Origin of the sequence: Arthrobacter sp. M2012083, assembly GCF_000281065.1 — a bacterium.
Lineage (GTDB): Bacteria > Actinomycetota > Actinomycetes > Actinomycetales > Micrococcaceae > Arthrobacter.
The window spans coordinates 54,567-110,415 of the sequence record NZ_AKKK01000039.1 but is presented as its reverse complement, the minus strand read 5'-3'; the positions used below and the strand labels follow the sequence as shown (position 1 = coordinate 110,415).

Genomic DNA, 55,849 nt, shown 5'->3' with positions numbered 1-55,849 from the left:
GGCAACATCCCACTCTGCTCACCGGCACCCAGGCACGCCAGGCCAAGATCCCTCAGGGGAGACGCCGGATGCCGGTATGTTGACCAATCGTCCATGGGCCAATGCTGCCCCGGCCAAGGGCGCAAAACAAACGCCAACGGCAAGCCGGCCCCACTCGCCAAAAAAGCCTCACAAAAGTCCAAGTCCTCAGAAACCGGAGTCCATTCACGTGACCGCCCACCACTGCCACAGTGGGGACTATGTTGACTTCGAATGGCTACGTCCTGGACGAATCGGAATCCCGCCTCGCCGAGCTGGAACCGGTACCCCCTTCCCAGCGACGGGACCGTGAAGCGCTGTGGGCCGGGCTCCGAAAGGACGGGTACCTCTACTTGAAGGGGCAGTTGAACCCGGAACAGCTGCTGGATTTCAGGGAGTTCTATTTTGACTCGTTGAGCGGAGCCAACGTGTACGCGGAGGGTACGGATCCCCGTGCGGGCATTGCGGCGCCCGGGGACGTGGACCGTGCTGCGTTGCGCCGGGGCCTCTTCGACCACATTGTTCCCGGGCCGGAGTATCAAGCACTGTGCACTGCAGAGGGGATTGCCGACTGGTTCGCCTGGTTCCTCGAAGATGACGTCCATCTGCATCGGCGAAAAATCATTCGCCACACCAAGCCCGGTGACAGCGGCATAGGAACGGCAACCCAGGCTCACTACGATCTTGTGTATCTCCGCGAAGGCAGTGATCGTGTGTTGTCCATGTGGATTCCATTGGGTGATTGTCCGCGAGAGCGGGGCGGTCTGGCTTATCTGGAGGGCAGTCACCACTGGGTGATGGCGGAGGAGCGTGAGGGGACGCTGAAGATGCCGGCCGCCTCCATCACTGCGGACCTCCCCAGGCTGGCGGACGAGCGGGATGCCCGGTGGCTCGTGACCGACTACGAGGTTGGTGACGTGGTGGTCCACTCGGCGCATATTGTCCACGCGGCCCTGGACAACGCCGACCTCAACGGCACCATGCGCCTGTCCACCGACATCCGGTACCAGCGCCTCAGTGAGCCCATCGATTGGCGCTGGCAGGAGCACTGGAACTATAACGACGGCCTTTAGCCTCCCGCGCCTACTTGAACGGTGCTGCGCCACCACGTCACGGTTGCTGCAGCGGCATGCGCCAAGGGGGTCGGCTCGAGACCCAGGTGCTTCTGGCTCTGCGAGGAATCCATCACGAACGGGCGCTCAAACTGGTACAGCAATTCGGCAAGCTCGCGCATATCCGTGGAGAAAACTCCGGCGATCCGCAGCACCCATCCGGGCACGGCGCTCACCTTGGGTGCAGCAACGCCTGCGGCCTCCGCATGCGCTGCGGCCATCTCCCGCTGGGTGACTGCCGGGCCTGTGGGGGCGTGCAGCACAGTGTTCCACAGCTCGGGCTGCCGGGCTGCTGCGATCATGGCGGCGGCCAGGTCCGGGACGTACGTGAAGGAATGCGGCTGGTTGATTGACCCGATGAACTGCACTGCCTTGCCCGCCAGGATCGGCGTCACCATCCGCTCCCCGGCATGTGCCATCTTCACGCGGGGTCCGAAGAAATCGCCGGCAACAACGCTGACGGTGCTGGCCGCATGCGCCTGCCGGGCTGCCAGCAATGCGGTCCTGATGCCGCGCTTGCCACCGGTAGCTTCCCGCGGGCTCGATTCCGTCATGATCCGGTCCGGCTCGCTGTACGAGTACAGGCTTTCCGGAAAAACGACGATGGCGCCCGCGGCCGCTGCTGCATCCATCACCACTTGCTCGGCGTGGGGGAGTTCGGCGGCCCACGCTGCTGCCCGGTAGGCGGAGCCGTGGATGCAATGGAAGACTGCGGCGGCGCCGTTCATCGCCTCATCTAACTGCGCAGGATCCGAGACGTCCGCCCGGACCCGTTCTATCAAGGGATGCTCCGGGCCGCTGCCCGAGCGCGTCAGCACCCGGACTTGATGACCCTGCTCTGCCAGTTGCTCCGCGACGGTGTAGCCAACGGGTCCTGCTCCTGTGACGACGTACATGGGTGCCTTCTTCTAGGTCTCGAGGTCGGATGTTGATCCGAGAGCACTGCTCTCTTAATTCAGAATGACTGAGCACATACCGAAAGTCAAGAGCACTGCTCTCGTTTGTTGACAGCGCTCTCTGTTGTGGCATGCTGAGGTCATGACTCCAGCCGAACCTGCCGCTGCACTGAGCAAGGAGAAGCCCCCAACCCCCCGCGAACGTGCCCGCACTCAGACCATCGCCGACATTGTTCGGATCGGTCGGGAACACTTGGCCCTGCACGGAGCAGCCGCGCTGTCCCTCCGTGCAGTGGCGAGGGATCTCGGCGTCGTGTCCTCTGCTGTGTACCGCTACGTAGAGAACCGGGACGAACTCCTCACGCTCCTGTTGATCGACGGTTACAACGAGCTCGGCGACGAAGTTGATGCGGCGGTGGACGCCATGCCGGCGCATGACTTCACCGGACAATTCAAAGCGCTGGCACATGCCGTGCGCACCTGGGCAATTCGCGAACCTGCCAGCTACGCCCTGCTCTTCGGCAGCCCTGTGCCCGGGTATCAAGCCCCGGGCGAGCGCACCACGGTGCCAGGAACCCGCGTCATCGTCCGTCTGGTGGGCGTTTTCGATGCCGCCTACCGGGCAGGTGCCCTGGACGCACAGGTGACGTCCGCCGTCGTGATTCCTCCGGCCTTGGCCGAAGATCTGGCCGCGATTCGCACCCAAATGAACCTCGCAGTTCCCGATGCGTCCATGGCGCGCGGTGTGCTGGTGTGGACGTCAGTGTTTGGGGCGGTCAGCTTTGAGGTTTTTGGGCAGTACGGACGCGATACCTTTGCCGCTCGCGATGAGCTGTTCGAGCATCAGTTGGGTGTTCTTCAGGGCGTCGTGGGGCTCCAAGGCTAGGGCGCTACAGTATTCAGATGGCTCGAGGACTTGCAGACATCGGCGCGGAGGGTATTCTTCTCGCCGGTGCGGGCCGCGCGATCCTCCTTCAGATTGCCGACCCCCGGGTCGGTCACGGAGTGGCGGACCACAGCAACTTCGCCCACAGGCCGCAGGACAGGCTCCGCGCCACGCTGACCTATGTCTACGCCGTGGTTTACGGCACCGAGGAACAGGTCACGGCAGTGCGGCGCGCCGTCAATCGGGCCCACGCGCCTGTTCGTCGGAACGCCGACGATGTTTCAGCCGGTTACAACGCCTTCGACGCCGATTCCCAACTGTGGGTCGTTGCTACTCTTTACAACACGGCGGTCACCGTTTACCAGCAGGTTCATGGGCCGCTCGACGACGAAACGGCCGACCGTATGTACCGCGACTATGCGCGGATAGGGACGGCACTGCAGCTTCCGCCTCACAAGTGGCCGGCAGATCGTGCAGCCTTTGCCGCGTATTGGGATACTCGCGTGGCAACGTTGCAGCCAGACGAAAAGGCCCGCAAGATCGCCCGGGATCTGCTGTACCCGGAAGCGGGGCCGGCCATGATGCGCCTGGCCATGCCGCTGGCACGCTTCGTCACGGCAGGCTTGTTGCCTGAGCATGTTCGTGAAGGTTTCGGATTCGCTTGGGGTCCGGGCCAGGCGCGGCGCTACGAACGTACGATGCGCATGGTGGGGCGCGTTTACCCGCGGTTGCCGCGGCGTGTCCGGCACTGGCCGAGGGACTATTACTTGAGCCAAATCAAGCCAAGCAGAATGCCCGACCATGCGTAATTTCACCTCGGTTGAGCAGTCCATCGACGACGCCGCCCACCGATATTTGGACCGCGCCCGCGGGGGACGGCTCCGGGAAGGGCTCACCGAGTTTGTGGTGTTCGGGCTGAAGCAGGCCTGGGCATGTGTGTTCGGAGCGGCTTTGCTCGCGGTAATCATCGCTGCCCGGCTTTGGTACCCGGACAACGCGGGCCTCGCTAGGAACGACTTCCTGACCATCGCCGCAATTGTGGTCCAAGTTCTGATGATCAGCTTCAGGCTCGAGACCCTCCGGGAACTGCGGGTGATCCTGCTGTTCCACGTGGTGGGGACAGTAATGGAGTTGTTCAAAACCGACGTCGGCTCCTGGGCTTATGAGGCGGAGGGCGTCCTGCGGATCGGGGCCGTACCGTTGTTCAGCGGTTTTATGTATGCCGCTGTGGGTTCCTATATGGTGCGGGTTTTCCGGCTGTTCGACCTCCGCTTTGACCGATACCCGCGGCGGTGGATCACGGCCCTCGTCGCTGGCGCGATCTACGTCAACTTCTTCTCCCACCACTACATCTTTGACGCACGCTGGGTGCTGCTGGCCGCCGTCGTGCTTGTCTACGGACGGTGCGTGATGCACTTCCGGGTGTTCCGGCGTCGCTTCCGCATGCCAATCCTGGTGTCGTTCCTGCTGGTGTCGCTGTTCATCTGGTTCGCCGAGAACATCGGCACGTGGTCCCGCGCCTGGCTGTATCCAAACCAGCTGGACGGTTGGCAGGCGGTTTCCATCGACAAGCTCTTGGCTTGGTTCCTGCTGATGATCATCTCCGTGGTACTGGTGGCGTGGGTGTACAACCCGGAGCCACTGGGCGCCGCTCAAGCCGCTGACGCCACTCAAATTCGCCCAGGCCACCAGGATGTGGGTGTCCCCACTCCGTCTGAGTGACGCCAACCCGTTTGAGCGTCGGCAGACTTGACCAGTTCACCGTCGGCGAAACCAGCCCTACAACCGCGTGATCCCGGGGATTTCCAACCGTCAATAAGCAAAGTTGAGCGTAGTCCACTCAAGTTTGGATTGACTTAAATCTGAGCCTGAGTACAGTTGAGTGCAGAACGCTCAACTAGCCGATTGTTGAGTGGGCTCCCGGCAGTGAAACCGCTCAGCGGGCCGCTGTCAGGTGCAATCTCCAACATCGGCCATTGAAAGGAAACAAGATATGTCACGTGCAGTAGGTATCGACCTCGGAACCACCAACTCCGTGGTCTCTGTTCTCGAAGGTGGCGAGCCCACCGTTATCGCCAACGCAGAAGGCGGCCGCACTACGCCGTCCGTCGTTGCGTTCTCCAAGTCCGGCGAAGTCCTGGTCGGTGAAATCGCCAAGCGCCAGGCCGTCAACAACATCGACCGCACCATCGCTTCCGTCAAGCGCCACATGGGCACCGACTGGAGCGTTGCCATCGATGACAAGAAGTACACGCCGCAGGAAATCTCCGCGCGTATCCTCATGAAGCTCAAGAACGACGCCGAGAGCTACTTGGGTGAAAAGGTCACCGACGCGGTGATCACCGTTCCGGCCTACTTCAACGATGCCGAGCGCCAGTCCACCAAGGAAGCCGGCGAAATCGCTGGCCTCAACGTCCTCCGCATCGTCAACGAGCCCACCGCGGCTGCACTGGCATACGGCCTGGACAAGGGCAAGGAAGACGAACTCATCCTGGTCTTCGACCTCGGTGGCGGAACCTTCGACGTCTCCCTCCTCGAGGTTGGCAAGGACGAAGACAACTTCTCCACCATCCAGGTCCGCGCGACCGCCGGTGACAACCGCCTCGGTGGCGACGACTGGGACAACCGCGTGGTCGAGTGGCTCCTGAGCCAGCTCAAGGTCAAGGGCATCGACCTCTCCAAGGACAAGATCGCCCTCCAGCGTTTGCGTGAAGCTGCTGAGCAGGCCAAGAAGGAACTGTCCTCCTCCACCAGCACCAACATCTCCCTGCAGTACCTGTCCGTCACCCCCGACGGCCCGGTCCACCTGGACGAGCAGCTGACCCGTGCCAAGTTCCAGGACCTCACCAAGGACCTGCTGGACCGCACCAAGAAGCCGTTCCAGGACGTCATCGCCGAAGCCGGCATCAAGGTTTCCGACATCGACCACATCGTTCTCGTCGGTGGCTCCACCCGTATGCCTGCCGTCTCCGAGCTCGTCAAGGAACTCGCCGGTGGCAAGGAGCCCAACAAGGGCGTCAACCCGGACGAAGTTGTGGCCGTTGGCGCCGCACTCCAGGCCGGTGTCCTGAAGGGCGAGCGCAAGGACGTCCTCCTCATCGACGTCACCCCGCTGTCCCTCGGTATCGAAACCAAGGGTGGCGTCATGACGCACCTCATCGAGCGCAACACCGCCATCCCCACCAAGCGTTCCGAGACCTTCACCACCGCTGACGACAACCAGCCGTCCGTGGCCATCCAGGTCTTCCAGGGCGAGCGTGAATTCACCCGCGACAACAAGCCGCTGGGCACGTTCGAACTGACCGGCATCGCTCCGGCACCGCGCGGCGTTCCGCAGGTCGAGGTCACCTTCGACATCGACGCCAACGGCATCGTCCACGTGTCCGCCAAGGACAAGGGCACCGGCAAGGAACAGTCCATGACCATCACCGGTGGCACGGCGCTCTCCAAGGACGACATCGACCGCATGGTCCGTGAAGCCGAAGAGCACGCTGCAGAGGATAAGGCCCGCCGCGAAGCTACGGACACCCGTAACTCCGCAGAGCAGCTCGCCTACTCCGTGGACAAGCTCATCGCCGACAACGACGACAAGCTGCCTGAGGAAGTCAAGACCGAGGTCAAGGCCGACGTCGACGCCCTCAAGTCCGCCTTGGAAGGCACCGACGACGCCGCTGTAAAGACTGCGTTCGAGAAGCTCCAGGCTTCCCAGACCAAGCTCGGTGAAGCCATCTACTCGCAGGCCGCCGCAGCTGACGCTCCGGGTGCCGGTGCAGAAGGCGCTCCCGCCGGTGACAAGGCTGCCGACGACGAAGACATCGTTGACGCCGAAATCATCGACGAAGACGAAGCGAAGAAGTAGCCATGCCTCACCACGGCAACGAAGCAGAGCATTCAGAAGGCAACGAGCCGCGCAAGCCGGTAATCCGGGACAACCGCAAGGTTGACCCGGAGACCGGGGCAGCCCGTCACCCCGATAGCGAAGCTGCAGCTCCCACCGAAGGCAATGCCGCCCCCACGGACGGTGACGCTCTTTCCCAGGCTGAGGAAATCCTCAACGGGGTAGAGGTGCCGGCCGAGGAATCGGTAGCCTCCGGTGCCGCGGCCGAAGCCCAGGCAGCGGAGCTCCGCAACGACCTCCTCCGCCTTCAGGCTGAGTACGTCAACTACCGCAAGCGTGTCGAACGGGACCGCGCCGTAGCAGGAGAGATGGCCGTCATCGGCGTCCTCAACTCACTGCTCCCGGTGCTGGACGACGTCGATGCTGCCCGCCAGCACGGTGACCTCGAAGGCGGCCCCTTCGCCGCCATCGCCACCAAGCTGGAGAGCGCGCTGAAGACGTACGGACTGGAACGCATCGCGGACACCGGAGTCGAATTCGACCCCACCATCCACGAGGCACTCATCCAGCAGCCCGGCGAAGACATCGAGGTTGACACGGTCAGCCAGGTGCTGCGCTCCGGATACCGCTCCGGCGAGCGTGTCCTGCGTGCAGCCCAGGTCATCGTCGCGGTTCCGGCGTAACCACTCACCACGCCTGCGCGGATGAGGGGGCCCCGCCCCTACGCCGGGTGGCTTGGGATCTTCGATCCAAAGCCACCCGGCTCCGGTAGGCCCGATGCCACTCCCGGGCCCCCTCATCCGCTCCGGCTCGGCGGTAATCTCGCCGTAACGCTTTAGTTTTGATTGAAAGGAAACGCTCTTGGCCAGCCAGGACTGGGTTGAAAAGGATTTTTACGCGATCCTTGGTATCGCCAAGGACGCGTCCGACGCGGATATCAAGAAGGCTTACCGCAAGCTAGCGCGGGAGCATCACCCTGATACGAACTCCGGGGATGCTGCTGCGGAGAAGAAGTTCAAGGACATTTCCGAGGCTTACTCGGTGTTGTCGAGTCCTGAGGATCGGCAGCAGTACGATGCCATCCGCGCTATGGGTGGTGCCCGGTTTGCTCCGGGTGCCGGGGCCGGGCGGGGTGGCGCCGGGGCCAATGGTGGGTTTGAGGACCTCTTTGGTGGTCTGTTTGGGGGCGGGCCGGGTGCTCGTCAACCTGCAGGCGGCGGCATTCCTCCGGAGTTCGCTGACCTGTTTGGAGGTGGCTTCGGCGGAGCCGGCCAGACCGGGTTCCAGCGCGCACCGCAAAAGGGCTCGGATCGTACGGCCACCACGTCCATTTCGTTTGCCGGCTCCATAAAGGGGACTACGGTCAGCCTGCGTGAAAGCAATGGCAACGTGATCGACGTCAAGATTCCCGCCGGCATCAAGGACGGGCAGAAAGTCCGTCAGCGCGGCAAGGGCAACGTTGGCCCGGCCGGCAATGGCGACCTCATCATCACGGTGAGCGTCAAGCCCCACGACTTCTTCCAGCGCGACGGCGACAACATCCGCATCCACGTGCCCGTCACGTTCGCGGAAGCGGCGCTGGGCGCCACCATCGAAGTGCCAACGCTCGACGGCGACACCGTCAAGGTTCGCGTCCCCGCTGGGACACCCTCGGGCCGGACTCTCCGGGTCAAAGGCCGTGGTGTGAAAACGTCCAAGGCGACCGGCGACCTGCTGGTGACCATCGACGTCGCGGTTCCCCAAAACCTGAACAAGGAAGCGGAAGAAGCTGTGAAGGCGTTCGCTGCCGCCACCACCGACGCCAACCCGCGTCAAGACCTGGCCGCAAAGGCCCGGTTGTAAGGAGGCGGTCATGGCTATCGACGTCAACCAGCCGATCTTTGTCATCTCCGTGGCTGCGGAGCTTGCCGACATGCATCCGCAGACGTTGCGCCAGTATGACCGCCTGGGCATCGTCTCGCCCAGTCGGGCGCCCGGCAAGTCCCGCCGCTATTCGCAGAACGACGTCAACAAACTGCGGGAGGTCCAGCGCCTCTCGCAGTCCGGCGTCTCTCTTGAGGGCATCAAACGCATCCTCGATCTCGAAAACCAGGTGGCCGCGTTGCAGTACAGGGTGACGGAACTGCAGGAAGAACTGTCCCGTCGCCGCTCACCACTGGACGCCCGGATTTTCGCTGCGGGAGCAGCAGGCGACGTGGTCAGCCTCGCCCGCGGTCAACGGCCCCGGGCAAGGTCCCAAGCAGTTGTGGTGTGGCGGCCGCGACCGGGGGATAAGCAGCGGTGAGTGCTGTTGTGCCGCAACTTGCCCTACCCGGTGAGCTTTCTTCCACGTTTCAGGACACCTTTGGCTCCTGGCGTCCCCAGGCTGTGGTGTTCGACTGTGACGGACTTCTGATGGACACCGAGTCCCTATGGACGCAGACGCAGGAAATAGTCTGTGCACAACTCGGCATTGCCTTGGACCAGGGCCTCCGGCATCGGTTGGTGGGCCTCCCGGCCAGCCGCATCGGCCCCCTGATGGCGGAACGCGCCGGAAAGCAAGCGGCTGATGTGATCAAGCAGTTGTTGGATGTCAATGAGGTCCTTATCAGGGAGTCCGGGAAGCCCATGCCCGGGGCACACGGACTCGTGGAGGCCATGGCAGCCAAGGTGCCGTTGGCTGTGGCCAGTAATTCGGCACGACGCATCCTTGACGTTGCCATGGCTCAGTCCACTTTCAGCCAGCACTTGGCTGCCACGGTTTCAGCCGAGGAAGTTGCACTGCCAAAGCCGGCCCCTGACGTCTATATTGCGGCTGCCGAAGCCGTGGGTGTTCCTGCAGCGGAGTGCCTGGCCTTCGAAGATTCAGAAGCTGGTGCCAAGGCGGCGGTGGCGGCCGGCATGAAAGTCATCGCGGTCCCGCAGGCAGCAAGCCAAAAGCCGCTCGCCCACGCCTTCTGTGACTCGTTGGAATCAGCGGAGTTACGCGCGTGGGTGGCGGCTTGGACGTGGGCCGGGGAAGCCTAGGAGCTTCGCCGTGATTGCCGGATGCTGCTCTGGTATGTCTCCTTGAGGTTCTTGACGGTGGCGTCGTAGTGCCTGGTTGCGTAGGCGGCGTAGAGGATGTCGATGACCAGGAGTTGGCCCCATTTGCTGGTGACTGATTCACCGTAGAGTTCACCACCGCTGGGGACGGTGGCCGTGAACAAAGCAGTGTCGGCGTGCTCCAGCAGGGGCGAGCCCTCTGAGCCGGTGATGGCCAGGGTGGCAGCGCCGCGCTGCTGGGCGAGGTGGAGGGCCTCGATGATGGGTGTGCTTTGCCCTGAATCGCTGATGCCGATCAGGAGATCACCCGGGGCGAGGATGGTGGCCAGCATGACCTGGATGGTGGTGTCGCGGTAGAGCATGCATTTCTTGCCTGCCCGGGTAAAGCGCATGACCGCCTCTTCCGCGGCGATGCTTGAGGATCCCATGCAGCAGAACACCAAGGTGTTGGCGGCGTCGATCATGTCTACCGCGCGCTGGATGGCGTCAATATCCTGGCGTTGTCCGGTGCGTCGAAGCGACTGAATGCTGCTGCGTTCAACCTTGCCTACTATGTCTTCGGGGGAGTCCCCCCGGTTGACGCCCTCGTAGACAACGTCCGCCGCCGAGGACTGCTCCTGAGTGGCAGCTTTGGAAATGAAGGTAGCTTCGGCCAGGCCAAGCAGCAGGGACTTGTATCCGTCCACGCCAAGCTCGCGCACGAAACGTGAAACCGTCGATTCCCCAACACCTGCGGCCAAGGCCAATTCGGTGATGGTCATGCTCTGCGCGCGTTCAGGCGATTTCAGCACGGCTTCGGCTACAAGACGGAGCGACGGCGGAAGGTAAGGCAGCCGCGCCGAAATTCGTTGCAGCAGTCCGCCGTCGGTAAAGGTCTCCGTCATGTAGCAATCTTTCCGGTCTAGTGCTGGTTGCCCAGGGCCTGAAGCAGGTTGTCCACGGCAGCCCATGTGGCCCGGTCAACGCTTTCCCCAGTGTATCCACCGATGTGTGGGGTCGCGATGACGTTCGGATGCTCCACCAAGGGCGTCCGTCCGGGCGGTTCGGGGTCGAAAACGTCGGTGGCCAGGAATCCCAACTGTCCGGACTCCAGCGCAGCCAGGACTGAACCATCGTCCACCAGGGAGGCCCGGGCGGTGTTGATGATGCCCGCTCCGGGTTTCATCAGGCGAATAGTCCCTGCCCTGATCACTGGCTCCGCCGATGGCGGCATGTGGAGGGAGACCACATCGGCGGACCGCAGCACTTCCTCAAGCGAACCCCACGTGAAGTCATCGGACGGACGGAACGAGTCCATCGGATAGGCATCGAAGGCGATGACTTCCATGCCAAGACCCAGGGCCATGGTGGCAACGCGGCGACCGATCTGGCCGCAACCCAGCAGTCCCAGGGTTTGCCCGGACACTTCCCGCCCTGCCCGGCGCGCCCAAGTGCCCGCCTTGAGCTGCACGTCGTGCCAAGGGATGCCGCGCATGGCAGAAAGCAGCAAGGCAATGGTCAACTCCGCAACGCCTTGGGAGTTCGCCCCGGGAGCGGTCAGGACACTGATGCCCTGAAGCTTTGCGGCCTCGACATCGATTGAATCAACGCCCACGCCGTTGCGGGAGATCGCTTTGAGCTCCGGAAACCCGGACAGGAAGGAACCAGTCAGCCGTTCCGTTCCGGCGATGTAGCCCACACAGCCCTGCAAGGCGTTGCGCAGCTGGTTTTCGTCGGGAACGGCGCCAGGGGCGGGATAGACGACGTCGTAACCTGCCTTCTCGAGCTGGCGCAATGCGGGGTGCCCCTCGGCGGAAATGGAACGGGGGGTTACCGCAATCCGGCGGGGACCGCCGTCGTGCGTAACGTTCGGTGACATGGCAATCAGGCCTGCCAACGGGGGTTGTCGATGAATTCGGGCTTGCCGTCACGCTCGACGCACAGCTTCCGGAAGCCCTTGGTTTCGATGGTTCCGTAGTCGTGGCCGGCGTGTCCCGGGAAGGCGAAGAAGGTTACCAGCGGTTCGGTGGCGGAAATATTGATACTGCGGTGCGCGTAGCGGCGCGGAACGTAGACAGCCTGTCCCGGCTTGAACTCCGCGGCCTGCCAATCACCTTCCGGGTTTTCCATCAGCATGTAGCCGTTGCCGCTCAAACAGTAGTAGATCTCCGCGGTATCCAGGACCTCGTGGAAGTGACCCTTGGTCATGTAGTACTCGTCGCCCACCTTGCCGGGGTAGGTGATGCTGGTCCCGTAAGCCACGTCGCCGGGAGTGGAGGGGACGCCCATGTCGAAGAACTCATAAACAAGGACGTCGTCCTTGGCCACCTGAGCGGCAGCGGCCTCCTGGTCGGCGTACATGTCCGCCATCGCGGAGAGCCGGCGCTGCAGCGGAACCTTGGTGGTGGACAGCCCGGTCTTGACGTCAAAGTCGGTCAGTACTGCCTGCACGGTGGTTTCAGCAGTTGTGGTTTCTGTGGTGGTGTTCATTTGGAAATCTCCTTCTTGGAAACGTTCAGTGCGATGTCGGACAGGCGCTCGAATGCCGGTCCGCGGGTAGGAATGTCGATGCCGAAGACGTCGGCGATCACGCGGGTCCATCCGTGGAGGAAGTAGACCCAGCCGTCTTCAACGCGGACGTTCAGGCTGGATTGTTGCGCCCGCGCTTGGTCCAGGAACACGAGTTCGCCCCGGTAGTTGAAGTCCCAGGCGATGGCGTCCTGAGGGAAGACCACATTGTCCGTGAGCGGTGATCCCGGGCGGTCTTTGCCCAAGCCGGTGGCGTTGATGATCACTGTGCCAGGTGCAGCGGCCGAAACCACAGCGTCGTTCTCCGCCGCGTCGGCCACCTGGACGTAAGAGATGGGGAGCGTGCTGCCCAGGCCTGCGTGCATGGCCTGCATCTCCTCCAATCGGCTGATCCGACGATTGGTCACGGTGATCTTGCGGGGGACAGGAAAACCTGCGGAGGCGCGTTTGTGCAGGTAGTACGTCAGGGCCAGGGACGAACCGCCCGCGCCCAACAGGATCAGTTCGGCTTCGGACTCGTTCCAATAGCCGTCAGGGACGATTGCTTCCAATGACAGTCCGCTGGTGACGGCGTCCATGGCGTTTCCCCACAGCTGACCGTCTTTCTTGGAAATGCTGCTGATCTCGTGCAGCACCTGCGCGTCATCGCCGAAACCGTCGAAGTCTTCCCGGGCGGCGCTGACGATGTCCAGCTTGTGGGTGGTCACCAGCGCTCCAAGCGACAGAGGGTCTTCTTTGATGAAACGGACAACGTCCCGGTAATCGGCCTCCGGAGCTCCGGGGGGAAGATCGATGCCTTTCAGGACAGCGGACAGTCCCAGTTCCTCGGCCCAGGCCGGGAACACCCGTATGATGGACGATTGCTTGGTGGTGACCCCAACGAAGTACATAGTGGGCTCAGTGGCGGGCATCAACATAGTGGTGCTCTCCTTGATGTGCTGTGAATGAATGGTCTAGTGCTCTTCCCAATCGGAAGCCCGGGCCACGGCCCGTTGCCAGCCGGCGTACAGGTTCTTGCGTTTCTCGTCGGCCATGTCTGGAACGAATTCCCGGTCCAGCGCAAAGGTCTCGCGGAGCTGGTCCTGGCTGCTCCACATTCCGCAGGCCAGTCCGGCCAGGAGGGCTGCCCCGCGTGCCGTGGACTCCACCTGCCGGGGACGCAGAACGCGGACGTTCAGCATGTCGGCCTGGAACTGCATGAGGAAGTTGTTGCGGACGGCCCCGCCGTCCACCCGGATTTCGGAAACCGGGATCCCTGCATCCGTTTCCATGCAGTTGATGACGTCCTTGATCTGGAAAGCGATGGACTCCAGAGTTGCCCGGATAATGTGGTTCCTGCTTGAACCGCGGGTCAGTCCGAGGATTGCTCCACGGGCGTACGGGTCCCAGTAGGGTGCAGCCAGCCCGGTGAAAGCGGGTACTACGTACACGCCGCCCGAGTCCTCCACATGGATGGCCGCATACTCGCTGTCTGCGGAGTCGTAGATCACGCGAAGTTCGTCCCGCAGCCACTGGATGGAAGCGGCAGCCACAAAGATGAGGCCTTCAAGGGCGTACTCAACCTTCCCGTTCAACCCCCACGCAATGGTGGTGAGCATCCCGCTCTTTGAGCTGACCGGGGCCCCGCCTGTGTGCATGACCAGGCTGGCCCCTGTTCCGTAGGTCGCCTTGACCATGCCGCGGTCAAAGCACGCCTGCCCGAACAATGCAGCTTGCTGGTCACCGACGGCCGAAGCCACGGGGATGCGGGCGCCGGCAAAGATGGCATCGCAGGTGTGTCCGTAGACTTCGCTGCTGGGACGGACCTGGGGCAGCAATGCCCGCGGAATACCCAGCTCATTAAGCAACTTGTCATCCCAGTCCAGGGTGTTGATGTTGAAGAGCATGGTCCGCGCGGCGTTGGAGTAATCAGTGACGTGGGCCTTGCCGCCGGTCAGGTTCCAGATCAGCCAGCTGTCCACCGTGCCGAAGCACAGCTCTCCGGCCTCGGCACGGGCCCGTGCACCGGGAACGTTGTCCAGGATCCAGGCGATCTTGGTTCCGGAGAAGTAGGCATCCACCACCAAGCCTGTGGTGATGCGGACATGCTCTTCGAAGCCTTTGTCTTTTAGCTCGTCGCACAGACCAGCAGTACGCCGGTCCTGCCACACGATGGCGTTCATGATGGGCTTGCCCGTGTTCCGGTCCCAGACGACGGTGGTTTCACGTTGGTTGGTGACCCCGATCGCGCTGATGTCCGAGGGATCTATTCCCGCAGCCTCTGTGGCTCGTCGGGCGACAGCGAGCTGCGTATTCCAGATCTCAATGGGATCGTGTTCCACCCAGCCCGGCTTGGGGTAGATCTGCGTAAATTCCTGGCTCGCTTCGCCAACAATTTCCAGATCCCGGCTGTAGAGGATGGACCTGATCCCGGTGGTTCCGGCATCGAGTGCCATGATGTACTTCTTCGTCATCAGATGTCCATTTCTGTATCCGCAGAGCCCTGAGGCCGCATTACTTCGAGTCGAAAAGGATCATGGCCTTCATCCCAGCGCCCGATCCTGCATAGTCCATGGCCTTCTCGATGTCATCCAGTGTGAAGGTCTCGGTGATCAGTGGCGAGAGGCTCAACCGACCCTGTCCAACCAGGCGCAGGGAGGCTGCGTAGTCGGAGTTGCTGGACCCGGTTGTTCCGGTCAGGGTGAGGCCTTGATAGTGGACCCGGTTGGTATCAACAGGGATCCGTTGGGCCTTCCCCAACCCCGCAAAGAAGTTCACCCGCCCGTGCATGGCCAGTAGGTCCACGGCCTCGGCCTGCACCTCCGGCTTGGACACGCATGTCAGTGCGACGTCCACGCCCCGGCTGTTGGTTTCCTCTGCAACCACGGATGCCAGCTCGCGTTCGCCGAGGTTCACCAGGACATCAGCCCCCACAGAACCGGCGAAATCCAACCGGGCCTGCCGATTGTTGGAGACAATAACCTTGGCCGCGCCGAAGAGCTTGGACAGCATCACGTGGCAGGCCCCGATCGGCCCGGCACCCATCACCAAGACAGTTGTCTCAGGGCCAACGTCGAGTTTGCTGATGGCGTTGTAGCAGCAGGACAACGGCTCAACCAAGGCGGCTTCGGCGTAGTCCACGGAGTCCGGGAGATGGAACACGTTGCCTCGTTCAATGGCGAACCGGGGAATAAGGACGTACTCCTGAAAGCCGCCGTCCAAAGTGATGCCGAAAGCTTCGTAGGAGGGGCACATGTTGTTCAGCCCCAGCAAGCAACTTTCGCAGCGTCCGCAACCTACGTTCGGGGTGACGCTGACCCTGTCGCCCACCGAGTATCCGGACACTTCGTCCCCGGCCTCAACGATGTCTCCGGCAAACTCATGACCGAGGACGCGGGGTGTTCCCTCCGGGAGCTTGAAGTGGCCGTTGGCGGCAATCCGGCGGTCCGTGCCGCAAATGGAGGCTGCACGGACCTTGATGACAAGGTCGCCCGGGCCCGCGACAGGTCGCGCCACCTCGTCAACAGTGATGGTGCCGGCGGAGTGGAGCCTTGCAGCCTTCACAGGGAACGCACCTCCTCCTGAGCTTCTTCGGAGACGGCGAACAGGACCTTGTTGTACCAAATGGAGCGGTCCGTCAGCTGGCGGAACAGTCCAGGAGCCTCTTCCAAGGGGCGGACGTGGCTGATCAGCTCTTCCACTTTCAGGTCCTTGCCCAAGTGGGCTATGACCATGTCCCATTCGCTGTGGCCCTTGGGGGTCACTTTGGCATTCCATGTCCCGTAGAGTCGCAGTTCCCTGCGCAGGAGCGAGGAAACTTCAGCCTTGGCCAAGTGAAGGTCGCCGCTGAGATCGCCCAGCAGGACAACCTGGCCTTGGACGGATGCTGCGTCGATGGCCTGCACCAACGCCTTGGGGTTGCCGGTGGCTTCCACAGTGATCTGTGGTCCCCAACCGTCGGTGGCGGTCCGGGCAAGATCGGCCGTGTTGCCGGTCTTGGCATCCAGCGTTTCGAAACCCAGACCGGACATGATCGCCAGTTTCCGATCGTCGATGTCAGTAACGAACACGCGCGAACATCCCAGGATCCGCAGCCACTGCGCGGCCAGGGCGCCGATGGGACCTGCGCCGATGACCAAGGCCGTGGCGTGGGTGGGAATGTCCAGCTTCAGCATGGCGTGCAGGGCTACGCCTGCCGGTTCCACCATCGCTGCATGTGCCAGTGGAGTGTGGTCCGGGACTTTGAAGATGCTCTTGGCGGGCACCCACATACGCTCGGACATTGCGCCGTGGCGGCGGGAGCCGAAGTAGTCGTACCCCGTCCCCAAGGCGTGTTCGCCAATTTCGGACATCGGGTCCCCATGCTGGTGCAACAGGGGGAACACTGCGGCGCGGTCGCCTGGTTTGAGTCCGGTGCCCGCCGGCACCTCTTCCACGATTGCGGAGAATTCATGGCCGAGGACAAGGGGGTAGTGGTACGCCTTGCCGTGGCCGTAGCGGAGTACGTCGGAACCGCAGACCCCGACGGCGCCGACCCGCACCAGTACAGGGTCCTCGCCTACAGGCTCGGGCTCAGGGATGTCCTGGTACTCCAGGTCATTGAGTCCATTGAGAATGGCAGCCTTCATGGCAGGTTAGACCTCCATGCCGTAACGGTGTGCCTTGTGGGTGGGGTACAGGGCGATCTGCGGAATGGTGACATCCGGCGTGCGGGTGGCCACGTAGAGGGTGATCTCTGCGACGTTGTCCACCTCGATGCAGCTGGCGTGTATGCCTTCTTCGATTTCCTTCTTGTCCAGCCAGCCGTCGATGTAGGCCGGGACGTCGCCGTCGTAAAGGCCCTTGTCGATGATTTCGGTCATCGGGGTCTTGACGTGGGACGGGTTGATGACAGTGACGCCGATCTTCTTGTCCTTGCCTTCAAGCAGGATGTTCTTGCTGAAGCCCATGAGGCCGTGCTTGGAAGCGCGGTATGGGCTGTGGCCGGGGCCGGAGGCGACACGGGCGGACGATGAGCCCATGTTGATGATGCGGCCACCGTTTTCCTGCTTCTCCATGATGCGGAAGGCTTCGCGGCACATGAGGAACACTGCGGTCAGATTGGGGTTCAGGGTCTTGTTCCACTCGTCCAAGGTGACGTCCGTGACCGGCGGGGCCAGGGAGTCGCGGCCGGCACTGTTCACCAGCAGATCGACACTGCCCCAGTTGGTCTTGGCCCAGGCGAAGAGATCGATCACGGACTGTTCGTCGGTGACGTCGGCAAGGATCGAATGGACGTCTCCGCGGCCATACCCGCGGATGCTGGCAGTGACCTTGTCCAGGCGCTCCTCGTCGATGTCAACCAACAGGACTTTGCTTTCGTTGGCGGCGAAGATGCGGGCCACGGCCTCGCCGATGCCGGAGGCAGCGCCGCTGATGATGGCGACCTTGCCGGCCAAGGCGACGCCGTTCTGGGGGACGTATGTTTCACTCATTGTGGTTCTCCTTGTATTAGGTGGTTTTGATGGGGTCTGTGGCGGTCACACGGACGCCACGGAAGGGGATGCCAGGCGAACGGCCTGGCTGGCTTTGGTGCGGATGTCATCCCAGCGCCGTTCGGCGATGTCCGCTTTGGTGGCGATCCAGGAACCCCCGCAGGCCACCACGTTGGGCGCCTGCAGCCAGGACTCCAAAGAGGACGCCGTGATTCCGCCGGTGGGCATGAACTCAACATCCGGGTAGGGGGCCGCGAAGGCTTTCACTAGGGGAAGCCCGCCCACCGCTTCGGCGGGGAAGAGCTTCAGCAGGCGGAGGCCAAGCGACCGGGCTGCCTCAATTTCGGTGGGAGAGGTGACGCCCGGGATGATCGGTACACCCGCGCTGCGGGCGCTCGCCACCACGGCAGGATTCAGGCCGGGCGAGACTAGGAAGTGCGCACCGGCGTCGGCGGCTGCGTCCACGTCCGTCACTGAAAGGACGGTTCCGGCGCCCACCAGCAGGCCGGGGACCTCGCGCACCATTCGTGCGATGGCCTCGGCGGCTGCCGGTGTCCGTAACGTCACTTCAGCTACGGGCAGTCCGGCCTCCACCAACGTTTGTCCCAGGGGGACGGCATCGGCGGCGTCGGCGATTTCGATCACGGGAACAATCCGCAGCTGCCGCAAAGTATTTTCCGGGGTCATGTCAGCGTCCTTTCAGCTGTTCTGCCGGTTCGCGGGCCGGCTCAACGGAGTAGCACCTGCCCACTTCAGGAAGGGTCCATTGCAGGTCACCGGCCACCTCGCCAAGTTCGCGGGCGGCGTCTTCGCGGGGCACCGTGTTGAAGTCGAACAACCCAAAATGGTGGCCAACGACGGCGGGAATCGCCGCTTCCTGGCAGAGCGCCGCTGCTTCGCGAACCGTCATGTTGCCGGGGACGCCGTTCTGCAGCCTGCGGCTGTCCCGCCCGTTGATGGGCAGCAAGGCCAAGTCCACGTGGTGGTTCCGCAGCAGTTCGACCTGGCCCCCATACGGTACGCAGTCGCCGGAGTGGTACATCCGGATGCCGGCGATTTCCAGGATGTAGCCAAGGAAAACGGAGTCGCCGTTGGCATCGAATTCGAGGTCCTCGTGCGCAGCCGGAACGGCAGTAACGGACATGCCGTCGCCGAGTTCAACGCGATCGCCGGCGGTTACGGCCCGCAGCCGGTCCGCCGGAATGTTCCTCTGGAGGGCTACATCACGCCGTGCCCTCGGTGCCACGAACAAAGGGCTGTTGTTCTGCAGCAATCCTTCAACGGTGTCCGGGTCCAGGTGATCGGTGTGTGCGTGGCTGTGCAGCACAGCCTCAACGCCAAGCACCGCGGCAGGGTCCACCGGCACCGGATGAAGCCGGGTGTGCGGAAACACCTTTCCTGCGTACTTCCGGGCAAGGCTGTCCGAGAGGTAGGGATCCACCAGAACGCGCCGTCCGGCATGCTCGAAGGCGAAGCCCGCCTGCCCCAGCCACCAGAAGCGGAGGCCGCCGTCGTTGTCCGCTGCCCGGGTGAGATGCCCGACGTCGGGACCGCCGTCGTTGCGAACGGTTACCGCAGCGCTCATCGGACTGCCAGTCGGGCTGGAAGTGCCTCGGGGTCGTGACCGACTGGCGGTGTCTGCGCGCCTGTCATGAGGGATACGGCGTCGTTCATGGAGATGTCTGTTTTCTGTACGCAGGCGATGCGGCGGCCGAGGCGCTGGACGTGGATCCTGTCCGCCACCTCGAAAACATGAGGCATGTCGTGGCTGATCAGGATGACGGGGACGCCGCGGTCACGGATGCCGGCGATCAGGTCCAAAACCTTGCCCGATTCCTTGACGCCCAGTGCTGCCGTGGGTTCATCCATGATGATGACCCGGCTGCCGAACGCTGCCGCCCGGGCCACTGCCACACCTTGGCGCTGGCCGCCGGAAAGTGTTTCTACGGCCTGACCGATGTTCTGGATGGTCAGCAGGCCGAGATCTCCCATGATCCGGGCAGTTTCCTTGCGCATGGTCTTGTGGTCCAGCATCCGCAGCCCCCAGCCCAGCGGGCCGGGTTTCCGGAGTTCACGGCCCAGGAAGAGGTTGGCCGCAATGTCACGGGCCGGTGCCAAGGCCAAGTGCTGGTATACGGTTTCAATGCCGGCGGACCGGGCGTCCAGGGGAGAGCGGAACTTTTGCGTTTTGCCGTCGACCTTGATCTCGCCCTCGTCGGGGATCAGTGCTCCTGACAGTGCCTTGATGAGGGAAGACTTGCCGGCACCGTTATCCCCGATGACTGCCAGGACTTCGCCGGGATAGAGCGTGAGGTCCGCGCCGGCCAGTGCCGTGACGTGTCCGTAGCGCTTTACGAGGTTGCGTGCCTGGAGGATGGGCTGCATGGTTGGGGTTGGGTTGGTGGTCATCCCGCGACCTTTCGGGTCCACTGGTCCAAACCGACTGCGACGATGACCAGTACGCCTGTGGTGAATACCTGCCAGAGAACATCGACGCCGGCCAGTGTCAGGCCGTTGCTGAAGACTCCGATGATGAGGGCCCCTAAGAGGGTGCCAAGGACGTTTCCGCGGCCGCCGAAGAGGCTGGTCCCTCCGATGACTACTGCTGTGATGCTGGCGAGGTTGACGCCTTCGCCGGAGAACGGGCTCACGGAACCGACGCGGCCGATCAGCAGCCAGCCGGCAATGGCACAGATGATGCCCGCCACGATGTACACGCTGAGCAGGACGCGGGTTGTCCGGATGCCGCTGAGCCGGGCGCCTTCGGCGTTGTCGCCTACCGCGTAGATGTGTTCTCCCCACGCGGTGCGCTTGAGGATGAAGGCTACGGCGACGAAGCTCAGAAGGACCAGGACGGACCCATAGGTGACCGGCGCTCCGAGGATCCGGAAGGTTTCACCGGGCCAGAGGAGCAGGTCCGGGAGCACATTGGCCTTGATGGTTTGGCTGCCTGAGGCCAGCAGGTTCAGCGCCGTGAAGATGCTCAGGGTTCCCAGCGTTGCGATGAATGGCGGCACGCGGAACCGCGTCACCAGGAGGCCGTTGAGGAAGCCGCAGGCTGCGCCCGTCGCCAAGGCAATCACAAGTGCGACGACGGCGGGAAGCCCGGCTTCGGCGGCCAGCTTGCCGGAAATGACGGTGGTGAAGACCATCACGGCGGCCACGGAGAGATCGATGCCGGCCGTCAGGATGATGAGCGTCTGCGCAATGCCCACCATGCCGATGATCTGGACTTGCTGGAGGATCAATGACACGTTGAGAGGGTCTACGAACCGGGGGCCCACCATGACCGTGAAGACAACGCAAGCAAGGATCAGGACGGCGGTTGGACCCAGGAGGGGATGGGCGTGCATTTGACGCTGGACCCGGCCCAGGAATGAGACCGGCGGTTGCTGGTCAAGGCGCTCGCCCACCTTGCGTTGGGTCGGTGCGTCCGGGGCCTTGGCCGGCGCGGGGCCGGGCGTCGCGGATACTGAATTCATTGTTGTACCTTCGCTGTTCAATGAACGGGTGGTTGGCTGCCGGGCCTTAGCCCCAGCAGTTCTCCAAGCCCCAGGAAGTCGGTTCGGAAGTGACGCCCGGTGCTGCCTGATCGGTGATGAGCGTGACGCCGGTGTTGGTGAAATCGAGGCCTTCTGTGGTGCTTGGCTTGGTGCCGTCCTTCAGGTAGGCATTGATGGCTTGAAGTGCGTCGGTGGCCATCTTTATGGGGAACTGCATGGACGTTGCCCCGATTGCACCGGCCTTGACGTCATTGACTCCCGGGCAGCCGCCGTCGATGGAGACCACCGTTACTTGACCGTCCAGGCCGGCTGCCTTGATGGAAGAGTAAGCGCCGGCAGCGGCCGGCTCGTTGATCGTGTAAACGAGGTTGATGGTGCGATCCCGCTGGAGGAGCTTCTCCATGGCAGCCCGGCCGCCGGCTTCGTTGGCGTTGGTGACTTCGTGGCCCACGATCCGGGGGTCTTTTTCGTCGCCGATCTTGTTCTTGTCGGCCACGTCGACTCCGAAGCCTTGCAGGAATCCCTGGTTGCGCTGGACGTCAACGGCTACTTGGGCCGGGCTGAGGTCCAGCATGGCGATTTTTGCCGGCTTGTTGGCGAACTGGGCTTTGGCCCACTGTCCGATGAGGACGCCCGCCTGGAAGTTGTCGGTTGCGAAAGTGGCGTCGGCGGCATCAGTGGGGTTGGTGGGGGAGTCCAGAACTGCGACGAAGACCCCGGCATCCCTTGCCTTCTTGATGGCAGGAAGGATGGCTTCCGAGTCCGACGGAGCGATCATGATTCCCTTGGCACCGCGGGCTACCAGGTTTTCGATTGCCTTGACCTGGGAGTCGTTGTCGCTCTGGCCCTGGCCGGAAAGCGACTGGAGCTCGAAGCCCAGTTCTGCGGCCTTCTTTTCGGCGCCCTCGCGCATCTTGACGTAGTAGGGGTTGTCATCGGTCTTGGTGATGAGCCCTACCAGCGGTTTGGAATCGGCTGCCGATGAAGAACATGCGGCGAGGGTTGCCGTGAGTCCGGCCGCCGCGATGAAGGCAGCTGCCTTGACGGTCAGTCCACGACGTTGTGTACGAGCGGTCATTTCGAGGCCTTTCTGTCGAGAGGAACTCTCTGATTGGGGGGTGGTGTTGATCACAAGCCTAGCAGGAATTTCTTTCCGAACAATAGTTTCTGGCAGAAATTTCCGAACTCGATTAGGCTGGCCCCCATGTGTGGAATCGTTGGTTACGTCGGCAGTGCCGACTCAGTTAACGCCCGTCGGCAACGTGCCCTGGATGTCGTGATGGGCGGCCTGCGCCGCCTTGAATACAGGGGCTACGACTCGTCGGGCATCGCCATCCAGTCGGAGGGACGCATTCACGTCCGTAAGAAAACGGGAAAGATCAGCAACCTCGCGGCTGCGGTCGATGCCGAGCCGCTTCCTGACGGGAAGGTGGCCATTGGGCATACCAGGTGGGCCACGCACGGTGCTCCGACGGATGCCAATGCCCACCCGCATCTGGCCGATCAGGGCCGGTTGGCGGTGATCCACAACGGCATCATCGAAAACGCTGCGACGCTGAGACATGCGTTGTCAGGAAACGGGCACGACTTCGCTTCGGAGACGGATACCGAGGTGGCCGCGGCCTTACTCGCGCAGGCGTACCGCGCGGTGGTCGCCGACTGCGCGGCTCCGGCCGCCGCGGAAGATGCCCTGGCAGAAGCCATGCGCCGCACCTGCCTCGAACTGGAAGGCTCCTTTACGCTCTTGGCGGTCCACGCTGACCACTCGGGACTCGTGGTGGCTGCGCGGCGGAACTCGCCTCTCGTCGTCGGAATGGGCGACGACGAAAATTTCCTGGGTTCCGACGTCGCGGCTTTCGGCGAATTTACGAGGCGCGCAGTTGAGTTGGGCCAGGATCAGGTTGTCGCCGTCACCGCGGACAATATTGCGGTGACCGACTTCAACGGCGCCCCGGTGGAAGTCGCGGAAGTGGCAGTCGACTGGGACCCTGCCACCGCATCAAAGGGCGGCCATTCGTCTTTCATGGCCAAGGAGATGCTGGAACAACCCGAAGCTGTGCGGCGGACCATTCAGGGTCGCATCGGCGTAGACGGCTCTGTCCGCTTGGACGGCTCGGGCATCGACGACTCCACGTTCGCCGGGATCAACAAGGTAGTGGTGGTGGCGTGCGGCACCGCGTCCTATGGCGGACAGATTGCGAAGTACGCGATCGAGCGTTGGTGCAGGATCCCGGTGGAGGTCGACCTTGCCCACGAATTCCGGTACCGAACCCCCATGCTGGATTCCCGGACGCTTGTGGTGGCCATTTCCCAATCCGGGGAGACCATGGACACGCTGATGGCTGTCCGTTACGCGCGTGAACAAGGCGCCATTGTGCTCTCCATCTGCAACACCCAAGGGTCCACGATTGCCCGCGAGTCGAACGGCGTCCTTCATACGCTGGCCGGACCCGAAATCGCGGTCGCCTCCACCAAGGCCTTCTTGGCGCAGGTAACGGCTAATATCCTCTTGGGTCTCTACCTGGCGCAGCTTCGTGGGACTGCCCTGACAGAAGAAACGTTCGCCGTGGCGCGGGAGCTGCGGATGGTGCCGGATCTCATCCAGCGCACCTTGGAGGGCGCGCCGCGGGTCAAAGCGTTGGCAGCCGACATGCGCGAAGCGACGTCGGTATTGTTCGTGGGCCGGCATGTCGGGTTCCCTGTGGCCTTGGAGGGAGCGTTGAAGCTCAAGGAGCTTGCCTATATCCATGCAGAGGGATTTGCTGCCGGAGAGCTCAAGCATGGTGCGATCGCGCTCATTGATCACGGGCAGCCGGTCATTGTCATTGTTCCCTCGCTCCGGCACAGCAGTCTTTTGCATTCCAAGGTCATGTCCACCATCCAGGAGATCAAGGCCCGCGGCGGCAGGGTCATTGCGGTGGCGGAGGAAGAAGACGGGGTTGTTGCGGAATGGGCGGACGAGGTAATTACTGTGCCGGAGTCGTCGCCGCTGTTGGCTCCGTTGCTGACCACGGTCCCGCTACAACTGTTTGCTGCCGGTCTTGCCGCTGAAAAGGGACTCGATGTGGACCAGCCTCGGAATCTCGCCAAGTCCGTCACGGTGGAATAGCCCAGGGCCGCCCGCTGATGAGGCGGGCAGCCCTGGTGCTTCAGCTCCGCATGGAGGCGGGGAGTTCCGGCGTGGCCGCCTGCGTGTTGCTCAGGGACTGCAGCCGTGTGGCCACAATGCTGATTTCGGCAATGTTGGTCCGGGGCGGCAGGCTGACGGCGCAGTGTACCGCTTCTGCAATGTCGTCCGGGTGGATGGCCCAGTCCCGTACTTCCCGAGGCGGCGGGCTGGGGCGCAGGTCCAGGATGGGAGTATCCACGATGCCCGGCAGAATGCTGCAGACGCGAATGCCGTTGCCGTGCTCGTCGCGCGATGCGCCCCGGGCCAGACCCAGCAACGCGGATTTGGAAGCGCCGTAGGCTGCCCCGCTGTGGTCCGGCCAGCTTGCAGCGATGCTGGAGATGATCACTACGTCGCCCTGCCGTTCCCGCAACTGATCGAGCGTCGCTGACAGCAAGGTGAAGACGCCGTAGACATTGGTCTTCATGATGCGGTCGAAACTCTCGTCGTCGAGCTCGGCCATTCGCCTGCGTGGGACGTTGGTCCCCGCAGCGCAGACCAGAATGTCAATGGGATCCGTTTCCGCGAGGTGCGCCGCCAGAGCCCGCGCTCCCGCAGTGTCGGCAACGTCCAGAGCGTGGGTTACCAGCTGGCCAGTGACCAGATGCTCGGGGCTTACCGCGTTCAAAGCTTCCTGCCTCCGCGCGACGCCATGTACTTTGGCGCCGGCGGCGAGGAGCCTGCGGACCACGCTGGCCCCGATGCCGCTGCTGGCGCCGGTGACAAGAGCTACTCTGCCCTCAAGATTCCTGTCCATCGTTCCTCCTCTGCCGGGACTACCGGCAATGTTCCGTTCAGGGTGGCGCGGCTTTCTCGTGTTGATTCCGCCCAAGAACCAAATTATCACTTGACAGACACTTTGTCCGCATGATGGTGTTGGGTGCAGAACGTGGGCCTTCCGGCGCACAACCAGGCCACCTTGCGAATCTTGCTATATGGCGTAGCTTCGCACTGGCCCTGGTCACAACCGAGTCAAGCCACAGAGTGTGGCTTCCCAACACGGGAGCATTCAATGACGATTGTTGAGCAGAACACAGCCCAACCGAAAAGCAGCCCGGAACGGTTGCGCCTACAACGCAAATCCCTGCTCGCCACGGGCGTAGGAAACTTGCTGGAATGGTTTGACTGGACCATCTATACCGTCGCCTCGGTCTACATCGCCGGCAGCCTCTTCAACTCCAGCAACCCTATGTCTGCGCTGCTGAGCACGCTGGCCGTGTTCGCCGTCGGTTTCCTGATGCGTCCCATTGGCGGGCTGGTGTTCGGTCCTCTGGCTGACAAACTCGGGCGACGCACTGTCCTGCTGACCACGATGTTCCTCATGGCGGGCGCGAGCCTGGGGATCGCCCTCATTCCCTCGTACGCGGCAATCGGCAGTTGGGCATCTCTCCTCCTTCTGCTGGCCCGATTGATTCAGGGCTTTGCGCACGGCGGTGAGTCGACGACGTCTTACGCGTACATCGCTGAAATCGCCCCGGCCAAGCGCCGCGGTCTGTGGTCAAGCACGGTCTTCATCGCAGTGGGGTCAGGATCCCTCCTGGCGACGCTTTTCATGGCGGTACTGACCGGCCTGATCAGCAAGTCGGAAATGATGGAATGGGGCTGGCGAATTCCCTTCGCAGCCGGTGCGCTGCTGGCTGTGGCTGCACTGTGGTTGCGCCGCGGCATGATGGAAAGTGAGCATGTGGCCGTTGCCCAGGCTGGCAGCGCTGCGCCCCCGTGGAGCAAGAAGCAGGTATTTGCCGCAGGCGTGAAGTTGTTCCTCTACGAGGCTGGATCTACGCTCACGTACTACACGTGGGTCACCTCGGCAGCTATCTATGCAATCGGCGTCAGGGGCATGGATCCGGGCCAGGCGTTCGTGATGAGCGTGATAGCACAGGTGGTCTATATCGCTTTCCTCCCGGTCTCCGGCTGGATCTCCGATCACTGGGGAAGGAAGATCACAACCCTTATCTCGCTGGTGGGTATCGCAGCCACGGTATTCCCGCTCTGGGGCCTGATGACCAGCGAGCCATGGACGTTGCTTGTTGCCCAGACAGCAGGACTGTTGCTGGTCGCCTTTATTACAGGTTCCAAGCCGGCAGCGATTTCAGAACAGATTCCCACCCGTTACCGCACCAGGATCTTTGGCGTTTCCATCTCCCTCGGCGTGGCTGTCTGTGGCGGTACGGCGTCCTACCTCAGCACTTGGCTTTACTCGATTGGCAGTGGCTGGATCTTCAACCTCTATGTCATCGCAGTTGCGGCGGTATCCAGTGTTGTGGTCCTGAAGTGGAAGAACAACACCGGCGTTCCCCTGGATCAAATCTAGTACTGCCCACATCACGGCAGTTCCCGGCGGCGCCACTGGCACGCCGGGAACTGCCGTATCCGGAAGGAATCATCATGATTACCACCCTCCCCGCGACCGCAGCCGCGGCTGTCCGCTCTTCGATGGATAAGCGGAGCATCGAGATCAGAATGCAGGAAACCCCGCGGCTTCGAGCCGGCGAAGTGCTCGTAGCAACGGAATACTGTGGTTTGTGCGGGTCCGATCTCCACATCTGGAACGGCGACGATGGGTACGGCTGGGTTCCGTGCGGTACCGTTCTGGGCCACGAGATTGTGGGGACGATCGTCCAGAGCGAGGACCCCGGCGGCCTGAAGCCAGGGACCCGCGTGGTGGCCATCGCCCAGTCCGGCTGCGGGGACTGCGCCGCTTGTACGGCTGACTACGCGAACGGCTGCCCGGATAAGGTCACTTTGGGCCTGACGCGCGACGGGGGCGCCGCACGTTTCGTTCGCATCCCCGCATCCCAGTTGCTGGCCGTACCCGACGCTGTGCCAGCCCGGACGGCGGTGCTGACAGAACCTCTCTCGGTTGCCGCAAGGGCGGTTGCAAGCCGTGGGCGCGTGACAGCCGAGGACACCGTAGTTGTCAGTGGTCCCGGCACCATCGGGATCCTGTCTGCAGTGGTCTGCCAGTATCTCGGTGCCCGTGTGGTGCTCAAGGGGATGACCCAAGACGTGGCAGCACGGGCCGGTCTCGCCGAACAGCTGGGGCTGGACCTGGTGGATACCGTTCCCCCCGGTTTCAAGCCAAACGTGTGGATCGAAGCTGCCGGAGCCTCCGCGGCCTTGGCCGATGCTGTCCGTGGGCTTCCTGTCCAAGGGCGGTTGGTGGTGGTGGCACTGTATGGAGCGCCGCCGGTGTTGGCAGCCAACGATGCCGTGCGGAAGGAACTGGACATCATCACCAGCTACAGCTCGCACCGCCCGGACTACGGGCTGGCACTGGACATCCTCCAGACATATCCCGGGTTGGGGGAGCTGCTGGTTGAGACGGTGCCGCTCAGCAACATAGCCGTTGCCTTCGACAAGGTGGGCCGGGGCGCTGCGCCGAAGATCGCCGTCGAACCCTGATGCCTCGTGAACGCAGCAAAAGGGCGGCCGGAATGTTCCGGCCGCCCTTCCTTGGTGTGTGGCTGCTAACTGAACGTGCCGTCGATGGTGAGTCCGCCGTCGATCTTAATGACCTCGCCGTGGATGAACGACGCGTCCGGGGAGAGCAGGAAAGCGATCACGTTCGCGATTTCTTCCGGCTCGGCAAGCCTCCCGAGGGGAGTCCGTCCCAAGAGAACCTCTTGGTTCAATGTGCCGTTGCGCAAGCCGCTACGCACCATCTCCGTATTTACGTAACCGGGAGCGACTGCATTGACGCGTATCTTATGGACGCCCCATTCAACGGCCAAGGTCCTGGTCAGTCCCAGCATCCCGGTCTTGGCGGTGGCATAGGCAGATCTCCCCGGCAAGCCAAAGGTGGACCCTACTGACGCGATGTTCACAATAGAGCCACGGCTCGATTTGAGGAGTGGAAAAGCCGCCTTTGCCGTGAGCATTGAACCCGTCAGATGAATGTCCAGCAGACGCCGCCATTGTGCGATGTCCAGCTCCTCGGCAGGCTGGCGAAGGATGTTTCCGGCGCAGTTCACCAAACCGTCCAGCCGGTCCGTTTCGCCCGCGACGGCACCAAGGAGGGCTTGGACGCTGATCTCGTCAGCCACGTCGACGCCGAACCCAAGGTGGGGGGAGGCCGCGGGAGAAAAGGAATTGAGTTCTTCTGCCAGGTCTTTGGCCGGCCCCTCGTTGAGATCGGCCACGAGGACCCGCCAGCCGCGGTTTGCCAGAGTATGTGCCACCTTGGCGCCGATTCCTTGTGCCCCGCCAGTGATCAGGGCCGTCTGTTGTGCGTTCATGAGATGCTCCCTTGCTAGGTTTTGTGCCTCAGAGCTTGCTGAGGCGGAAGGTTGGATCAGGCTCTTGGAAGGTGACGTCCGGCGCTCCCTCGAGGCTGCCCAAGGCTGTGGTGGAACGCCCGACGGCGAGCGCGCCCCAGGCAGCGGAACGCGCCAGCGCTTCGGTGAAGGCTGATCTACGATGATGTGCTCCGGTGGGCCCTCCGGGGTCGAGGGAGGTTTCGCTGAGGAATCCGGCAAGTGCTGCGTCGCCAGCACCTGTGGTATTGACCACGGGGGTCTGTGGCGCCCGGGCCCACAGGACGCCATCCGGGCCTAGCCCGATGAGTCCATCTCCGCCCATGCTGGCCAGCACGGTGCCGGTGCCCGCGTCGCCGAGGGACCGTGCTGCTTGGACTCTGTGGGTGAGGCTGCTCATGGGATCAGCGCCCTCGCCTAGTCGTCGGCCAGCGCGTGCCGGACCTGGCCGGCTACGCGGGCGGGCGAGAGCCCGTATTTGTCCAACAGGTAGCTGTTGGGAGCGGACTCGGACCATGCGTCCGCAAGTCCCAGCCGAGTGACCGTTTTGCCCAGCGTGGTGCTGGTAACCAGCTCACTTACCAGCCCGCCCAGTCCTCCAATAATGCTGTGTTCTTCGATAGTGAAGATTGGTGCAGGGCCTGAGAGGGCAGATAGCAGAGCAGCTTCATCCACGGGTTTGAGGCAGGGAACGTGAACCACCCGGGCTTCGATTCCTTCTTCGGCGAGCAGAGCTGCAGCATCCATGACACGCGAACTCTGGACACCTGTGGAAACCAGAAGTGCGTCATTGCCCTCGCGTAATACATGTACTGTTCCCGGCGTGAATGCATGGCCCGGACTGAAAATGTCGGAAACGGCGTCCCGTGCCAACCGCAGGTAGACGGGACCGTCGTGGTCTGCCGCCCATCGGATAGCTGCTTCGGCTTCTATTGCGTCGGCCGGGGCGATCACGGTCATGCCCGGCATTGCACGCATGATGGCCAGGTCCTCAATGTCCTGATGGGTCTTCCCGCTGCTGCCGTTGAGGAGGCCGGAATAGGAGGCGGCGATCTTGACGGGTGCTCCGGTCTGGGAGACCAGCATGCGGATGGGGTCCAGAGCGCGGTGGGTTAGGAATACCCCAAAGGTGGATAGCCATGGACGGAAACCCAGAGTGGACAGGCCAAAGGCAACGCCCACCATGTTCTGCTCCGCGATGCCGATTTCGAAGAACCGGTCCGGGAACGCGTCGGCGAACAGGTCAGCTTTGGTGGACGTGGCAAGATCGCCGTCGACCACTGCAACCCGGCTGTCCGTCCTGGCAAGATCTACAAGGGTCTGGCCCCATACGTCGCGTTGCGCCTTCACTTTGCTTCTCCTTCGAAAACCTGGCCGAGTTCAGCGGCTGCGCTGGCCAGTTGTTCCGGTGTGGCAATGCCGTTGTGCCACTTGTAGGTGCCCTCGGTAAAGGACACGCCCTTGCCTTTGGTGGTCTTGGCTAAGATGACGGTTGGCTTTCCTGAACCCCGTTGCTCACGGACGCGGTCAAAGGCGTCGTGAATTGCGTCGAAGTCGTGCCCGTCGATGCTGATGACGTTCCAGCCAAAGCACGTGAAGACTCCGCTGAGGTCTACGCCGGACCACGGGTTTGAGCGGTCGAACCGGTCATCGTCTTCGGAGACGGGCCATCCATACTGCTGAAGTCCGTTGAGGTCGATGACCGCCGTGAGATTGTCAAGCTTGAAGCGACGTGCCGTGTGGACTGCCTCCCACACCATTCCCTCTTCGAGTTCGCCGTCGCCCAACATGACCCACGTGTGGAAGTCCGTTCCGAGTTGCTTGGCGGCCATTGCCATGCCGGCTCCGGCCGATAGACCCTGGCCCAGGGAACCGCTGGAGCTGTCCACGCCGGGGGTGAGCTTCATGTCCGGGTGGCCTTGAAGCCGCGATCCGCCCTGATCGAAAGTGGCCAGTTCCTCCACAGGGAAGTAGCCGCGGAGTGCCAGGACCGAATACAGGCCAATGGCGCAATGTCCTTTGGAGAGGATGAAACGGTCTCGGGCGGGGTCCTGCGGATTCCCGGGGTCAACAGAAAGTTCGTTGAAGTACAGGGAAACCAGCAGGTCCATTGCAGACAGCGGGCCGCCGATGTGGCCGGCTTTGGCATCTGCCACGGTCTTGATGACGTGCCAGCGGCCAGCGGCTGCAAGCCTCTGGAGTTCGGCCGTTCCGGTCTTGGTTGCTTGCGTTCTTGACATGACATTGTCCTCATCGATCGTGTCAGCAGGTCTACCGCCCATTATTGCCGTGATACGGACAATTTGTCCAGAAAATGATAATTAATGCAGGGGTTGGGGCAGGCTTCGCACAAGGATCTTCACAGCTCCAGTGCCTGACCGCGCCTCGGCAAAAGCCTCTTCCACCGATTCCAGGGGGTATTCAGAGATCGGAATTCCTGCCAGTGGAAGTTCATGGTGGCTGATCAGCCGTACGGACTCGGCGAAGTCTGCGGACTCGTAGACGCGCACCCCGATGATTTCCTGTTCGGCAAAGGCGAGCTCGCGCAGGTCCACCTCGGCCGATCCGTGGTGCACGGCCACAATCACAATCCGCCCCCGCACTGGCGCCACCTTGGTTAGAAGGGGCGTGACGCTGTGATGCCCTGCGCAATCGAAGACAACGTCGGTGGCGGTCTCGCCATGCTCCTTGGCTACCGGGATGTCACTTGGCCCGAGCGCCCGGAGGCCGAGCGCCTCAACTACTTCCCGGCGTCGTTCGCTTGGCTCCACGACAGCAACGTCAGCCGCACCTGCGTGACGGGCGGCCAGCGCAACCAGGATTCCGATGGGTCCTGCGCCGAAGATCAGCACGCGCTCGCCTGCTGCGAGCCTGGCCCTCCGAATGGCGTGAACTGCTACTGCGAGCGGCTCGGCCAGGGCTGCTTCCTTGGCGGGGACATTTTCGGAGAAGGGAATGACGTTCGCGGCAGGTACGGCGATCAATTCCGCCATGGATCCGGGCGTATCGATGCCAAGCAGCCTCAGGTTTCTGCAGACGTGCCACAGTTCCTTCCGGCAGGCGCCGCAGGTGTCGCAGGGCAGGAGGGGGTTGACGGCCACCGTGGCGCCCTCAGTCAGTCCGCTGTCCCCTGGATTCTCAATGGTGCCGGTAATTTCGTGCCCCATCACCAGTGGAAGAGTAGCTCGGGGGTGGGTGCCGCTCACAATGGGGAAGTCCGAGCCGCAGATGCCGGTGAATGAGACCCGAACAAGAACTTCGCCCGGCCCTGCCTCCGGGCGCCGTAGTCGCTGCGTGCCGAACTGCTCTGGGGCCTTGAGGACGGCTGCCCGGATATCCGGGATGGTTTCAATGGTTGGTGTCGTCATCGACTGCTCCTTCGGGTGCACGGCATGGTTCTTGACCACTTCCCTTCAAGTTATCAACTGGCGGACATAAGTTCCACTGGTTGATAAATATCTGTTGGCGACGCCGTTGTTGCATTGGTCATGGGCCTTACGTATCGTGAGTCATGATGTGTGTCCGCTAGGTGAGAGGTTCCAATGACGGAAGCAACGGATCCCAGCGGTGGAATGAACCTCGTGACCAAATCTGCGGCAGTCCTTCGCGCGATCGCTGAGGCAGGCGAGCTGACCGTGAGCGAACTCGCTGAGCGCACAGCTGAACCCGCAAGCTCCCTCTACAGGCTGCTCTCGACGCTCCAGGCGATCGGCTGGGTGGAGGATGGGTCGCGCCGCGGCAAGACCCGGCTCGGCCTCGATTTTGTTCGGCTCGGAGCAAAGCTGGAAGCCCAGCTGGACCTGAGGGACCTGGCGCGGCCAGAGCTTGAGAGGTTGCACGCTGCCACTGGCCAGACATCGTTCCTGTGCATCAGGCGCGGCCTCCGGGCCGTGTGCATTGACCGAATCGATGGCCTGGATGTCCAGATCCACAACCTTAGATTGGGCGAGTCCATGCCCTTGGGCCAGGGGGCCGCGCCCAGGGCTATCCTCGCCTTCGAAATCCCCGAGGTGGTCCAATGCTATTTGAGGGACCTGCCTGAGGATGAACTGTTCGGCCCGGTGGCCCATAACGCAGAGGAACTTCGCCGACTCCTAGCGGAAACGGCGTCCGCCGGCGTTGCAGTGGCGCACAGCGATTGGGGTCAGGGGATTGGCGGCGTTGGTGCGCCAATCTTCAACCACACTGGTGCCGTTGTAGGAGCGCTGTCCATCAGTGGCCAAACCCACAGGGTGTTCCACAGCGACTACGACCCCGTCGCGATGGTCCAATCTGCTGCCGCAACCGTAAGCCGGGCGCTTGGTGCGATTCAGCTGCCGGAGGCTCATCTGCCGGCCGTAGAAAGCGGGGCCGTCTAGTGGCAGCGAAACCCATCAAGGTGATGGCCAACAGTGCTGACCTCCTCAACGCGCTGGCCGACAACGGACCCATGAGCGTGGTGGACATCGCCGAGGCAATTTCCATGCCGCGCCCCAGCGTGTACCGGTTGCTTGACGCGCTCGAACACGTGGAACTGATCGGAATCCGGGAAGATGGCAGGGCTCAACTCGGTACGCAGATCCTTCACCTAGCAAGTGCTTCCCTTCAAGGGATTCCGGAGGTCTCCGCAGCCCGTCCCGCCATGGCCCGCCTCAACGAGCTCACGGGCCAGACCGTCTATCTCTGCGCCGTAAGGAACCAACTCGTGACCTGCCTCGATTGGGTCAAAGGGACCAAAGTGACGCTGCTGCTCCTCAACCCCGGCGGCACCCTCCCGCCGCACGCAGGTGCAACGTCGCGGGCCATCATGGCATGGGATGACCAACTCAGGCACAGCGTCACAGCGTCGGCTCCGCTGCAGGCGATCACGCCGAACACCCTCACCACAGCAGAGCAGGTTGAGGCTGACGCAAAAATCATCCGGGAACGCGGCTTCAGTGTGTCTGACCAGGACGTCACCGTCGGTGTCGCCGCACTGGGAGTGCCGCTGTTCGATTCCCATGGCGTATTACGCGGGGCACTGTCAGTTGCCGGACTTCGTGATGACGTCCTTCCTCGGCAGGACGAATTTATTGCGTTGCTGCAGGAAGCGGCGAAGGAAACAGCGGCCAAACTCTAGGATCGATCCCAGCTGACCACCACGCGGGCAGCACCCTCCTCGGTCCGCTCCACGTTAGTGACGATCTGCGTTTCTCTCGCTCCCATGTCACGGATCTGCTGCTTGTAATCCTCGATGTGCTCCAGCAGTGACTCTTCGGTCCATTCGCCCGGCCGCATCCTGGTCGAGATTTCGACCGGCTCTTCAGGGACCAGGATTTCCGCCGGCTGTGCCACAGGGGGCTGGGAAGCATGAGTGGGCGATGCCTCCAGCCGCGAGGCTCCCTTTGGCTCGTCCCCCCGGTTCCGAACGGGCTCGGGCTCTCCCGGTGGCACGAGCATGCGGAAAGCAAAAGCTCCGCCTGCCACCCCCGCTACAAGACCCATGGCGATGAGCCAGATGGCCCGTCCAGGTCGGCGTCGCTTGGGTTGCGCGCCGGGAGCGGGCAGGGGCCCCGGCTGTGATGCCTTTTTAGCGCTTCGTCGTGCCATGGGGATTTCAACTTTCCAGTCGGCGGTTGGATTTCCGTACTCGTGGTGCGTCAGGAACCTGCCCCTCCATCGTAAGCATGCTTAGGACCATTGGTAAGTTGTGGAGACTCGGCCGATGGGGATTGCTCCCGATAACCGCCCGTTTTGCCTGTGGCTAGAAGTCGTGAACGGGCAGATAATGAAGGCATGGCACGGCAAGCAGCGCTCGTGCAGATGTTCTGAGCATCGCCGCAGGTTGCGGCCCTGCTTGTGTGGTGAGGAATTCCGATGTCGTTGTCGGATGAAGAACGCAGGAGCTTGGAAGAGCTGGAGCGGGATCTCGCTGCAACGGATCCCGACCTCGCCTTTGAGCTGAAGTCGGGCCGCCCACGTGGGGCGATAGCCCGTACGGTTTTCGGCGCCCTGGCAGTCCTGGCCGGCTTTGTTCTGCTCATTGCAGGGATCGTCACCCAGCTTGTGATCCTGGGCGTTGCGGGCTTCCTGCTGGCCAGCGCCGGAGCCTATTGGCTCCTGGCCGGAACCTCGCTGCGGAAGCGGATTGAACGGCGCGACGACGACGCGGCCCCTTAACGACGACGACGCCGGCCCCTTAACGGGGCCGGCGTCGCGACGAGACCTTAGGGCACTGGAGGAACGGGCTGCTGAAGCGGCGCCTCCGGCTGTTTGACCGGCTCCGGCTCGCCCGGTGGCACCATCATGCGCCAGGCAAATACTGCGCCCGCACCTACAACAGCGGCAGCCAACGTGGTAAACCAAACGGCTCGGCGGGAGCTGCGCTGCGTGGTCTTGCGGCTGAGGGCCTGTGTGGTCCTCTTCACTGCCCTGGCCGCGGTGCGACGCGCTTCCTTGGCCGTCTTTTTGTTCCCCGTCAGCGTGAGCATGACTCCATGAACCACGGACGGGACGTCTGCGTGGTTGATACGGGTCAAGGCCCACCTCACCACTGCATCTGTCTGTGCGGATGTGCCCTCTGTTGCATGCGTTACCCACTCGCGGGCAAGGTCCTGGGCTGCGGGAATGATGCTTTGCGCTTTGTACATGATGAAACCCCTCACGTAGTTAGACGGCGTCATTGTCAGCCTACGCCGGAGCTGCGGTGACCAACAGATGCCCCTGCTTGCCGTTAGTTTCGAACCACCGATGCCAGCTCCACGGTGTCCGCCAGCCCTGCCCATTGACCGTTGAGGGTGAGCTCGCCGTGAAGTTCCTGTGCTGCTGCCGTAGTGGCGGAGATCTCTGCTGCCACGTCCAGGACCCGGGTGACTTTCAACCGCAGCTCGCCCGCATCAATGATTGTCACGCCGCTGCCCGATACCGGCGCTGAGGCACTCAAGGCCGGGACGCCGCCGTCGAGCTTTCCGCTGCCCTTGACCGTGACGGTGCTTGGCCGGGGCTCCGGTTCGCCGTCCACAAACTGTTCCGCCTCCTGCTGGCCGGTGAGGATTGCGGTGGCCAGTGCCTTGACGTAGACGGGATCGGCGCATGCGTCGTACACCCAGCGCTTGCCGAGGACGGAGTGGTCCATGGTCCCCACCAGCCACTCTTCAGCACCGGCCAGTTCGTAGCCGCGGTAGCTAAGGGGAACTTGGTAAACGCGTTCGCCCGCAGCGACAACGTGCGTCTCGAGGCCGACCTCGCCAGCGGGATCGTCAAAGCGGTAGGCGCCGATGAGCTCCGGGGAACCGTCCTGGATGAACCAGGGCTGCTTCGGGAGGTAGTCAGCGATGAGTTCGAGCTTGGACGGGGACAGGGTTGCCTTGTGAATGATCGCCATGGTCCCAGCCTAGGGCAGGGCACTGTGACCTCGACTACCGGCCGCTGCGCCCTGCCCTGGCAAACTAATGCGTTGGAACGCCGTCTACGAAGGTGGTCAGCACTGAGGTTCCGGCAAGCTCCTCCGGGGTAATCCGCAAGGGATCCCCCTCGAATACGGTGAGGTCGGCGAGCTTGCCCACACTGATTGTTCCCGATGTCGCGCCTAAGCCTGCTGCAGCGGCAGCATGGGTGGTGTAACCCTCGAGGGCCATGAGCGCCGTGAGGGCCTGCTCGGGCTGTACGGGTGCAGCGCCGGGCGTTTCCACCGGCCGGCGCAGAATGGAATCTGCCATCATGGCCCTGGGGTCGTAAGGGGTGATGGGCCAGTCGGAGCCGAGCGCCACCGTGACTCCGGCGTCGCGGAGGTCGCGGCACCGCCATCCGCGGGCCGCCCTTTCGGGCCCCAACCGAACGGACCAATTGTCGCTCCGGTCCGCGCGGGTGTGGTGGGTCCCGTGGATGGGTTGCATGCTCGCGGCCACTCCGAGTTGGGCAAAGCGGTTCACCAGATCGTCAGGGATGGTTTCTATGTGCTCGATCCTGTGCGCGGCGAAATGCCGCGCATCGCCGGATGCCTCAAGCGCTTCGAGAACATACCGAACGCCCTGGTCGCCAATGGCATGGGTGGCTGTGGGAATTCCGCGCTCCACAAAGAACCTCAGCGCCTTCTGGAAGTCCTCGGGGTCGGTCCACACCGATTCATGGTTCTCGCCATACACGTCCGGCTGTTCCAGCCAGGCCGAACCGTTGTCGATGGTGCCATCGATGAAGAACTTGACCCCTTCCACCCGCCACCGTCTTCCGCCCATGCCCTGCATCGCAGCCACTTCTTCGAGCTCGTGCAGCGATGCGCCGGCATTGACCATGGGGGAGAAGCGCAGCCGAAGCGGAAGCTCACCGTGAGTCTCCAAGTGGGTGGCCAATTCGGCAGAACCCTCAGCGAAATCCATCACGTGAGTGGAAGCGATTCCGACGGCGGCCATTCCGGTCAGCAGGGTACGGAGCCTTTCGGCCCGGACCTCGAAGGCTTCCTGCGGGATCACTCTCGTCACCAGCTCCATGGCGCTGAACTCGACGAGGTACCCGGTGGGCGAGTCGTCGTCGTCGACGTCTATCAGTGACTCGTCCGGAAAGTCGACCGGACCCGTGATTCCGGCGGCGGCCAAGGCCGCTGTGTTGACAATGGCGGAGTGGCCGTCCCGCATACGCAGAAACATTGGCACCGGGCCCGTGGCGTCGTCGAAGAGCCGGCCGTTGAAGCCGATATCCGTGAAGAGGTTCGGATCCAGGCCCCAACCGTTGACCCATTCGCCTTGTTTGGCGGCGGCGGCTGCGTCCGCGATGATCCGTTGCACTTCCTCAAGGGGACCCAGGTCCGTCAACTGCACGCCACGGGCCAGATCCAGTCCAAAAACAACATGAGTGTGGCTGTCGTTCAAGCCCGGGACGATCGTCGCGTCGCCGTAGTCGAGCACGGTGGTGTTGGGTCCCCGGTACGGCTCCAGGTCCGGGAAGGAACCGACGGCGGCAATCCGGCCGTCTTTGATGGCAAGGGCGGTGGCGGCGGGCGCGTTCGGGTCCAAGGTGTGGATCCGGCGTGCCAGGACAATGGTGTCCGCGGCCATCACGTCAGTGCTCCTTGGCTTACGGGTTCCTTCTTCTTCAGCCCTTCGAAGAGCGCGTCAACGCGGTCTTGTTCTGCGGCAGGGGCAGGTTTGGCGAGTGAGACCGCAAGGTAGACGGCAAGGTTGACGATCAACCCAGCTACCCCGGACGTCAGTCCGCCAAGCCACGGAATGGACAGCGGGCTCGGATACATGAGTTCCAGTACCGCGGCCACCAGGATTCCCGAAACCATTGCGGAGTTGGCGGCTGCAGCTGTACCCCGTCGCCAGAAGATTCCGAGCAGGAGGGTAGGGGCTAGCTGACAGATGGCCTGGTAGGACACGAAAGCGACCACGATCAGCCCGGAGACTTGGTTCGCCATCAGCAGAGCAGCGCCAGCGGAGATAAGCGTGATGGCGGCGACAGCGATCTTTGCGCCCTTTGCGGATTCAATGCGCTCTTGTTTGCGAACGCCGATCACGTCGTTGGCCAACTGGGTGCCTACGGCCTGCAAGTTGGCTCCAACGTTGCCCATGGTGGCGGCCACAACACACACGCCAGCGATGGCAACCATGCCTGCTCCACCGATTCCGGCCAGGATGAACCACACGGTATCGGGGGCGTCGGAAACACCCGGGACGCTGGTGGCCAGCAGGCACACCGTGGTGAGCGCCGCGGAGAACAGGAACATGATCGGTGCTGCCTGGACGGCGGACTTCTGTACCGTTTTGGGGGTCTTGACGCTGAACATGCGAACAAAGAGGTCGGGCCAGCACCAGGCGCCCATCATTCCCGTGAAGATCAGGGAGAACAGGTAGAACGGGCCCGCCGCGCTGCCGGGACCGGGCAGTTGGAGCAGGCTGGGTGAAACCTCGTTGAAACCATGGCCGTTGGTGATGAGCCACACCAAGAGCCCGAGGATCACCAGGAAGCCGACGCCGTAGGCAAAAATCCCTTGAACCATGTCGCTGATGATGAGTCCGCGGGTGCCAAGCTTCACGGTCCAGATCTGGCGTGCGGCGATGAAAAGCACACCGATCACCACTGCGACGTAGGGGGAGACCTGCCCGAAGGAGAGAGTGGAGAAGACAAGGCCCAGGGACTGCATGCCCAGGACAACCCATGGAATTGAGGCCAGGACGCCGATGAGGGCTGCGATGACCCGGACCGAGCGGGAGTTGTACCTCAGGCCGAGCAGGTCTGCCTGGGTTCGGAGATCGTGGATGCGGCCCCATTTGTTCACAGGCGTGCCAAGGAAGAACATCAGCACCACGCTGAGCAGTGAGTAGGACAGGGAGTAGAAGCCGATAGCGCCGGCACTGGCAGTCAGGCCGGCGAAGGAAATGAACATGGTGCCGGCCAGCCAGGTGTTGAGGAACGCCATGGTGCCGAACCAGGAATTGAATGAGCGGCCGCCGGTGGCGTATTCGCTCATGGATTTGTCCACGCGCCGGCCGCGGCTCATGACAACCACCACCAGCACGGTGAACAGGAGGATGGCTCCGTAACCAATCAGCATGTTCATCGCGTTTCCTCCTCATCGGTATCCCGTGTCATCCACAGGCCAAAGAGGGACAGGGTCACCAAGGCGTTGGCTACGAGGAAATACCAGATGGTGGATTGGCCGTCGCTGAACAACCAGTGCACGGGTGGGGCGAGCAGGAGCAGGATATCGATCGCGAAGATCGTCCTGCGGACGTGGCTTCGGCGGTCCGAAGTCAGGACAGCTTGGGACATTTGGGGATCCATTCCTCCGGGCGTCGTTGGCCGGATGTAAGCGAAGGAGATATTTGCGGGAACGTTCCCGCAAATAAAAGTGTGGGACGTCACAACAGCAATGTCAAGAGGTTCCCCAAGATCCGGGAAGCGCCATCACCGGACTGCCGCCTAGGATGAGGTCATGGTGAGAACCCGGGCAACAATCATGGACATCGCGCGCGAACTCGGCCTGTCCAAGACCACCGTCTCCAGCGCTTTGAGTGGCTCCGGCCGTATCTCCGATGAGAAGCGCGAGCTCATTCAGGAAGCCGCTGACCGCCTTGGCTACGTCACCAACCGCGCCGCACGCAGCCTGCGCGTGAACCGGATCGGCGCCATCGGGCTCCACATACCACCGGTCGCCCGCAGCCTGGCGTTTTATATGGACTTCGCTTTCGGAGTCACCGAGGGCGCAGCTGCCGCGGACTACGATGTCACGCTTTTCGCGCGTGGACTAACGCCACGGATGGCCTTCCAAGTGGACGGAGTGATTGCCATCGACCCCGCCCCGGGTGAGCCTCTGGTGGCGGCCCTCCTGGCCAACGGCATCCCGACGGTAAGTGTTGGCCGCTACAACGGTCCTGGCGAGGAGCGGGTCCAAGGAACGCTTGAGGCCCACCACGCCGAACTGCAGACCCAAGTGCTGGACCATCTCCTTGCCCGCGGGCGGCGGCGCCCTGCGCTGCTGGCCATCGACGATGCCATTGGATCATCATGGGCTGTCGATACCCGCCGGAACTACATGGAATGGTGTCTTCGGAATAGTTTGGAGCCGCGGGTGCATGAGGTTGCGGCCAATGCCAGTCCACGGGACCTGATCGCCGCCATCACTCAAGCCGTGGATATCGGCGGGGCGGATGCGCTGGTCTGTGGCGCGCAGGGTCAGGCTGCGCAGAGCCAGATCGTCTTGGAAAGCCGGGGCTTCGCTCTTGGCAAAGACCTGGATGTCGTCTCTTTCGCCGGCGCAGCCGCCCTGGAAACCGGCAATCCGCTGATCAGTTCCATTGACTTGGCGCCGCGTGCTTACGGCAAAGCGGCCACGGAATTGCTGGACGCCATCATCCAGGAACCTGACGCTCCGCCCGTGCACCGTTGGTTCGAAGGCGCGAGCGTGCACTTGGCGAGCTGAGTCGCGCTCAGTGTCGCCTACAAGCGGGGTTTGGCAACGACGGAACCTGGGGCGGCGCCCACCATTCCCTCGACGGCGCGGGCAAGGTGCGTGCCGCGATCGTTGACGCCGTCCCAGCGGACCAAGGCTTGGGCGTTCAGGCCATCCACCATGCCGAGAATCTGCCAGGCGACGGCCGCGGCATCCGAAACGTTGAACGCTCCGGTCGCGTTCCCGTCCTCGACCACTCCCTGGAAGACCTTCTGCCAAGCATCCATTTGCTCGCGGACCGAGGCGGCCAGGGTTTCGTTGCGGCGTCCCAAGGTCCAGGCCTCCACCCAGATTGCCGTGACGTCCAGCCTGCTGTTGTTCAAAAGGGTGTCCACCAAGAGGGCGAGTCGTTCCGACGGTCCCGGTTGCAGGCTCAGCAAGCCTGCGACTTCCTGTGTTTCCGCAGCCACGATGGTGGCGAAAGTGCTGGACACGAGCGCGTCCATGTTGGGTTGGTAGTGCGCCACCAGGCCTGAAGCGACTCCTACCCGGGCGGCAACATTGCGCAGCGTCAGGGCTGTAAGCCCGGCCTCGAGTGCGATCTCGCGGGCGGCCTCTGTGATTTCTGCGGCGCGCTCTGCCGGTGACTTCCGGACTGCGCGCTTCTGTGGAGTGCTTGACATCAAGGACCAGTCTAGATTACCTTTTCAGCATTGTTGATCGTGTGATCAACAGGAGATTTGCACTGAAGACGAAGGAGTCACCCATGGCTTGGAGAATGCCGGCCGAAACCGCACCGCATGAGCGCACTTGGATGGCGTTCCCCCGCACCGGCCTGACGCTTGGCGACGACGCTGCGTCCGCCGAAGAGGCCTACTCGGCCTGGACCGCCGTCGCCCATGCGGTAGCCGAATTCGAACCTGTCACCATGGTGGTGGACCCGAGCGAGCGCCAGCGCGCCGCCCGCATGCTGGGCGGCGGCATCGAACAGATCGAGGCACCGTTGGACGAGTTCTGGATGCGCGACGTCGGACCCACCTTCGTCCTCGACGACGAACGTCCCGGCGTGCTTGGCGCCGTGGACTGGATCTTCAACGGCTGGGGTGCTCCGGCGTGGTCCGAGTGGCAGAAGAGCGCCGGAATGGCCCGCTTCGTCGCCGGGAAGGCGGGCGCCGAGCTGGTCAGCTCGCTGCTGGTCAACGAAGGTGGCGCCATCCACGTGGACGGCGAAGGAACCGTGCTGGTCACCGAAACCGTGCAGCTGGATCCGGGCCGGAATCCCTATGCCGACAAAGCGGCAGTCGAAGCCGAACTGGCCCGCACCATCGGAGCCACCAAGGTCATTTGGGTACCCCGCGGACTGACCCGCGACTACGAGGACCTGGGCACGCGCGGCCACATCGACATGGTGGCCACCCTGCCCGCCCCCGGCCGTATCCTGCTGCATTCCCAGGCCAACCCGGAGCACCCGGACTACGAGGTCAGCCGCACGCTCCAGGCATTCCTGGAAACCCAGACCGACGCCGCAGGTAAACCGTTCGAGATTGTCCCGCTGCCGGCGCCGGAAACGCTGCGTGACGAAGATGGCTTTGTGGACTGGAGCTACGTCAACCACCTCGTGGTCAACGGCGGCGTCATCGCCTGTGGTTACGGTGAAGAACGTGCTGACTCGCTCGCGGCGGAAATTCTGGCCGAGGCCTACCCTGGCAGGCGGGTTGTCACCGTAGACGCACGCCCCATCCTTGCCCGCGGCGGCGGTATCCACTGCATCACCCAGCAACAGCCGCGCCTGAGCGGAACGCAGCTCGCAGGAGGTGCCGCGTAATGGCTCCCTTCGACGTTGTTGAGGCTTCCATCGCCCAGCTTCGGGCGGCGCTGGAGTCCGGCGAGGTGACCAGTGAACAGCTCACCCAGGCATACCTTGACCGCATCGAGGCCTATGACCGCAACGGCATCAAGCTCAACGCATTGGTGGTCATGAACCCCGATGCTTTGGCGGACGCCCGGGCATCGGATGAACGCCGGGCCCAAGGGGCGGTGAGGGGTCCGTTGGATGGCATCCCCTACACGGCCAAGGACAGCTACTTGGCAAAAGGGCTCACTGCCGCGGCCGGATCGCCTGCCTTTGAGCAGTTGGTGGCACAGCGTGATGCCTTCACCATCGAGCGCCTTCGGGATGCCGGCGCGGTCCTGATCGGCCTGACCAACATGCCGCCCATGGCCAACGGAGGAATGCAGCGCGGCGTCTATGGCCGGGCTGAAAGCCCGTACAACGCAGACTTCCTGACAGCTGCCTTCGGTTCCGGTTCCTCGAACGGTTCCGGCACCGCGACGGCGGCCAGCTTCGCCGCTTTCGGCCTGGGCGAGGAGACCTGGTCGAGTGGCCGTGCACCGGCGTCGAACAATGCCCTGTGCGCCTACACGCCCTCGCGCGGCGTCATCTCGGTGCGCGGCAACTGGCCGCTGGTACCCACCATGGACGTCGTAGTACCGCACACGCGCACCATGGCGGACATGCTGGAACTGCTGGATGTCATTGTTGCCGATGACGCTGAGACGCGCGGTGATTTTTGGCGCGCGCAGCCGTGGGTTCAGCTCCCGAAATCGTCCGAGGTCCGCCCGGAGTCCTACCTGACGCTTGCCGTGGAAGACGCCGACGGCGGGCAGCTGGCATTGCGGGGCAAGCGCTTCGGGGTGCCGCGCATGTATATCAACGCAGACCCGGACGCCGGGACCAGCGAGCAGCCGGGCATCGGTGGCCCCACCGGGCAGCGCATCGAGACGCGGGCTTCCGTGATTGGCCTGTGGGAAGCCGCCAAGCGGGACCTTGAGTCCGCTGGCGCTGAAGTAGTGCTGGTGGACTTCCCCGTGGTCTCAAATTACGAAGGCGACCGATCGGGCGCGCCTACCATTGCCACTCGCGGCTTGGTCAGCACCGAGTACCTCAAACGTGAAATCGAGGACCTTTCGGCCTGGGCATGGGACGACTTCCTGCGCGCCAACGGTGATCCCGCCCTCAACAGGCTTGCCGATGTGGACGGCGCTGCGATCTTCCCGCACCCGAAGGGCGCCCTGGCAGACCGCTACACCGGATTCGACGACCACATCTCCGCTTATCCCCGGCATGTCCGCGAATACGGCGTATCCAACTTCACCGAGATCCCCGAGCTGGAAGGCGGAGTGCGCGGCCTGGAGGAGACCCGCCGCATTGACCTCGAGGAGTGGATGGACGGGCTCGGACTGGACGCGGTCCTGTTCCCGGCGGCTGCGGATGTGGGTCCTGCCGACATGGACGTCAACCCTGCCTCCGCAGACCTGGGCTGGCGCAACGGCGTGTGGGTGGCCAACGGCAACCTCGTTCCCAGGCACCTGGGCATCCCCACCGTTACCGTACCGATGGGAACCATGGCGGATATTGGCATGCCCGTGGGCCTCACCTTCGCCGGCCGCGCGTACGATGACACAGCACTGCTGACCCTGGCCGCAGCCTTCGAAGCCACCGGTTCGCGGCGGACGGTGCCACCCCGTACGCCTTCGCTGTAGCGGATTCGACAGCGGCCCTAAGGAACCCAATGCGTGATGGGGCGTCGGCTCTGATTACAATCAAAGGGACGTCGACCACTGAGGGAACCATGAAGAAACTCACCACTGTCCTGATCGCTGCCGGGCTTATTGCCTCGGCATCCGCCTGTTCCGCTCAGCAGCAGCTGACCACCGCGGAAACCTGTGACCGCGTTGGCGTCGCCGCAGCCAGTATTCCGCAGAACCCGAGCCAGACGGCCTCGAACCGCGCAGCCAACGCCATCAGGCCCATCGAACCGGTGGCGTCCACCGAGATGAAGCCTGTAGTCACGGCCATCCTTGAGTACCTGGACGAGCAGGCCAAGGAAGAACCGAACGAAGCAAAGATGGGCGAGCTCACGTCGGCCTTCCAGGAAGCTGGCGCCAAGTTCGGCGAACTGTGCCGCGGCTAATGACGCCCGTGGCCTAGCCGCATTTGCAACGGAAAAGGGGCCGGTTCTTTGAACCGGTCCCTTTTTGCGCCCTCAACGCTCTATCACTTCCCAGCCCTTGATGCGTAACGCTCTATCACTCTCTTGAGGAAAGTGAGAGAGGGCCACTGGGAAGGGCTTGGGATGTGAGAGAGGGTTGCTTTTCGTCGGGGCCCGATCAGCCCAGCTGATACTCTTTTGCACTCACCTTTTCGAACGGTGTATAGATGTATACAAGTACACTTTTATTGGCAGGTGGAACGAAATGGCAGGTCCACAACCTCGCAATACAGGAGCGCACGTTGTTTACGCTGAGCTAAAGCGCCAGATCCTCACCCTTGAACTCAAACCGGGTGAACGCATCTACGAGCCGGCCATGGCCACAGCCCTGCAGGTCAGCCGTACCCCGCTGAGGGAAGCCATCCGCCGCCTGATTTCCGAGAGCCTGCTCGAGCAGCAGCCCACTGGCGGAGTCATGGTCCCGGCGTTGGATGAGAAGGTGATTTCAGAGTTGTACGACGTCCGCGCTGCCTTGGAGTCCCTGATGGCACGGGAAGCGTGTGCCAACGCGAGCCCGGCAGACCTTGAAGAACTACGGGGAATCGTAGCCCGTAACGCTGCCATGGTGGAGTTTCCCGACGAAGCCATGAAGTACGGGGTTGCCCTCCATGCCGCGATCGCCGGAATCGCCGGAAACTCCTGGGCCCAGCGCTTCCATGGGCAGATCGCCAGCCAGGTTGAGCGCTATCGATATTTCACCAACAATGCCCCCGAACGCCGCGATGAAGCACTCGCCAATCACCGGCGCTTAGTAGAAGCCATTGCTTCCAAGGACGCGGAGAAGGCAGCCAAAGTCGCTTTCGATCATGTCATTGGCGCACGTGATGAGACCTTGCGCGTCATCTCAAGTACCGGCCTCGTGGTCGAATGATCGGCGAACTCGGACGGCGTTCGTCCACCGCGCTGCTCGTCCACTCGGCCCTTATCCAGGCTGTCACTTTCCTGGTTCGGCCGGCCACCACATACCGCGCCCTTGAGCTGGATGTTCCAGGTTTCGCACTGGGCTTTCTTGCCGCCAGCTACGCCGTGTTTCCCCTCCTGCTCGCACTGCCCATCGGCGGGCTGGTGGACCGCCTTGGCGAGCGTCGGCTCATGGCGATCGGGGCCGCCGTCGTGCTGGGTTGTTCGGCTTTCCTGTTGTTCTGGGGGACGTCAGTCCCCGCACTCGTAGCGGGAACCGCGCTTCTGGGTGCCGGGCAGTTGGCCTGCGTGGTGGGGCAGCAGGCTGTAGTGGCGAACAATGCGGCGTCGACACGTCTGGACTCCGCTTTTGGTTATCTGACCTTCGCCGCGTCTCTGGGACAGGCTCTTGGCCCGTTGGCCATATCCGTGGTGGGTGGTGCTTCTGTTCGCCCCAACACCAACGCGATCTTCCTGCTCGCGACGGCGATGAGCCTGGTGCTCTTCCTGACGACGTTCGTGATTTCCTCGAAGGTCAGCCGAGGGAAGCGCACCGCAAGGGGAGGACCAAAGGGCAGCACGGCTGCACTCCTCAGGACGCCCGGTGTCGTCCGGGCTTTGGCCACCAGCGCTACTGTCCTGGCCGTAGTGGACCTGACCGTTGTTTACCTGCCGGCACTCGGCGCCGAACGTGGCCTGACTGCGGCAACCGTGGGCCTGATGCTGACCGTTCGCGCCGTGTTTTCCATGGTGTCCCGGCTGGGGCTGGGCAGCGTGTCCCGCCGGCTCGGGCGCATGAAGCTGCTGATCCTGAGCCTGGCCATCTCCACGGTTTCGCTCGGGGTGGCCGCGATTCCGATGCCCGAGTGGTTGCTCTTTGTTGTCATGGCATTCTTGGGCCTCGGGCTGGGAATCGGCCAACCACTGACCATGTCCTGGCTCTCAGCCCAGGCGCCCGAAGGCCAACGCGGACGTGCGCTCGCCTTGCGGTTGGCGGGTAACAGGGTGGGCCAAGTGATCCTGCCCAGCGCAATAGGCGTCGTGGCAGTGGGACTCGGTGCGGCGGGCGTGTTCCTGGCCTCCGCAGTTGCCGTGGGTGGAACCATGTTGTTGCTGCGTGGTGTACGGCTGGACGACTAGCTGCACGTACCCGAATGGTTGATTGCGCGCCTCACACGCCCCGACCGTGCACGGGTCTGGCGTTCGCCGGGGGTTCTCCGACCTCGTGGATAGTATGGCCGCCGCAAGCCGTTTTGGTTACATTGGCTCGATCGATGCGCGACACGATGAACCATCTCATGGCGTCGCGGAGTCGACACCAACCAACCAAGTACCACTGGCCGTTCGTCGAGGCGAACAGCACGGGTTCGACGTCGCGGATGGTCGTGCTCCCGTCCCTCGAGGTGTAGCGAATCCGGATTACCCGCTGCTCGGACATCGCCTCCTCCAGGGCCGACCTGATGGTACGTGAGGAAGGGCGAGCCGCGTTGACCCAGACACGGCCGGCCAGTTCATCGGCTCTTGCTCGGGTCCTGGGGTCGAGGACATCCACGATCTTCTGGATCCCGGCTGCTGCCAGATCGGCGTAGGGGGCGTCGGGTGCAGCGGAGACGGCTGCCATGAGCGCTACGGCCTGCGCCGGGGACAGACTGACAGGCGGCAGGGAAGCGCCCGCGGCCAATCCGTAACCACCGCCAGGTCCCGGGCGCGACCATATGGGCGCGCCGCTGATCTCCAGTGCAGCGAGGTCCCTCTTGACGGTGCGCACGGAAACGCCGAACTCTCTGGCCAGACGATCGGCGGAGCACCCCCGTGATCCATGACGACGAAGCATCTCGGATAGGGCGAAGAGTCGTTCAGCTCGCTTCACCTTTCAACCCGCACAAAATTCATGACACAAATAGTGACATACACCTGCCCGGAGGGCCTACGAAGGTATTGATATGACAACTACTCCGAGCAATAAGACCATCATCCTCATCGCCGGCCACTGGCTGGGCGCTTGGGCGTGGGATGAAGTCCTTGAACACCTGGAAACCGACCACTCCCGGGCAATAGCCGTGACGCTCCCTGGCCTCGACGGGGACGATCCTGAACGGGCGACGAAGACCCTCGACGATCAAGCTGCAGCCGTCCTGGACATCTTTGCCCGACTCGGTGTTTCCGAAGATCAGCCCGCGACTGTCGTCGCTCACAGTGGGGCCAACGCCCCCGTCAGCCTTGTCCTTGACCGACACCCTGAGCTTGTTCATCCGGTGGTGTGGGTCGACTCCGGCCCTCTGGCCACAGGAAGCGCCTTCGCCCCGGATCTCCCGGAAAGATTGGAGCAGCTCCCCCTGCCGTCCTTTGAAGTCCTCGCACAGCAGGCTAGCCTCGACGGCCTGAGCACAGCGGTCCTCGAGCGTTTTCGTGCCCGCGCCGTCCCTGAGCCTGGTCCCGTGCTTCGTCAGCCCGTCGAGCTCATGAACGATGCCCGCCGCAAAGTCCGGACAGTGATGGTGTGCTGCTCCATCCCCAGCGCACAGGTGCTGGAGTTGGCCCATGCAGGCCATGCCATGTTTGCTGAAGTCGCGAACATCGAGAATCTGGACGTCATTGACCTCCCGACAGGGCATTGGCCTATGTGGAGCCGCCCACGTGACCTCGCCAAGGTCATTCAGACGGCAGCCACTCGAGCCAACTGAGGCAGTGCGGAGCTGTTCGGGGAGGTCACTCCGCGAACAGCGCCGCCAAGTCGTCCGCCGTCAACGAACCACCGGCCAACGCGTCGCCCTCCATCACGTCCGCGAACAACTGTGATTTCTTTGCCTTCAGCGCCATGACCTTTTCTTCGATGGTGTCCTTCGCTACCAGTCGGTAGACCATCACGTTCCTGGCCTGCCCGATGCGGTGCGTGCGGTCCACGGCCTGAGCCTCGGACGCCGGGTTCCACCAGGGGTCCAGCAAGAACACGTAGTCCGCCTCGGTCAGGTTGAGTCCGAAGCCACCGGCCTTCAGCGAAATCAGGAACACCGGAGCGGCACCATTCTTGAACTCGCTGACCACATCGCCGCGGTTGCGGGTGCTGCCATCGAGATAGCAGTACTCAACGCCCTCGGCATCCAAACGCTCCCGAACCTTGCCCAGGAACCCTGTGAACTGGCTGAAAATCAGTGCCCGGTGTCCCTCGGAAATGAGGTCCTCCAGCTGTTCAAAGAGCACGTCCAGCTTGGATGACCGCACCCCGGACAGCGACGAATCCACCAACGACGCATCCAGACTCAGCTGACGCAGCAAAGTCAACGATTGGAAGATCGTGAAGCGGTTCTTGTTGACGTCATCGATCAGTCCAAGGATTTTTTGCCGCTCGCGTTGCAGGTGTGTCTGGTAGACCTTCTGGTGCCGCGGGTTCAGCACCACTTCCAGGATTTGCTCCTGCTTGGGCGGCAGATCCTTGATGACCTGCTCTTTGGTGCGGCGCATCATGAGCGGACGCACACGACGCCGGAGCTTGCCCAGCTGCGCGGAGTCACCGTTCTTTTCGACCGGCTTTTGATAGTTCTCGGCGAAACGTTTGGGGCTCGGGAACAGCCCCGGCGCCACGATCGAGGTCAGCGCCCAGAACTCCATGAGGTTGTTTTCCAGCGGCGTGCCCGTGATGGCCAGCTTGAAACGGGCCGGCAGTTTACGAGCGCACTGGTACGCCTTGGACTGGTGGTTCTTCACGAACTGCGCCTCATCCAGCATCAGCCCTGCCCACTGGAAGGAGGCGTAGGCATCGTAATCAATGCGGAACAGGGCATAGGAGGTGATGACGACGTCGGCGCCCGCCAACGCTTCGGCCGGTGCCAGCCCGCTCTTGGCGAAGGTTTCACCGACGGTCCGCACTACGAGCCCCGGAGCAAAGCGCTGCGCTTCAGCAGCCCAGTTGCTCACAACACTTGTGGGCGCGACAACCAGGAAAGGAGCCCGCGGCGTCACCTCGGAGGCGTCGCCCTGGGCGGCGGCAGCGGTGGAAGCCGCCAAGTCCTTGGCCGCACAAATCAGCGCAATCGCCTGCACGGTCTTACCCAGGCCCATGTCGTCCGCCAGCACGCCACCGAGGCTGTGCTTGTACAGGAAGCTGAGCCAGTTGAAACCCTCAAGCTGATACGGACGCAGCTCAGCGTTAAGTCCTGCCGGGAGCGGAAGCCCGGTCACGCCGTCGTCGAGCAGTCCACCAACGGCCTCGCGCCAGGCGGCGGCCTGTTCGTCCACGATTCCCAGTTGTGCCAGCTCATCCCAGAGCCCGGCCTGGAAGCGGCTGATCTGCAGGGTGCCGTCCTTGTTGTCGGGGTTGTCCTGCAGGGAGCGGGCTTCGTCGATCAGGGCGCGGAGCTGGTGAAGTTCTGGGAGATCCAGCGAGAAGTAGGCGCCGCTGGGCAGCAGCATGCGGCTCATTCCGGCAGCAAGCGCGGAGAACACAGCCGCGAAGGAGACGGGTTCGCCTTCGAGCGTGATCACGATGCCAAGGTCGAACCAGTCGCCGCTTGCTGTTTCCTTCGTGGAAATGGACACCACCGGCGCTTCGGCTGCTTCGCGGTAGTCGGCGATGTCGCCGGACGTTTCAACCACGACGTCTGGCAGGTCCTTGAGCTCGGGGAGCACCTCTTCCGTGAAAGCCAGCGTGTCCAAGCCGCTGAGCTCAGCGGAGGCAGCGATGCGGGGCGCACCCCAGCCACCCGTCGCGGATTCGGCCAGCGCAGGCACTACGTCCCACGGCCGACCGAGAGACTCGAGAATCCGTGCTTCTTCGAGGTCGTCGCGGTAACCGCGATCGTCCGGGTGCCGCCACAACGGCTGCGCTGTGACCAAGGTGCCGGACTTGTAGTGCCATTCCCAATGCAGCCGCACCTTATGGTCGTTGCCGTAATTGGCCAGCAGGGACAGCGTGGGGACAGCCAACGTGGGCAGCGCCACCGATTCATCCGCGGCCTGTACCGGCGTTGACTGCCGCAGCTTCGGGTAGAACGAGGTCAGGAACCGACTCTCATCCTCGGCCGGAATCTGAAGCGTTTGACCGTCCATGACAAACTCCAGCAACTCATCGCTGATGCCGCCCTCGATCGGTGCAAGGGTGATGAGGTTCTTCTGCTGCGGAACGCCGGGCAGGGTTTCCCCGGAATGCGTGAAGAAGATTCCGTTGGCTGGTTTGCCCAGGAAACCCACGGATCCCGGATCCACGGGCTCCCCGCCCAAGGTCACTGACGGCGCGAGCTGCAGGCCGCCGTCGGGCGCTTCCTGCTGGCTGGATTCCAGACGCGCCAAGCTGAGCCCGACGACGGCGGGTTGGGTCTCGACGCGGACAGGCTCGCTACCAGCGGAGTGAATGAGCGGAATGCCGGCTTTGGTGGCATCGGCGAGGAGGGTCCAAAGGTTCTTGGCTGCGAAGTCGTTCAGGCTCAACCACATGGCACCGGACGGTTGCTGCCGGCCGTTGCTGGAGCCGTGCGCGGCGAGGAAAGTCTGAAGCCATTCGACGTGGACCTCATTGAATTCACGCCGGAAACTGACGTAGCTCAGGTTGTTCCACGAGACGTCGCCGCGGATCCATTTGCCCTTGGCGCCCATCATGACCGGGCGGGCCTTGAGTTGGCGGACGCTGCGCATGGGGTCGCGGCGGCCTGTGTAGGAGAAGTGTGCCGCTGGCTCTTCCACCTCGAACTGAAGCGCAAGCGGGATACCGGCAGCGCTCGGAGCTGTGCCGGGTTTGGCGATCAACCTGTTGAGGGCTTGTTCCCAGGCGGGACGTGCCGATCCGCCCTGTTGGCCGGAGCCCACCCTTGAGGTCTGGATTCCGGGGGCTTGGGAAAGGAGTTGGGCGCGGATAGTGGGGTGGTCTTCGGCGGTGAAGAGCAATGCGGCCACATGCTTGCAGTCCTTACGGACCGGGCAGCTGCAAATACCCACCGTGCAGCTCCAGCCGCTGGGCTTGCGAACCAGTTTTGCCGACGTCGAATAAGGCTGCGGACCGGTGCCGCGGACCTTGCCCATCAGGAGGCCCGTGGCCGCGTCGAAAGAAATCCCGTTCACGCGGCTGCCCATGGCATACGCCAGTCCGGCCGCGAGTGAGCGGTCCGTGATGGCAGGAGTCTGAATGGCCAGTTCCCAGTTTTCGTCTGTGTGGGACGGCATGCGTAGGGCTACTTTCGGCAGGAGGATATCTGTTCAATCTTAGTCAGCAGAAAACGGCTCCCAAACTTCGCCCTCCGTTAACCTCTTCCTCGATTGCTGCGCCGCTCCCGCGCGTACGTTGAAAGGGTCAGGAGCACCATCAGCTTTCAGCAGTGAGGATTCCCCATGACTACCAACGAGTACCCCGTCGTCCTGAGCAAGACCAGCTTCGAAGCCGGCAGTGCGGATGTAGTGGATTCCAACGTCAACGTGGTGAACGAGATGTACGCGGAGCTCCTCAACAGTGACGAAATCGCGACCCCTGCGCTCAACAGCTACTTTGTGGACTTCTACCTGACCCAGGCGCTGTCCGGCGGTTTCGCCCAGTACGTCTTCACCGCACCGGAGCGTGAAGAAGTGGACGCCTACATCCGCGCCGGGCTCGAGGGCATGGGAGCCACCCGGCACCTTGACCTCTTCAACCGCACCGCCGCGGCCTTCGACGCCCTAACCGAAGATGAAGCCGAAGCCTACCTCGACGGCGACCTGGACGAGTCCGAAACGCAGCCTGCAGCTGTGGTTACCTTGGACGAGCTCGACGGCGAGTTCGAGGCACTGCTGGAAGAAGAGGACATCATCGAGCTCAACGCTGCCTACCTCCGCGGCCAGTCCGAACTGCTGGCTCTTTCGGACGAAGAAATCCAGGCGCACATTGCCGAACGTGTCGCCCGGATTCCGGACCTCGCCGAGCGCCAGGCCGAAGCCGACGAAGAAGCCCTCGCCAACGCCCCCGAGTTCGAGGTCATCATCCGCGAACTATGCGACGTCGCCGGCTACGCCCTCGAGAAAATCACCATGGGCGATCCCAACTACGAGCACGACGGCGTGAAGACCCTCGCCTGGCACTTTTCCACCGACCACGGCGACTACATCATGGTGGAAGATGACGACGAGGCCTTCATGATCCACCCGGAGACCAAGGAAATCATCGCGGCCGTGGAGTTCGAAGAGTCTGAGGAATTCGCGGACGCGTAAGTCTTCTCTGCCGAGATCGCCGGAACGCTGCGGAATCGCCGTAGCGTTTCGGCGATTTCGCCGCGTTCCGGCGGTTTGGCTGCAGCCCGTGAGTAGACTCGACCGGTGCGTGCGTATTGGGAGCTGGCCAAGTCATCATTCCGGCGCCATTCCACGTACCGTACTGCCGCCGTCGCCGGCGCTTTCACCAACTCGGTCTTCGGACTCATCCGGGCGTCGCTGCTGCTGAGCGCCATTACGACGGCGGGTGGGGCCATCGGCGGATACTCGGCGATGGAGGCCGCCACCTATGTGTGGTTGGGGCAGGCGCTCCTGGCACCTTTGGGGCTCTTCGGCAACACTGAACTGGCAAGCCGCGTGAAGTCGGGGGACATCGCCGTCGACCTTTCCCGGTCCGTCAACCTGACCGCGTCCTATTGGGCGCAAGACCTGGGCCGTGCCGCCTTCGACGTGCTGCCGCGCGGGTTGCCACCACTCATAGTCGGAGCCCTGGTGACAGGGCTGGCGATGCCCGGAAGTCCCGGGCCCTACCTGCTGGGATTCGTGTCGATCGTGGCTGCCGTATCCCTGAACTTTTTGGGCTTCTTCGCCATCAACCTTTTGTCTTTCTGGGTGCTCGAAATCCGGGGCTTCTGGATGCTGTACATGGTGGTGATGAACCTGTTGTCCGGGTTCTTGGTCCCGGTGACGTGGTTCCCGGGGTGGCTGCTCGACTTCGCTCGGGCCACACCGTTTCCGTCGATGCTGCAGACCCCGGTGGACATTCTTGCGGGCAGGACCGACGGCGGCGAGAGCCTGGCGATGGTTGGCGTTCAATTTCTGTGGCTGGCCGTGCTGCTGGTCATTGTGCAGATGATGGTTCGCTTCGGTTCGCGGCGGTTGGTGGTGCAGGGTGGCTAGTCCCCGCGTTACCCGTGACCCGCACGCCCGGGTCACCAACCTGGTCCTCCTCAAACTCCTGGTCTCTGCCCGGCTGCGCTCACAACTCGCATACCGCGGCAGCTTCCTCTCCGACGTCGCCGGCCAGGTCCTCTTGGGGGTGACCGAGTTCGTGGAGCTTTACGCGATCGTCCACAACGTCTCCACGTTTGGGGGTATGACCCTGGCCCAGACGCTGGTGGTGTTTGGGCTCGCGTCCGTTGCCTTCGCCCTCGGTGACCTGCTGATGGGGGAGACCGACTCCATGTCCGAGACCATCCGGTCAGGGAAACTGGAGGTGCTGCTGGTGAGGCCCCTCCCTGTATTGCTTCAGCTCGCAACGTCCGACTTCCAGTTGCGGCGGGTGGGCCGATTGCTGTTCGGAGCGGCAGCCCTGGTGGTGGCGCTGCTTCTCGCCGACATCCAATGGGACCCCGCGAAAATCCTGCTGGCCACCATCACGCCGCTCGCGGGAGCTGCCATCTTCTGTGCCCTGTTCCTCGGTGCTGGAGCAATGCAGTTCTGGATTCTGGACGGCAGGCAATTTGCCAACGCCTTTACCTACGGCGGCCGCTACGTTGCCTCGATGCCAGGAGCGGCGCTGTTCTTCCCGATCCAGATTTTCTTCACGTTCGTCATACCCGCAACGTTGGTGGCCTATGCCCCCAGCCTGGTCATCCTCGACCTCGATGGCCCCGCTGGAATCCCGGCCTGGACGGGCTGGCTCGGGCTGCCGGCCGCCGTCGTCCTCAGTGGACTCATGCTGCTCCTCTGGCGGGCGGCCATCAAAAAGTACACCGGCGCAGGAGGCTGACATGCCCATCATCGAAGTGGAAAATCTAAGCCGGGAATTCCAGGTCATGGAATCTGCCGGTCGCTTCCGGCGGCGCAGGAAGGCCGTACACGCGGTCCGTGGCATCGACTTTACAGTGGAGCCGGGGGAAGCCGTCGGGTACATAGGAGCCAACGGCGCGGGCAAGTCCACCACCATCAAGATGCTGACAGGCGTCCTGGTGCCAAGTTCGGGGCGCGTGACCGTCTGCGGGTTCAATCCGGTGCCGCAGCGCAAAGCGCTGGCCCGGAAGATCGGCGTCGTGTTCGGGCAGCGCTCGCAGCTGTGGTGGGATCTGCCCCTGCAGGACTCTTACCCGATCCTCGGTGCCATGCATCGCATGTCAGAGGCGGACTGGAGGCCCAGGTTCCGTGAACTTGCCGATCAGATGGATTTGGGAGAGTTCCTTTCCACGCCGGTCAGGCAGCTTTCGCTGGGCCAGCGTATGCGGGGCGAAGTTGCGGCTGCCCTGCTGCATCGCCCGGAGCTGGTGATCCTGGACGAGCCGACCATTGGCTTGGACATGATCAGTAAGGAGAAACTTCGCCAGTTCCTGGACGCCGAGCGCCGCGAGAACGGCACCACGCTGCTGCTGACCACCCACGACATGAGCGACATCCAACGTTTGTGCCAACGCGTCTTGGTGGTCGACGACGGCGTCATCGCCTACGACGGTCCGCTCACCGGTTTGGTTGAGGTGGCCGGAGCCGTGCGCACCATGGTGGTGGACCTCGCCACCCCCGTGCACTCGGCTGCGCTCTTCTCACTACCCGACGGCGCGGTACACCAGAGCATTGAAGCCGACGGAATCAGGCACAGCGTTTCTTTCGATCCACGCAGGCTCTCAGCGGCAACAGTTCTGGCAGCCATCTCAAGCGCAGCCGAGGTAGCAGATCTATCCCTTCACGAGCCGGATATCGAGCACCTGGTGCGGCAGCTCTACGGGAGCGCACGGCGGTAAGTTGTTGGGCGGGAGCGGGTGCTGCACCGGACCCGGTGAGTTCGCTGGAAACCTGCGTGTTCGCCCGGAACGTTTCGGCGATGCGGCAGGTTTCCCACGATCTCAGCGCGTTAGGTGGTCTTCGAGCGTCGGAGCTTAACCCAGCCCCAGATGATGAACGCTTGCCAGCCAACAAGCAAGCCGATCCAGATCCAGTCGAAGCCATGGTTGATTGAGTTGAGAAACATCGCTGTGACCCCCAGGCACCACGCAATCTCTTGAATGACAAGAAATGCCAGGTTTGGCGGGTTCTTCGTTTTTGTACTCTGTGCCATCTTCTCTCCCCAATGAGTGGCTTGCAGGCTAGCTGTTCTGATCCAGCGCCTTGGCGAGGTACCCGAGCACCTCGTCGTCGACGTCGTCGATTTTCTTCAGCCGCACTCGTCGGTCGAAGAAGTCTCCCTCCCGCACTTTCACGGCTTCCAGCCTGCCCTTGCATGGAGCATCCAAGCGCAGTGCGATATCAACGGTG

Annotated in this window: 58 protein-coding genes (2 of these 58 only partly in view); 26 read left to right on the top strand and 32 right to left on the bottom strand. The window is 63.0% G+C overall.

Annotated elements, in window-relative coordinates; translation table 11 throughout:
- Positions 1-95, bottom strand: the 5' portion of a protein-coding gene (locus A477_RS0116495; RefSeq protein WP_044569074.1) for a helix-turn-helix transcriptional regulator. 772 nt of this gene lie to the left of the window's left edge; the window shows 95 of its 867 coding nt (coding positions 1-95); it begins with the start codon at positions 93-95; the stop codon falls past the left edge of the window.
- A gap of 144 nt (positions 96-239) precedes the next feature.
- Between A477_RS0116495 and A477_RS0116490 the strand changes: the two genes are divergently transcribed.
- Positions 240-1,091, top strand: a complete 852-nt coding sequence (locus A477_RS0116490; protein WP_017200042.1) for a phytanoyl-CoA dioxygenase family protein — start codon at positions 240-242, stop codon at positions 1,089-1,091.
- Here the strand turns inward: A477_RS0116490 and A477_RS0116485 are convergent.
- A complete protein-coding gene (locus tag A477_RS0116485) occupies positions 1,088-2,026 on the bottom strand; it encodes an NAD-dependent epimerase/dehydratase family protein (protein ID WP_017200041.1) in 939 nt (312 codons plus the stop codon). The genes A477_RS0116490 and A477_RS0116485 overlap by 4 nt on opposite strands.
- A gap of 142 nt (positions 2,027-2,168) precedes the next feature.
- On the opposite strand from A477_RS0116485, the gene A477_RS0116480 reads away from it, so the two are divergent.
- From A477_RS0116480 to A477_RS0116445, 8 genes are all read left to right on the top strand, one after another.
- Positions 2,169-2,912, top strand: coding sequence for a TetR/AcrR family transcriptional regulator (locus tag A477_RS0116480; protein WP_017200040.1), 744 nt, complete (start codon positions 2,169-2,171; stop codon positions 2,910-2,912).
- Positions 2,913-2,929: 17 nt separating this feature from the next.
- Positions 2,930-3,721, top strand: a complete 792-nt coding sequence (locus A477_RS0116475) for an oxygenase MpaB family protein (RefSeq protein WP_017200039.1) — start codon at positions 2,930-2,932, stop codon at positions 3,719-3,721.
- Positions 3,714-4,634 (top strand): DUF817 domain-containing protein, encoded by a 921-nt coding sequence (locus tag A477_RS0116470; RefSeq protein WP_017200038.1) that lies wholly within the window; start codon positions 3,714-3,716, stop codon positions 4,632-4,634. Before A477_RS0116475 ends, A477_RS0116470 begins: the two co-directional genes overlap by 8 nt.
- A 271-nt stretch (positions 4,635-4,905) precedes the next feature.
- Complete coding sequence (gene dnaK / locus A477_RS0116465) at positions 4,906-6,771, top strand: molecular chaperone DnaK (protein WP_017200037.1); 1,866 nt, start codon at positions 4,906-4,908, stop codon at positions 6,769-6,771.
- A 2-nt stretch (positions 6,772-6,773) separates the two neighbouring features.
- Complete coding sequence (locus A477_RS0116460; RefSeq protein WP_017200036.1) at positions 6,774-7,433, top strand: nucleotide exchange factor GrpE; 660 nt, start codon at positions 6,774-6,776, stop codon at positions 7,431-7,433.
- A gap of 178 nt (positions 7,434-7,611) precedes the next feature.
- Positions 7,612-8,592, top strand: coding sequence for a DnaJ C-terminal domain-containing protein (locus A477_RS0116455; RefSeq protein ID WP_017200035.1), 981 nt, complete (start codon positions 7,612-7,614; stop codon positions 8,590-8,592).
- Between the two features lie 10 nt (positions 8,593-8,602).
- Complete coding sequence (locus tag A477_RS0116450) at positions 8,603-9,034, top strand: heat shock protein transcriptional repressor HspR (RefSeq protein ID WP_017200034.1); 432 nt, start codon at positions 8,603-8,605, stop codon at positions 9,032-9,034.
- Positions 9,031-9,756, top strand: coding sequence for an HAD family hydrolase (locus tag A477_RS0116445; protein WP_017200033.1), 726 nt, complete (start codon positions 9,031-9,033; stop codon positions 9,754-9,756). Before A477_RS0116450 ends, A477_RS0116445 begins: the two co-directional genes overlap by 4 nt.
- Here A477_RS0116445 and A477_RS0116440 read toward each other — a convergent pair.
- From A477_RS0116440 to A477_RS0116380, 13 genes are read right to left on the bottom strand one after another with little or no spacing between them, the layout of a single operon-like run.
- The gene (locus A477_RS0116440; RefSeq protein ID WP_017200032.1) at positions 9,753-10,658 is read right to left on the bottom strand and encodes a MurR/RpiR family transcriptional regulator; all 906 of its coding nucleotides are present in this window, start codon (positions 10,656-10,658) and stop codon (positions 9,753-9,755) included. The two genes, A477_RS0116445 and A477_RS0116440, sit on opposite strands and share 4 nt — an antisense overlap.
- Before the next feature lie 17 nt (positions 10,659-10,675).
- On the bottom strand, positions 10,676-11,632 hold the full coding sequence (locus A477_RS0116435) for a phosphoglycerate dehydrogenase (RefSeq protein ID WP_020372833.1): 957 nt from the start codon (positions 11,630-11,632) through the stop codon (positions 10,676-10,678).
- Between the two features lie 5 nt (positions 11,633-11,637).
- Entirely contained in the window at positions 11,638-12,243 is a 606-nt protein-coding gene (locus tag A477_RS0116430) for a glucose-6-phosphate isomerase (RefSeq protein ID WP_017200030.1), read from the bottom strand.
- Positions 12,240-13,199, bottom strand: a complete 960-nt coding sequence (locus A477_RS0116425) for a shikimate dehydrogenase family protein (protein WP_017200029.1) — start codon at positions 13,197-13,199, stop codon at positions 12,240-12,242. The genes A477_RS0116430 and A477_RS0116425 overlap by 4 nt, the downstream gene beginning before the upstream one ends.
- Positions 13,200-13,235: 36 nt before the next feature.
- Positions 13,236-14,735 carry a glycerol kinase GlpK gene (gene glpK, locus A477_RS0116420; protein ID WP_017200028.1) on the bottom strand — a complete coding sequence of 500 codons (1,500 nt, stop codon included), beginning with the start codon at positions 14,733-14,735 and terminating at the stop codon, positions 13,236-13,238.
- 40 nt (positions 14,736-14,775) lie between these two features.
- On the bottom strand, positions 14,776-15,825 hold the full coding sequence (locus A477_RS0116415) for a zinc-dependent dehydrogenase (RefSeq protein ID WP_017200027.1): 1,050 nt from the start codon (positions 15,823-15,825) through the stop codon (positions 14,776-14,778).
- Positions 15,822-16,889, bottom strand: coding sequence for a galactitol-1-phosphate 5-dehydrogenase (locus tag A477_RS0116410; protein WP_017200026.1), 1,068 nt, complete (start codon positions 16,887-16,889; stop codon positions 15,822-15,824). Before A477_RS0116410 ends, A477_RS0116415 begins: the two co-directional genes overlap by 4 nt.
- 6 nt (positions 16,890-16,895) lie before the next feature.
- Positions 16,896-17,735, bottom strand: coding sequence for an SDR family oxidoreductase (locus A477_RS0116405; RefSeq protein ID WP_017200025.1), 840 nt, complete (start codon positions 17,733-17,735; stop codon positions 16,896-16,898).
- 45 nt (positions 17,736-17,780) lie between these two features.
- A complete protein-coding gene (gene eda / locus A477_RS0116400; RefSeq protein ID WP_017200024.1) occupies positions 17,781-18,422 on the bottom strand; it encodes a bifunctional 4-hydroxy-2-oxoglutarate aldolase/2-dehydro-3-deoxy-phosphogluconate aldolase in 642 nt (213 codons plus the stop codon).
- 1 nt (position 18,423) lies between these two features.
- A complete protein-coding gene (locus A477_RS0116395; RefSeq protein ID WP_017200023.1) occupies positions 18,424-19,320 on the bottom strand; it encodes an MBL fold metallo-hydrolase in 897 nt (298 codons plus the stop codon).
- The gene (locus tag A477_RS22420) at positions 19,317-20,144 is read right to left on the bottom strand and encodes an ATP-binding cassette domain-containing protein (protein WP_017200022.1); all 828 of its coding nucleotides are present in this window, start codon (positions 20,142-20,144) and stop codon (positions 19,317-19,319) included. Before A477_RS22420 ends, A477_RS0116395 begins: the two co-directional genes overlap by 4 nt.
- Positions 20,141-21,217, bottom strand: coding sequence for an ABC transporter permease (locus A477_RS0116385; RefSeq protein WP_017200021.1), 1,077 nt, complete (start codon positions 21,215-21,217; stop codon positions 20,141-20,143). The genes A477_RS22420 and A477_RS0116385 overlap by 4 nt, the downstream gene beginning before the upstream one ends.
- 46 nt (positions 21,218-21,263) lie before the next feature.
- Entirely contained in the window at positions 21,264-22,316 is a 1,053-nt protein-coding gene (locus A477_RS0116380) for a substrate-binding domain-containing protein (protein ID WP_017200020.1), read from the bottom strand.
- 126 nt (positions 22,317-22,442) lie between these two features.
- Between A477_RS0116380 and glmS the strand changes: the two genes are divergently transcribed.
- Complete coding sequence (glmS, locus tag A477_RS0116375; RefSeq protein ID WP_017200019.1) at positions 22,443-24,347, top strand: glutamine--fructose-6-phosphate transaminase (isomerizing); 1,905 nt, start codon at positions 22,443-22,445, stop codon at positions 24,345-24,347.
- Between the two features lie 40 nt (positions 24,348-24,387).
- Here the strand turns inward: glmS and A477_RS0116370 are convergent, their stop codons facing one another.
- Entirely contained in the window at positions 24,388-25,164 is a 777-nt protein-coding gene (locus tag A477_RS0116370; protein WP_017200018.1) for an SDR family oxidoreductase, read from the bottom strand.
- 255 nt (positions 25,165-25,419) lie between these two features.
- Between A477_RS0116370 and A477_RS0116365 the strand changes: the two genes are divergently transcribed.
- Together A477_RS0116365 and A477_RS0116360 are read left to right on the top strand one after the other, a co-directional pair.
- Positions 25,420-26,721, top strand: a complete 1,302-nt coding sequence (locus A477_RS0116365) for an MFS transporter (RefSeq protein WP_011776206.1) — start codon at positions 25,420-25,422, stop codon at positions 26,719-26,721.
- A 74-nt stretch (positions 26,722-26,795) separates the two neighbouring features.
- Complete coding sequence (locus tag A477_RS0116360) at positions 26,796-27,812, top strand: alcohol dehydrogenase catalytic domain-containing protein (RefSeq protein WP_017200017.1); 1,017 nt, start codon at positions 26,796-26,798, stop codon at positions 27,810-27,812.
- 65 nt (positions 27,813-27,877) lie between these two features.
- Here A477_RS0116360 and A477_RS0116355 read toward each other — a convergent pair whose 3' ends face one another.
- The 5 genes from A477_RS0116355 to A477_RS0116335 form a co-directional block, all read right to left on the bottom strand.
- Positions 27,878-28,645: an SDR family NAD(P)-dependent oxidoreductase gene (locus A477_RS0116355; RefSeq protein WP_011776204.1), complete on the bottom strand. Its 768-nt coding sequence runs from the start codon at positions 28,643-28,645 to the stop codon at positions 27,878-27,880.
- Positions 28,646-28,673: 28 nt separating this feature from the next.
- Positions 28,674-29,063, bottom strand: coding sequence for a PfkB family carbohydrate kinase (locus A477_RS0116350; RefSeq protein ID WP_017200016.1), 390 nt, complete (start codon positions 29,061-29,063; stop codon positions 28,674-28,676).
- Positions 29,064-29,080: 17 nt separating this feature from the next.
- Positions 29,081-30,013: a transketolase family protein gene (locus tag A477_RS0116345; RefSeq protein ID WP_011776202.1), complete on the bottom strand. Its 933-nt coding sequence runs from the start codon at positions 30,011-30,013 to the stop codon at positions 29,081-29,083.
- Positions 30,010-30,903: a transketolase gene (locus tag A477_RS0116340; protein WP_017200015.1), complete on the bottom strand. Its 894-nt coding sequence runs from the start codon at positions 30,901-30,903 to the stop codon at positions 30,010-30,012. Before A477_RS0116340 ends, A477_RS0116345 begins: the two co-directional genes overlap by 4 nt.
- Positions 30,904-30,984: 81 nt before the next feature.
- Positions 30,985-32,031, bottom strand: a complete 1,047-nt coding sequence (locus A477_RS0116335; RefSeq protein WP_237715816.1) for a zinc-dependent alcohol dehydrogenase — start codon at positions 32,029-32,031, stop codon at positions 30,985-30,987.
- A 174-nt stretch (positions 32,032-32,205) separates the two neighbouring features.
- Here A477_RS0116335 and A477_RS0116330 point away from each other — a divergent pair, with 174 nt between their 5' ends.
- Both A477_RS0116330 and A477_RS0116325 read left to right on the top strand, forming a co-directional pair.
- The gene (locus A477_RS0116330; protein WP_017200013.1) at positions 32,206-33,021 is read left to right on the top strand and encodes an IclR family transcriptional regulator; all 816 of its coding nucleotides are present in this window, start codon (positions 32,206-32,208) and stop codon (positions 33,019-33,021) included.
- Complete coding sequence (locus tag A477_RS0116325) at positions 33,021-33,761, top strand: IclR family transcriptional regulator (RefSeq protein WP_014922858.1); 741 nt, start codon at positions 33,021-33,023, stop codon at positions 33,759-33,761. Before A477_RS0116330 ends, A477_RS0116325 begins: the two co-directional genes overlap by 1 nt.
- On the opposite strand, the gene A477_RS23345 is transcribed toward A477_RS0116325, so the two are convergent.
- On the bottom strand, positions 33,758-34,231 hold the full coding sequence (locus A477_RS23345) for a hypothetical protein (protein WP_157367110.1): 474 nt from the start codon (positions 34,229-34,231) through the stop codon (positions 33,758-33,760). The two genes, A477_RS0116325 and A477_RS23345, sit on opposite strands and share 4 nt — an antisense overlap.
- Positions 34,232-34,498: 267 nt before the next feature.
- On the opposite strand from A477_RS23345, the gene A477_RS0116315 reads away from it, so the two are divergent.
- Positions 34,499-34,801 (top strand): DUF3040 domain-containing protein, encoded by a 303-nt coding sequence (locus A477_RS0116315; protein ID WP_017200011.1) that lies wholly within the window; start codon positions 34,499-34,501, stop codon positions 34,799-34,801.
- A gap of 47 nt (positions 34,802-34,848) precedes the next feature.
- On the opposite strand, the gene A477_RS0116310 is transcribed toward A477_RS0116315, so the two are convergent.
- The 5 genes from A477_RS0116310 to A477_RS0116290 all read right to left on the bottom strand — a co-directional run bounded on the left by A477_RS0116310 (position 34,849) and on the right by A477_RS0116290 (position 39,388).
- Complete coding sequence (locus A477_RS0116310) at positions 34,849-35,271, bottom strand: hypothetical protein (protein ID WP_017200010.1); 423 nt, start codon at positions 35,269-35,271, stop codon at positions 34,849-34,851.
- Positions 35,272-35,354: 83 nt separating this feature from the next.
- On the bottom strand, positions 35,355-36,005 hold the full coding sequence (locus tag A477_RS0116305) for a CG0192-related protein (RefSeq protein ID WP_017200009.1): 651 nt from the start codon (positions 36,003-36,005) through the stop codon (positions 35,355-35,357).
- A 64-nt stretch (positions 36,006-36,069) separates the two neighbouring features.
- Positions 36,070-37,671, bottom strand: coding sequence for an amidohydrolase (locus A477_RS0116300; RefSeq protein WP_017200008.1), 1,602 nt, complete (start codon positions 37,669-37,671; stop codon positions 36,070-36,072).
- Complete coding sequence (locus A477_RS0116295; RefSeq protein WP_017200007.1) at positions 37,671-39,176, bottom strand: sodium:solute symporter family protein; 1,506 nt, start codon at positions 39,174-39,176, stop codon at positions 37,671-37,673. The genes A477_RS0116300 and A477_RS0116295 overlap by 1 nt, the downstream gene beginning before the upstream one ends.
- Positions 39,173-39,388, bottom strand: coding sequence for a hypothetical protein (locus A477_RS0116290; protein ID WP_017200006.1), 216 nt, complete (start codon positions 39,386-39,388; stop codon positions 39,173-39,175). The genes A477_RS0116295 and A477_RS0116290 overlap by 4 nt, the downstream gene beginning before the upstream one ends.
- Positions 39,389-39,551: 163 nt before the next feature.
- Here A477_RS0116290 and A477_RS22415 point away from each other — a divergent pair, with 163 nt between their 5' ends.
- A complete protein-coding gene (locus A477_RS22415) occupies positions 39,552-40,538 on the top strand; it encodes a LacI family DNA-binding transcriptional regulator (protein WP_017200005.1) in 987 nt (328 codons plus the stop codon).
- Positions 40,539-40,555: 17 nt separating this feature from the next.
- Here the strand turns inward: A477_RS22415 and A477_RS0116280 are convergent, their stop codons facing one another.
- The gene (locus A477_RS0116280; RefSeq protein ID WP_017200004.1) at positions 40,556-41,191 is read right to left on the bottom strand and encodes a TetR/AcrR family transcriptional regulator; all 636 of its coding nucleotides are present in this window, start codon (positions 41,189-41,191) and stop codon (positions 40,556-40,558) included.
- 83 nt (positions 41,192-41,274) lie between these two features.
- On the opposite strand from A477_RS0116280, the gene A477_RS0116275 reads away from it, so the two are divergent.
- The 5 genes from A477_RS0116275 to A477_RS0116255 all read left to right on the top strand — a co-directional run bounded on the left by A477_RS0116275 (position 41,275) and on the right by A477_RS0116255 (position 46,600).
- A complete protein-coding gene (locus A477_RS0116275) occupies positions 41,275-42,333 on the top strand; it encodes an agmatine deiminase family protein (RefSeq protein WP_026005700.1) in 1,059 nt (352 codons plus the stop codon).
- Positions 42,333-44,051 carry an amidase gene (locus tag A477_RS0116270; protein ID WP_017200002.1) on the top strand — a complete coding sequence of 573 codons (1,719 nt, stop codon included), beginning with the start codon at positions 42,333-42,335 and terminating at the stop codon, positions 44,049-44,051. Before A477_RS0116275 ends, A477_RS0116270 begins: the two co-directional genes overlap by 1 nt.
- 89 nt (positions 44,052-44,140) lie before the next feature.
- Positions 44,141-44,482, top strand: a complete 342-nt coding sequence (locus tag A477_RS0116265; protein ID WP_014922851.1) for a hypothetical protein — start codon at positions 44,141-44,143, stop codon at positions 44,480-44,482.
- Between the two features lie 283 nt (positions 44,483-44,765).
- Entirely contained in the window at positions 44,766-45,431 is a 666-nt protein-coding gene (locus tag A477_RS0116260; RefSeq protein WP_017200000.1) for a GntR family transcriptional regulator, read from the top strand.
- Complete coding sequence (locus A477_RS0116255) at positions 45,428-46,600, top strand: MFS transporter (protein WP_017199999.1); 1,173 nt, start codon at positions 45,428-45,430, stop codon at positions 46,598-46,600. Before A477_RS0116260 ends, A477_RS0116255 begins: the two co-directional genes overlap by 4 nt.
- 31 nt (positions 46,601-46,631) lie before the next feature.
- Here the strand turns inward: A477_RS0116255 and A477_RS0116250 are convergent, their stop codons facing one another.
- Positions 46,632-47,330, bottom strand: a complete 699-nt coding sequence (locus A477_RS0116250; RefSeq protein ID WP_026005698.1) for a helix-turn-helix transcriptional regulator — start codon at positions 47,328-47,330, stop codon at positions 46,632-46,634.
- 73 nt (positions 47,331-47,403) lie between these two features.
- Between A477_RS0116250 and A477_RS0116245 the strand changes: the two genes are divergently transcribed.
- Complete coding sequence (locus A477_RS0116245) at positions 47,404-48,144, top strand: alpha/beta fold hydrolase (RefSeq protein WP_017199997.1); 741 nt, start codon at positions 47,404-47,406, stop codon at positions 48,142-48,144.
- 25 nt (positions 48,145-48,169) lie between these two features.
- Here the strand turns inward: A477_RS0116245 and A477_RS0116240 are convergent, their stop codons facing one another.
- Positions 48,170-51,613, bottom strand: coding sequence for a DEAD/DEAH box helicase (locus A477_RS0116240; protein WP_017199996.1), 3,444 nt, complete (start codon positions 51,611-51,613; stop codon positions 48,170-48,172).
- 165 nt (positions 51,614-51,778) lie between these two features.
- On the opposite strand from A477_RS0116240, the gene A477_RS0116235 reads away from it, so the two are divergent.
- From A477_RS0116235 to A477_RS0116220, 4 genes are all read left to right on the top strand, one after another.
- Entirely contained in the window at positions 51,779-52,627 is an 849-nt protein-coding gene (locus A477_RS0116235; RefSeq protein WP_017199995.1) for a DMP19 family protein, read from the top strand.
- 105 nt (positions 52,628-52,732) lie between these two features.
- On the top strand, positions 52,733-53,527 hold the full coding sequence (locus tag A477_RS0116230) for an ABC transporter permease (protein WP_017199994.1): 795 nt from the start codon (positions 52,733-52,735) through the stop codon (positions 53,525-53,527).
- Entirely contained in the window at positions 53,520-54,359 is an 840-nt protein-coding gene (locus tag A477_RS0116225) for an ABC transporter permease (RefSeq protein ID WP_011776185.1), read from the top strand. The genes A477_RS0116230 and A477_RS0116225 overlap by 8 nt, the downstream gene beginning before the upstream one ends.
- A gap of 1 nt (position 54,360) precedes the next feature.
- Positions 54,361-55,338: an ABC transporter ATP-binding protein gene (locus tag A477_RS0116220; protein WP_017199993.1), complete on the top strand. Its 978-nt coding sequence runs from the start codon at positions 54,361-54,363 to the stop codon at positions 55,336-55,338.
- Positions 55,339-55,448: 110 nt separating this feature from the next.
- On the opposite strand, the gene A477_RS23340 is transcribed toward A477_RS0116220, so the two are convergent.
- Entirely contained in the window at positions 55,449-55,652 is a 204-nt protein-coding gene (locus A477_RS23340) for a hypothetical protein (RefSeq protein ID WP_017199992.1), read from the bottom strand.
- Positions 55,653-55,680: 28 nt separating this feature from the next.
- Positions 55,681-55,849 carry the final stretch of a DUF5655 domain-containing protein gene (locus A477_RS0116210; protein ID WP_237715815.1) on the bottom strand. 425 nt of this gene lie beyond the right edge of the window, so 169 of the gene's 594 nt are visible here — the last part of the coding sequence; the start codon falls outside the window, past its right edge; its stop codon occupies positions 55,681-55,683.

Coding starts and splice junctions, on each gene's coding strand:
- A477_RS0116265 (WP_014922851.1), top strand. CDS start 44,141: ATGAAGAAACTCACCACTGTCCTGATCGCTGCCGGGCTTATTGCCTCG.
- A477_RS0116395 (WP_017200023.1), bottom strand. CDS start 19,320: ATGAGCGCTGCGGTAACCGTTCGCAACGACGGCGGTCCCGACGTCGGG.
- A477_RS0116460 (WP_017200036.1), top strand. CDS start 6,774: ATGCCTCACCACGGCAACGAAGCAGAGCATTCAGAAGGCAACGAGCCG.
- A477_RS23340 (WP_017199992.1), bottom strand. CDS start 55,652: ATGGCACAGAGTACAAAAACGAAGAACCCGCCAAACCTGGCATTTCTT.
- A477_RS0116330 (WP_017200013.1), top strand. CDS start 32,206: ATGACGGAAGCAACGGATCCCAGCGGTGGAATGAACCTCGTGACCAAA.
- A477_RS0116315 (WP_017200011.1), top strand. CDS start 34,499: ATGTCGTTGTCGGATGAAGAACGCAGGAGCTTGGAAGAGCTGGAGCGG.
- A477_RS0116350 (WP_017200016.1), bottom strand. CDS start 29,063: ATGAGCAGCCTCACCCACAGAGTCCAAGCAGCACGGTCCCTCGGCGAC.
- A477_RS0116490 (WP_017200042.1), top strand. CDS start 240: ATGTTGACTTCGAATGGCTACGTCCTGGACGAATCGGAATCCCGCCTC.
- A477_RS0116305 (WP_017200009.1), bottom strand. CDS start 36,005: ATGGCGATCATTCACAAGGCAACCCTGTCCCCGTCCAAGCTCGAACTC.
- A477_RS0116365 (WP_011776206.1), top strand. CDS start 25,420: ATGACGATTGTTGAGCAGAACACAGCCCAACCGAAAAGCAGCCCGGAA.
- dnaK (WP_017200037.1), top strand. CDS start 4,906: ATGTCACGTGCAGTAGGTATCGACCTCGGAACCACCAACTCCGTGGTC.
- A477_RS0116450 (WP_017200034.1), top strand. CDS start 8,603: ATGGCTATCGACGTCAACCAGCCGATCTTTGTCATCTCCGTGGCTGCG.
- glpK (WP_017200028.1), bottom strand. CDS start 14,735: ATGACGAAGAAGTACATCATGGCACTCGATGCCGGAACCACCGGGATC.
- glmS (WP_017200019.1), top strand. CDS start 22,443: ATGTGTGGAATCGTTGGTTACGTCGGCAGTGCCGACTCAGTTAACGCC.
- A477_RS0116485 (WP_017200041.1), bottom strand. CDS start 2,026: ATGTACGTCGTCACAGGAGCAGGACCCGTTGGCTACACCGTCGCGGAG.
- A477_RS0116385 (WP_017200021.1), bottom strand. CDS start 21,217: ATGAATTCAGTATCCGCGACGCCCGGCCCCGCGCCGGCCAAGGCCCCG.
- A477_RS0116475 (WP_017200039.1), top strand. CDS start 2,930: ATGGCTCGAGGACTTGCAGACATCGGCGCGGAGGGTATTCTTCTCGCC.
- A477_RS0116240 (WP_017199996.1), bottom strand. CDS start 51,613: ATGCCGTCCCACACAGACGAAAACTGGGAACTGGCCATTCAGACTCCT.
- A477_RS0116220 (WP_017199993.1), top strand. CDS start 54,361: ATGCCCATCATCGAAGTGGAAAATCTAAGCCGGGAATTCCAGGTCATG.
- A477_RS0116290 (WP_017200006.1), bottom strand. CDS start 39,388: ATGTCCCAAGCTGTCCTGACTTCGGACCGCCGAAGCCACGTCCGCAGG.
- A477_RS0116425 (WP_017200029.1), bottom strand. CDS start 13,199: ATGTTGATGCCCGCCACTGAGCCCACTATGTACTTCGTTGGGGTCACC.
- A477_RS0116260 (WP_017200000.1), top strand. CDS start 44,766: ATGGCAGGTCCACAACCTCGCAATACAGGAGCGCACGTTGTTTACGCT.
- A477_RS0116470 (WP_017200038.1), top strand. CDS start 3,714: ATGCGTAATTTCACCTCGGTTGAGCAGTCCATCGACGACGCCGCCCAC.
- A477_RS0116245 (WP_017199997.1), top strand. CDS start 47,404: ATGACAACTACTCCGAGCAATAAGACCATCATCCTCATCGCCGGCCAC.
- A477_RS0116255 (WP_017199999.1), top strand. CDS start 45,428: ATGATCGGCGAACTCGGACGGCGTTCGTCCACCGCGCTGCTCGTCCAC.
- A477_RS0116295 (WP_017200007.1), bottom strand. CDS start 39,176: ATGAACATGCTGATTGGTTACGGAGCCATCCTCCTGTTCACCGTGCTG.
- A477_RS0116410 (WP_017200026.1), bottom strand. CDS start 16,889: ATGAAGGCTGCCATTCTCAATGGACTCAATGACCTGGAGTACCAGGAC.
- A477_RS0116310 (WP_017200010.1), bottom strand. CDS start 35,271: ATGTACAAAGCGCAAAGCATCATTCCCGCAGCCCAGGACCTTGCCCGC.
- A477_RS0116300 (WP_017200008.1), bottom strand. CDS start 37,671: ATGGCCGCGGACACCATTGTCCTGGCACGCCGGATCCACACCTTGGAC.
- A477_RS0116235 (WP_017199995.1), top strand. CDS start 51,779: ATGACTACCAACGAGTACCCCGTCGTCCTGAGCAAGACCAGCTTCGAA.
- A477_RS0116275 (WP_026005700.1), top strand. CDS start 41,275: ATGGCTTGGAGAATGCCGGCCGAAACCGCACCGCATGAGCGCACTTGG.
- A477_RS0116360 (WP_017200017.1), top strand. CDS start 26,796: ATGATTACCACCCTCCCCGCGACCGCAGCCGCGGCTGTCCGCTCTTCG.
- A477_RS0116370 (WP_017200018.1), bottom strand. CDS start 25,164: ATGGACAGGAATCTTGAGGGCAGAGTAGCTCTTGTCACCGGCGCCAGC.
- A477_RS0116430 (WP_017200030.1), bottom strand. CDS start 12,243: ATGAACACCACCACAGAAACCACAACTGCTGAAACCACCGTGCAGGCA.
- A477_RS0116435 (WP_020372833.1), bottom strand. CDS start 11,632: ATGTCACCGAACGTTACGCACGACGGCGGTCCCCGCCGGATTGCGGTA.
- A477_RS22415 (WP_017200005.1), top strand. CDS start 39,552: ATGGTGAGAACCCGGGCAACAATCATGGACATCGCGCGCGAACTCGGC.
- A477_RS0116340 (WP_017200015.1), bottom strand. CDS start 30,903: ATGTCAAGAACGCAAGCAACCAAGACCGGAACGGCCGAACTCCAGAGG.
- A477_RS0116270 (WP_017200002.1), top strand. CDS start 42,333: ATGGCTCCCTTCGACGTTGTTGAGGCTTCCATCGCCCAGCTTCGGGCG.
- A477_RS0116335 (WP_237715816.1), bottom strand. CDS start 32,031: ATGACGACACCAACCATTGAAACCATCCCGGATATCCGGGCAGCCGTC.
- A477_RS0116480 (WP_017200040.1), top strand. CDS start 2,169: ATGACTCCAGCCGAACCTGCCGCTGCACTGAGCAAGGAGAAGCCCCCA.
- eda (WP_017200024.1), bottom strand. CDS start 18,422: ATGACCCCGGAAAATACTTTGCGGCAGCTGCGGATTGTTCCCGTGATC.
- A477_RS0116380 (WP_017200020.1), bottom strand. CDS start 22,316: ATGACCGCTCGTACACAACGTCGTGGACTGACCGTCAAGGCAGCTGCC.
- A477_RS22420 (WP_017200022.1), bottom strand. CDS start 20,144: ATGACCACCAACCCAACCCCAACCATGCAGCCCATCCTCCAGGCACGC.
- A477_RS23345 (WP_157367110.1), bottom strand. CDS start 34,231: ATGGCACGACGAAGCGCTAAAAAGGCATCACAGCCGGGGCCCCTGCCC.
- A477_RS0116440 (WP_017200032.1), bottom strand. CDS start 10,658: ATGACGGAGACCTTTACCGACGGCGGACTGCTGCAACGAATTTCGGCG.
- A477_RS0116405 (WP_017200025.1), bottom strand. CDS start 17,735: ATGAGTGAAACATACGTCCCCCAGAACGGCGTCGCCTTGGCCGGCAAG.
- A477_RS0116280 (WP_017200004.1), bottom strand. CDS start 41,191: ATGTCAAGCACTCCACAGAAGCGCGCAGTCCGGAAGTCACCGGCAGAG.
- A477_RS0116355 (WP_011776204.1), bottom strand. CDS start 28,645: ATGAACGCACAACAGACGGCCCTGATCACTGGCGGGGCACAAGGAATC.